This window comes from Vibrio sp. 10N.247.310.24, assembly GCF_041467175.1.
In the GTDB taxonomy this organism is placed as follows: domain Bacteria; phylum Pseudomonadota; class Gammaproteobacteria; order Enterobacterales; family Vibrionaceae; genus Vibrio; species Vibrio tasmaniensis_A.
On record NZ_JBFSUD010000001.1, the window covers coordinates 1 to 45,748 of the forward strand.

Annotated in this window: 28 protein-coding genes; 21 read left to right on the top strand and 7 right to left on the bottom strand. The window is 42.8% G+C overall.

Annotation, left to right across the window (positions count from 1 at the left end; genetic code table 11):
- Nucleotides 1-534: 534 nt before the first annotated feature.
- The 4 genes from AB6E08_RS00005 to AB6E08_RS00020 are packed head-to-tail and all read left to right on the top strand — an operon-like array spanning nucleotide 535 to nucleotide 8,507.
- Complete coding sequence (locus tag AB6E08_RS00005; protein ID WP_372063556.1) at nucleotides 535-3,690, top strand: helicase-related protein; 3,156 nt, start codon at nucleotides 535-537, stop codon at nucleotides 3,688-3,690.
- Complete coding sequence (drmB, locus tag AB6E08_RS00010; protein ID WP_372063558.1) at nucleotides 3,683-5,479, top strand: DrmB family protein; 1,797 nt, start codon at nucleotides 3,683-3,685, stop codon at nucleotides 5,477-5,479. Before AB6E08_RS00005 ends, drmB begins: the two co-directional genes overlap by 8 nt.
- Complete coding sequence (locus AB6E08_RS00015; protein ID WP_372063560.1) at nucleotides 5,479-7,008, top strand: DUF5710 domain-containing protein; 1,530 nt, start codon at nucleotides 5,479-5,481, stop codon at nucleotides 7,006-7,008. The genes drmB and AB6E08_RS00015 overlap by 1 nt, the downstream gene beginning before the upstream one ends.
- The gene (locus tag AB6E08_RS00020) at nucleotides 7,008-8,507 is read left to right on the top strand and encodes a hypothetical protein (protein ID WP_372063562.1); all 1,500 of its coding nucleotides are present in this window, start codon (nucleotides 7,008-7,010) and stop codon (nucleotides 8,505-8,507) included. The genes AB6E08_RS00015 and AB6E08_RS00020 overlap by 1 nt, the downstream gene beginning before the upstream one ends.
- 34 nt (nucleotides 8,508-8,541) lie before the next feature.
- Here the strand turns inward: AB6E08_RS00020 and AB6E08_RS00025 are convergent, their stop codons facing one another.
- Entirely contained in the window at nucleotides 8,542-10,083 is a 1,542-nt protein-coding gene (locus tag AB6E08_RS00025) for a DNA cytosine methyltransferase (protein WP_372063564.1), read from the bottom strand.
- Between the two features lie 279 nt (nucleotides 10,084-10,362).
- On the opposite strand from AB6E08_RS00025, the gene AB6E08_RS00030 reads away from it, so the two are divergent.
- Genes AB6E08_RS00030 through AB6E08_RS00040 form a run of 3 tightly spaced genes read left to right on the top strand, consistent with a single transcriptional unit; the run spans nucleotide 10,363 to nucleotide 17,711 of the window.
- Nucleotides 10,363-13,467 carry an SNF2-related protein gene (locus AB6E08_RS00030; protein ID WP_372063566.1) on the top strand — a complete coding sequence of 1,035 codons (3,105 nt, stop codon included), beginning with the start codon at nucleotides 10,363-10,365 and terminating at the stop codon, nucleotides 13,465-13,467.
- Nucleotides 13,467-14,750: a hypothetical protein gene (locus tag AB6E08_RS00035; protein WP_372063568.1), complete on the top strand. Its 1,284-nt coding sequence runs from the start codon at nucleotides 13,467-13,469 to the stop codon at nucleotides 14,748-14,750. The genes AB6E08_RS00030 and AB6E08_RS00035 overlap by 1 nt, the downstream gene beginning before the upstream one ends.
- 9 nt (nucleotides 14,751-14,759) lie before the next feature.
- Nucleotides 14,760-17,711: a hypothetical protein gene (locus tag AB6E08_RS00040; RefSeq protein ID WP_372063570.1), complete on the top strand. Its 2,952-nt coding sequence runs from the start codon at nucleotides 14,760-14,762 to the stop codon at nucleotides 17,709-17,711.
- Between the two features lie 611 nt (nucleotides 17,712-18,322).
- On the opposite strand, the gene AB6E08_RS00045 is transcribed toward AB6E08_RS00040, so the two are convergent.
- On the bottom strand, nucleotides 18,323-19,294 hold the full coding sequence (locus tag AB6E08_RS00045) for a tripartite tricarboxylate transporter substrate binding protein (protein WP_004733595.1): 972 nt from the start codon (nucleotides 19,292-19,294) through the stop codon (nucleotides 18,323-18,325).
- Nucleotides 19,295-19,745: 451 nt separating this feature from the next.
- On the opposite strand from AB6E08_RS00045, the gene AB6E08_RS00050 reads away from it, so the two are divergent.
- From AB6E08_RS00050 to AB6E08_RS00100, 11 genes are all read left to right on the top strand, one after another.
- Entirely contained in the window at nucleotides 19,746-22,919 is a 3,174-nt protein-coding gene (locus tag AB6E08_RS00050; protein ID WP_372063572.1) for an HD domain-containing phosphohydrolase, read from the top strand.
- A 391-nt stretch (nucleotides 22,920-23,310) separates the two neighbouring features.
- Nucleotides 23,311-24,030 carry a GntR family transcriptional regulator gene (locus AB6E08_RS00055; protein ID WP_017071741.1) on the top strand — a complete coding sequence of 240 codons (720 nt, stop codon included), beginning with the start codon at nucleotides 23,311-23,313 and terminating at the stop codon, nucleotides 24,028-24,030.
- Nucleotides 24,031-24,130: 100 nt separating this feature from the next.
- Nucleotides 24,131-25,027, top strand: coding sequence for a methylisocitrate lyase (gene prpB / locus AB6E08_RS00060; RefSeq protein WP_081229639.1), 897 nt, complete (start codon nucleotides 24,131-24,133; stop codon nucleotides 25,025-25,027).
- A 146-nt stretch (nucleotides 25,028-25,173) separates the two neighbouring features.
- Nucleotides 25,174-26,388: a 2-methylcitrate synthase gene (gene prpC, locus AB6E08_RS00065; RefSeq protein WP_372063574.1), complete on the top strand. Its 1,215-nt coding sequence runs from the start codon at nucleotides 25,174-25,176 to the stop codon at nucleotides 26,386-26,388.
- Nucleotides 26,389-26,488: 100 nt separating this feature from the next.
- Nucleotides 26,489-29,125 (top strand): Fe/S-dependent 2-methylisocitrate dehydratase AcnD, encoded by a 2,637-nt coding sequence (gene acnD / locus AB6E08_RS00070; protein WP_372063576.1) that lies wholly within the window; start codon nucleotides 26,489-26,491, stop codon nucleotides 29,123-29,125.
- A 9-nt stretch (nucleotides 29,126-29,134) separates the two neighbouring features.
- Nucleotides 29,135-30,307: a 2-methylaconitate cis-trans isomerase PrpF gene (gene prpF, locus AB6E08_RS00075; protein ID WP_372063578.1), complete on the top strand. Its 1,173-nt coding sequence runs from the start codon at nucleotides 29,135-29,137 to the stop codon at nucleotides 30,305-30,307.
- Between the two features lie 118 nt (nucleotides 30,308-30,425).
- The gene (locus AB6E08_RS00080) at nucleotides 30,426-32,330 is read left to right on the top strand and encodes a propionyl-CoA synthetase (protein ID WP_372063580.1); all 1,905 of its coding nucleotides are present in this window, start codon (nucleotides 30,426-30,428) and stop codon (nucleotides 32,328-32,330) included.
- A 148-nt stretch (nucleotides 32,331-32,478) separates the two neighbouring features.
- Nucleotides 32,479-32,925, top strand: coding sequence for a hypothetical protein (locus tag AB6E08_RS00085; protein WP_017096691.1), 447 nt, complete (start codon nucleotides 32,479-32,481; stop codon nucleotides 32,923-32,925).
- Between the two features lie 238 nt (nucleotides 32,926-33,163).
- On the top strand, nucleotides 33,164-33,565 hold the full coding sequence (locus AB6E08_RS00090) for a hypothetical protein (RefSeq protein WP_017096690.1): 402 nt from the start codon (nucleotides 33,164-33,166) through the stop codon (nucleotides 33,563-33,565).
- Nucleotides 33,566-33,768: 203 nt separating this feature from the next.
- Nucleotides 33,769-34,248, top strand: coding sequence for a GNAT family N-acetyltransferase (locus AB6E08_RS00095; protein ID WP_017069368.1), 480 nt, complete (start codon nucleotides 33,769-33,771; stop codon nucleotides 34,246-34,248).
- Nucleotides 34,249-34,332: 84 nt separating this feature from the next.
- Nucleotides 34,333-35,745 carry an NUDIX domain-containing protein gene (locus tag AB6E08_RS00100; RefSeq protein WP_017103078.1) on the top strand — a complete coding sequence of 471 codons (1,413 nt, stop codon included), beginning with the start codon at nucleotides 34,333-34,335 and terminating at the stop codon, nucleotides 35,743-35,745.
- Nucleotides 35,746-35,846: 101 nt separating this feature from the next.
- Here the strand turns inward: AB6E08_RS00100 and AB6E08_RS00105 are convergent, their stop codons facing one another.
- Nucleotides 35,847-36,656, bottom strand: a complete 810-nt coding sequence (locus AB6E08_RS00105; RefSeq protein WP_017098537.1) for a Cof-type HAD-IIB family hydrolase — start codon at nucleotides 36,654-36,656, stop codon at nucleotides 35,847-35,849.
- 185 nt (nucleotides 36,657-36,841) lie between these two features.
- Here AB6E08_RS00105 and queE point away from each other — a divergent pair, with 185 nt between their 5' ends.
- Nucleotides 36,842-37,510 (top strand): 7-carboxy-7-deazaguanine synthase QueE, encoded by a 669-nt coding sequence (gene queE / locus AB6E08_RS00110; protein ID WP_017098536.1) that lies wholly within the window; start codon nucleotides 36,842-36,844, stop codon nucleotides 37,508-37,510.
- 60 nt (nucleotides 37,511-37,570) lie between these two features.
- Nucleotides 37,571-38,266, top strand: coding sequence for a 7-cyano-7-deazaguanine synthase QueC (queC, locus tag AB6E08_RS00115; protein ID WP_017103076.1), 696 nt, complete (start codon nucleotides 37,571-37,573; stop codon nucleotides 38,264-38,266).
- Here queC and AB6E08_RS00120 read toward each other — a convergent pair.
- The 4 genes from AB6E08_RS00120 to AB6E08_RS00135 all read right to left on the bottom strand — a co-directional run bounded on the left by AB6E08_RS00120 (nucleotide 38,226) and on the right by AB6E08_RS00135 (nucleotide 42,813).
- On the bottom strand, nucleotides 38,226-40,244 hold the full coding sequence (locus AB6E08_RS00120) for a diguanylate cyclase (protein ID WP_372063583.1): 2,019 nt from the start codon (nucleotides 40,242-40,244) through the stop codon (nucleotides 38,226-38,228). The two genes, queC and AB6E08_RS00120, sit on opposite strands and share 41 nt — an antisense overlap.
- 162 nt (nucleotides 40,245-40,406) lie before the next feature.
- The gene (locus tag AB6E08_RS00125; protein ID WP_017062305.1) at nucleotides 40,407-40,757 is read right to left on the bottom strand and encodes a DUF2750 domain-containing protein; all 351 of its coding nucleotides are present in this window, start codon (nucleotides 40,755-40,757) and stop codon (nucleotides 40,407-40,409) included.
- Nucleotides 40,758-40,888: 131 nt separating this feature from the next.
- A complete protein-coding gene (locus AB6E08_RS00130; RefSeq protein ID WP_372063585.1) occupies nucleotides 40,889-41,506 on the bottom strand; it encodes an OmpA family protein in 618 nt (205 codons plus the stop codon).
- Nucleotides 41,506-42,813: a TolC family outer membrane protein gene (locus tag AB6E08_RS00135; RefSeq protein ID WP_009846631.1), complete on the bottom strand. Its 1,308-nt coding sequence runs from the start codon at nucleotides 42,811-42,813 to the stop codon at nucleotides 41,506-41,508. Before AB6E08_RS00135 ends, AB6E08_RS00130 begins: the two co-directional genes overlap by 1 nt.
- Nucleotides 42,814-43,213: 400 nt before the next feature.
- Between AB6E08_RS00135 and AB6E08_RS00140 the strand changes: the two genes are divergently transcribed.
- Nucleotides 43,214-45,748, top strand: a 2,535-nt coding sequence (locus tag AB6E08_RS00140) for a Calx-beta domain-containing protein (protein WP_372159566.1), incomplete at its 3' end; no start/stop codon positions are given.

The following is a 45,748-nucleotide window of genomic DNA, read 5'->3' on the forward strand; positions in this document are numbered from 1 at the left end:
TTATCGCCCAAACTGGTTAAATTTTAACAGTGACAACTACCCTGCCAGATAGGGTCTATTCCCTTCAATACAGATGTAGATTTCTGTAGTTCATACTTTCTCATGTAATCTACTGTTGCATAGAGCTTTATCATCACAAACTATTCACCCTACTTTTAATCAGTAAAGTAACCTCTTTTCCCTCTTTTTTTATGTTTCTCAATTCTAAACAAGCGAGTATAAATATTGACTTGTTTTTGTTTGCTTGACCTTAAACCGCATATGGCTCGGTGATTGGTATAGTTAGCTAGTCACGATTTTCTCCCGAAAACAATAAGCGCTAGCGAAACAAAGTAAGCAAACGTAACTAGTTAGAGAATAGGAGAATTATGTTGGATGTAAGAGGTGCAAAAGTAATTTAACTAAGTTGACTTTAAGCTGTAAATTACAGTTTTATATAAAATAGTTTGAATATATTGTTTTGAATCGCATTTTAGGTCACTGAAGTCGGATAAAATTTTAAAGTAATACGACTCTAATTTAACAAGGAAAAAGATGTTACCTCAAGAATTTATCGAAGCGCGTGAGAGCTTACTTGAGTATGTGAAATCTCAACTCGTAGGTCCTGTTCACGGAGAGGAAGAGGAAATCAAAGATGCTCCTCATAAGCGATACCTTTCCGGAACTCTTTTTCCTCCAGCGGCATCCCGTGATGAGTCTGATGAATCTCAAGATGAGGAATCAACGACTGAAGCGCTGAGTAATGATTTTAAGCCTTCTTCAATGGCTATGTCATTTGCAGCTCAAAGTTCCACTGTACTCGAAGTGACTGTTTTTGCTGCAAACTACACTCGAGACCAGCAATCTACTTGGAAGCGCAAACCCTTAGATTTCACATTTACGTTAGATCTTAGAAATGGAAGTCGAGATTCAATTCCGATCTTTTGTGATAACGCTCGTATCGATGTTGCGATTAGACCGTATGTTACGGGTAAAATAGTGACAATCGCGCTATCTAACCAGACTAAATCTGGTGAAAAACTTGATCCCAAGGATTGCTTTTTTCAATGCCAAATTTCCGCCACGGTTTTAGAGGGAAAGTTCGCAGAATATCCAAGTAGCGATAGATTTAAACTTGATGATGAGCAAAAAGACCTAGCGCTTACCTATAGAAATCGAGTTCCGTGGGGAGTTGGGCATGGCGTGGCTGTATGTTGGAAAAATGCAGACTCGGAACGCGTTCCATACGAACTGCATACAGATGTAATGCCAAGTCATGAAGTTAAGGGTTTTACTACTGACTTAGATAAAGATAAGTTTCCAGAACTTACGGATGAAATGTTAAACATTCATCGAATAGCAAATGTTGAATCAGTTGGTGGTAAAGAGTTGTGTGAAAATTTTAGAACTCTAATCAATGCATATTCTCGTTGGGTCAGTGAGCTTGAAGATGAAGTTTTAGATACGCAATACAGCGAAGCCAAAACAAGAGTTCTTTCAAGGCTTAAGATAGCATCACAAAGAATGCTTTCTGGAATCCAGTTATTAGAAAGAGATCCAGCAGCGATGCATGCTTTTAGGATTGCTAATAAAGCTATGCTAATGCAGATGATCCACTCCAGTTCTGACTTTTCCGGTTCTGCGAAGAAAAGAGACTGGGGCTACCTAACTCCAGATTATTCTTCGGCTGATAAGGTTCGTGATTTTAATTGGCGACCGTTCCAATTAGCTTTCCAGTTACTTGTACTTGAGTCATTGATTCCTGACGATTCAGGCAAGTTTTCTGAATCACATGATGATGTAGACCTTTTATGGTTCCCAACTGGTGGCGGTAAAACAGAAGCTTACCTTGCAGTTGCTGCTTGGGAGATGATTTACCGCCGTCTAAAGTTTGGTTCTAAGGGGGGGGGCACTTCTGTGATAAAACGCTATACCTTGAGACTATTAACCTCACAGCAGTTTCAGCGTGCTGGTAGCTTAATTTGTGCTTTAGAAGTGCTTCGTCAGGAACAACAAGAATTACTGGGGGCGGAAAAATTTAGTCTAGGCCTGTGGGTTGGTTCCGCAAGTGCCCCTAATAGCTTTAAAGATGCACATGAATCTTTTAAGAAGCAGCGAGAAGCTGATGAGCCAGAGAATCCTTTTCAGTTACAAGTGTGCCCTTGGTGTGGTACATCAATATTTCCCAAAAGGCATTCAGAAAACATAACTGACTACGGTGTTAATTGTAATCCATATTCGAAGTTTGAGTTTACTTGTCCTTCACAGGCTTGCGAGTTTCATAACCATCTTCCAATTCAAGTAGTCGATGATGGGCTGTACGAAAGCCCACCAAGTTTACTAATTGGTACTATCGATAAATTTGCACGATTGACTTGGAAGGCTGAAGCTTCGGCATTTTTTGGTAAGAACGGTGTTCGGCCGCCAAGTCTGATTATTCAGGACGAGCTTCATCTTATTTCGGGCCCGCTGGGTACCATTGCCGGAATCTATGAAGCAGGCTTCGATAGTATTATTCAGAGCCTAGCTCACAAGCCTAAGGTTATAGCCGCGACGGCAACAATTCGTAGTGCTGGTCAGCAAGTGAATAGATTGTTTGGTCGAAACGTAGCTATTTTCCCACCGTCTGGTACTGATGAAGCAGATTCTTTTTTTTCTAAAGAGGACTGTGAAAACCCAGGGCGACTTTACGTCGGGGTAATGCCTGCGGGGCAAACTGGACAAACGGGGTTGGTGCAATTGGGAGCAGCGCTTTTGCAGTCGCCACAACAATTAGGTTTTGCGGATATCATATTGGATAGCTACTGGACCTTACCAATCTATCACAATTCAAGAAGAGAGCTTGGTAAAACAATGACGCTTGCACGAGATGATATTCCAGCTCGTATAGGGGTTATTGCCAATGAAGGTGCGGAACCAAGAGATATTCAATCTGTGGAAGAGCTCAGTGCCAATGTTAAAGGCCCTCGAATTCCAGAAATTCTAGCTAAGTTAGAAATAGAAAAGACATCTAGTGAGGAGGTCGTGGACGTACTCCCTTGTACAAATATGATTTCTGTAGGTGTGGATATCGGACGTTTAGGCATGATGCTTATCGCAGGTCAACCAAAAGCGACAGCTGAGTACATTCAAGCTTCAAGTAGAGTTGGACGTAAGAAATCTCGCCCGCCAGGTATCGTGTTTACACAATATTCAGCGACTAAGCCCAGAGATAGGTCGCATTATGAGTCTTTTAGAAGCTACCACCAAGCCTTATACCGTTATGTCGAGCCAACTAGCGTGACTCCTTGGGCGATGCCTGCCGTTGAAAGAGCTCTGCATGCATCTCTAATTGCTTTAGTTCGCATGAGTGGACACCTGAAAGATAATAAAAGTGCGAAATTTTTCGATAAAGAGTCCGATATATTTAAAAAGTTGAGATCTATCTTTGAGCAACGAATTGGAGACTCAATGCTTGGTATGGATGAATCAGAAAGGAATAAAGTGTTCGATTATTTAAGTGATGTGATTGATAAGTGGCATGAAAAAGCGACTTGTGGTGAGTCACCAATTAACCTTTATGAAGCTGGTGGTGCAGGGAAGCAATACAAAGCGTTATTTAAGCCGTTTGATGCAAATAACAGTAACAATGAGGCGTGGAACACACTCAATTCCATGCGAAGTGTTGATACCGAAACCCATATCCTAGTTCGTGGAGAATCGAATGTCTGACTCTAATCGTAGCTATCGTAGTTCGCAGCTAATAAGCCCCTTCGGACCAGGTTCGATTATTGATATTGGTGATGAATCACTAATTTTGATGGGTATTGATCATTGGCCGGTTAACCTTGACGAGATTAAGTTAGATCGCCTTACAAAAGAAGCTGGTGTTTGGGCCTTGAAGAAACCACCCATATTGAAAACTCGCTGGGAGAAAGTGCATAAGAACAATGCACTTATGACTCATAGATTTCCTGCTTGGATGTTTTGCCCAAGATGTAGACGTTTGAAACGTTGGACTCGCGAAGGAATGGTGAATGAAAAAGGTGCCCCAGCTTGTGATAATAGCGTATGTAAGGAGAAAACCTTAGTTCCAATGCGTTTCGTTGCTGCATGTAATCACGGACATCTGCAGGATGTACCATGGGATCGATGGGCTCATCAAAATCAAAAACACTCATGCCCGTTGCCAAAAGAACAATTGTATTTTTATTCAAATAGTAAAAAGGGCAGTGGCTTAGATGCACTAGAAATTCACTGTAAAAACTGTGGTGCAACGAACTCTCTTGGTAGCATCATGCATGAGGGAGCTTTGAACGTTCATTGTTCAGATAAACAGCCTTGGGAATACAACGAGGATTATAGTAGAAATTGTAAAGAGCCCTTAAGTGTTCTGCAAAGAGGTGCTAGTAATCTCTATTATCCAATTATTCGTTCAGCATTAGATATCCCTTATGACTCATCATCTAAAGGTAACCCAATCATTGCGGCAGTAAATGGCACTGAGGATTATCAAGACCTGTTGAGAGCTCTTGAAAGGGGTAGACTAAATCGTGCTAAAAGTTGTGCTGAAGACCTTTCTGATGATTTTGGCTTTTCTGTTGAAGAAATACTTCAAGCAGTTGAATCAGGTGGAGAGCCTAAACGCGAGTTCAAGATTCCAGATGATAAAGAGCTTCGGTTAGCTGAATGGGACGTGCTAAGCAATAGTAATATTGCTGAAAAGCAAAACGAAAACTTTGTAACACGTACAGCGCAATTCACAGACTCTGAGTCTTTTGGTTTTGAGGAATACATCAAGAAAGTCGTGCTAGTCGACAAGCTTAGGGAAGTTCGTGCTTTTTGTGGCTTTGAAAGAATCAAGCCTGACGACAACCCTGTCTTGATGAAATCAGCCGAAGGACAAAAAACATGGTTGCCAGCATGTGAGGTTTTTGGTGAAGGTATATTTATAGAGTTTGATCAAAGATCTCTTGAAAGCTGGGAATATCAATCGACTACGTTTGTTAAACCAAGAATTGATTCGGTAGAGAAGCGTTATGCGGGAGTGACGTCGACCTATTTACCTGAACCTACAGCTAAGTTTATTGCTCTTCACACTTTTGCACATTTGATTATTCGTCAACTGAGCTTCGAAAGTGGATATTCCAGCGGATCTCTTAGAGAACGAATATACGCAGATGAAGGGCAGTCGGGGATATTAATCTATACAGCTGATGGAGATTCCGAAGGAAGTTTAGGTGGCCTCGTACAGCAGGGAGAGCCAATTCGACTCTTCCCTGCGATTATTGCTGCCCTTGAAACTGCCAATTGGTGTTCAAATGATCCAGTATGCAGTGAACTAGAGGCTCAGGGGGTTATGGGGTTGAACAAAGCTGCATGTCATTCTTGTACCTTAGTATCTGAAACTAGTTGTGAGAATAATAACCTTCTTTTAGATCGTAAGCTCTTGATAGGTGATGAGAGCGAACAAGGGCTATTTAGTCTAATTATGAGAAAATTAAACGAGGTATTTAGCTAATGCGTATGCCCAATGCTCGTCAGATAAGCGAGGAGCAACAAGATGTTTTTGAAGATGCACCAATAATCGGTAATGTACTAGTGAGTGGTCCGCCTGGTACCGGAAAAACTGTAATTGCTTTTTTACGCGCTCAAGCTTTAGCTAAGAAAAAGACAGAGGTTACTGTTCTTATGTATAACCGCGTCTTGAGGCGTTATACCGAAAATGTAGCTAGAGAAATCGAAGGTAATGTTGTTTCAAAAACAATGCACAGTTGGCTGCCCGAATGGTGGCGAAAGCACAAAATCATACAAGAATCTGAAATTGACTTTATTGTTGAGCCGCCCAAACCGTCAAAGGTGTACTTGAACAGCCCCTTCTCAGATAAAGAGGAAGTAAAGTCTGTTGGTGGACGTTGGGATGGTAAGGTTAAAAAATGGTATGTATCCAGAGAAGCCTATGAATTAGAGCCTATGAAATTTATGAAGTGGCCTGAATTTGTTTCTCAAGAACAATCACCGAATGCCGATAAAATTTACCTTCAGTGTACCTTTGATGAAAAGGAACAGGTAAAAAGTGCAGGAGCTCGATATGATCCCGCCGAGAGAAAGTGGTGGGTAACTCAAGAGCAGGTAAATCAGACCCCGGAGAAGTTTCAGAAATGGATAGACCCAAGGTTTAATTTTGAGCCCCCTGAGCTAGACAGATGGATCTATGATTGGGAAACTATGTTGGATCAATATGCTGAGCTGGATGAAGAAGTTGTCATTGATTGGGGGCATTTGATCATTGATGAAGCGCAAGATTTCTCACCAGAAACGTTTAAATTTTTACGTGGGGCAGGGCGCTCTATGGAGTATGGTGGAATCACGATATTAGCAGATGAAAATCAACGCCTTCAGGAAGGCCATAATTCATCTCTTGAGGATATTCGACATAACTTAAAAATTAAGGCCGATCGAGAATTCCGCCTTACAAAAAACTTTCGAAATACTAAGCCTATAGCTGAATTGGCCAAGCACTTTTATACGGGGCTTTCGACAGGGGTTCCTGAATCACCGGATAAATCAGGCGGTTTACCTAAGTTCATTTCTGTTAAAGAACAGGAAACGCAAGTGGAATATATCCGCAACTACCTGCAATTTCGTGGAGCACAAGAAGTAGCCGTCATAGTTGATTCAGATGCAGATAGAGAGTTCTATCTAGATAAACTCTCTGAATTATTACCAACTTACCATGTTCAACATTACTCTAGTTCTAAGCCTCTAAGTAGTGAGGAACTAAAGTTTGATACACAAGGTGTTATAACTATTTTGAATAGAAGAAGTTGTAAAGGCCTTGAATTTGATACTGTTTTCGTTCCAGACTTACAAAATTTCTCATTTAATGACTCGGATCTAACTACTTTCAATATGAATATGTATGTAATGTGTTCTCGCGCAAGATCTGAGTTAGTATTGATGTATGTTAAAGAAGGGGTGTCACAAGCACCGGTGTTGAAGCACTTACCAAGTGCTAGTTCAGGATTGATGGAATATCGAGAATTATAATGACAACGAACAATTTGAAAACAGATTTTTCTTATCTAGTTATTCAACGAAAATTATTTACTCGTTTTGCTCTTCCGTATGAAGTTGTTTTGGATTCATGGTGCTGCACTTTTGATAGCGAAAGCCTACTCAGTGCAGAGGCAGCTCGCAAATTTACACATTCGGGGGCTTTTTCAGACGACTTAATCATTTTGGAACTGGGGCAAAATATACAAAAAAAACAAGCTTACTCATTTTCTGCTCTGGAGCGTGTCATCTTTAACTCAAATGATGCTCATGAACAGTTTCTAGAGAGAAGCTATGAAAATTTTGATGTAACCTCATTGAATTGTATGGTGCTAACTAAGCAAGCCTTTGATCAATCTTATGCGAATTTTCAAATAGAAAAGCCAGTAAATCCTACACAAAAATCAAATTTGGTTCTTAATGATGGTGTAATGGCATTAACCTTCGATAAGATTAAAGATGAAGCCACAACCGTTTCTGAACTAATAGATTTATTTGCGAAAGAACAAAGTCAGAAAGAGCTACTCCTTTCGTTATTTGATCCAAGCATACTTTTGAAAACTGACGAAGTAGAAATCCTATACGTTTTTATTAACTTATGCTTTGAAAATAGCTTAGATATGGGGTGGAATATTGAGTTTATTCTTAACACACTTCATGAACGAGTTAGCGAAGATACCAAACGAGAAGATAAATTTCAGGTCTGGGAAGTGAAAGCTAACGAGTTGTTTTCTGGTAGTGGTGAATTGACAATTCCACTTGATGACGATGGCTCAGCTATTTTGAGAGCAATTATTCTCGTATTGTTAAACCCTGAATTGAGTAACTTAATCGCGATCAAAGATAGTTTTGGAGACAGAATTGGTGACAAGGTCTTCCTCACAGCTAAAAAGCTGGTTCTTCTGAGAGCTGGGTACAGTTTATTAAATTACGAAGAACGAGCTGATTTGGGTGACGGACGCGCATTTGTTCAAGATCTTAATGCTGCTCTATACAATGACGAATTACCTAGTCTCATATCATTTGGTGACATTGTAAACCAACAAGAAGAGACTCAACTATTAAGCAATCAGGTTAACTTAGAAGATGAGTACACAAGCAAATTAAACATCTCTGATGTTTCGTTTGTCAAAGAACTAGGTGAGCGATTTCAAGGGGATAGAGTTTACTCTATTGAAGGAATCGTCCCGAATACAGGTTTTAAAGCTGAACTTATAGAAAAAAGCGACGGATTGCTTTACTTTTTGCTTATAGACTTACGCGGCGATGAGAAAAACTCAAAGTATAAAGGAAAAATTGGTATTGACTTACTACAAGTACAGTCAGCATTGCCAAATGATTTCCGATTTGAAGTAGATAGTTATGGTGTTTATCTGCGTTTGTCTGGAAGCATAAATACAGAGAGTGATTTATTACAAGCCCTCAAATATACATGCCATGAATTAGCCTTAGTCAAGGCTTTCAATTCTCGAAAGAGTACATTAATCAAATAGTGAAAATGGTCGGCGGGAGTTTTATCCCGCCGCACTATAACTCTAGAATATTCATAGCTAGCTTGGCTATATGATGTGCTAACAATGGTGGAACTGCATTCCCAACCTGTACATATTGTTGTGTTCTTGTTCCGACAAAAAAATAATTATCAGGGAATGTCTGGATTCGTGCTGCTTCCCTAACAGTTAGACTTCTGCATTGTTTCGGGTCTGGGTGTATGTAGTAATGGCCATCTTTTGATATATGGCTCGTTATAGTTGTCGCGGGCTTTCCTCTCAATTGAACTCTAAACCTATCAGCGAACTTACCCGAACTAAAACTTTTATGCGCTGGTATTAGTGAGTGCGGGAAGTCATGGCTTTTAGGACTGGCAAACTGGTTTTCTTTTTCGTAAGTTTTCCCCCAGCTACTGCAAAATAGATATCTAGCTAGATCACTATCAATGTGGCCGCGAGTTTCGTGGTTACAAATATGAGAACCGAGTTTTTTGTCGAAATACCATTCTGATAACGGGTTTTTATTTTTTGGATTGCGTTTACATCCAAACAATGAGCCTTGATCTAGTTTAGGTTCAAGGGCTTCAATTTCCCCTTTCATTGTTAAAACTACATTAGGGTGACTGACGTTAAGCTCTTTAAGAGCGATACGAGTTTCTTTCTGTATGGTTTTGATCCAATTCGAATTACTGTTTTCTGATTTTGATAGTCCGCTTCGTAATGGAGGCAAGTCACCGATAACGTCATGGACACTGACTTGTGAGTTAATTTCGTTTAAAAGAGAAAGGTTTGAGGTATCTATATCTTCCCTGATGCCTAGTAATATGACTCTGTGGCGACTCTGTGGAATTCCGAATTGCTCACTCTTTACCACGTAGTCTTGGGGACCAAGTGTAGATTGTTCCTCTTTTACTAGAGAATAAATGCGATATGAGTTGGCAGATCTGCCGTCAAGGGGGGCCTCTCCTGAAGAGACAGTTGGTGAGTGGAGGTCTGAAAAAATGTCTTTGTAAATAAACTGGCCGTTAATCTTGGCAGATAGCATGCCTTTTACATTTTCCATGACGAACATCTTCGGCTGGAACTTTGCAATAACTGACAAGTATTCCTTATATAGGAAGTTTCGATGATCTTTTGCCGGGTCGTAATCTTTGTTGCCTTTATTTCGAGCAACACCTACGGTTGAATATGCTTGGCAAGGAGGACCACCAATCAAAATACACTCATCGTTACCGATTTTAGTTTGAATTGCTTTGGTTATATCAGCGTTATCTTTCCCCAGCTCCAGGCATAATGCTTCCTCAGAGGCTGCTTTATACTGATCTGGGTATTGAAGATAGAGCTTTTCTTGTGGTGTTTTGCCAAGGCGTCCTTTCAAAAATTGATAGTACTCATTAGGTGCCTCATCAAACTGGCGAAAAAAAGCACGAAGAGTTAGAGTTTGGTGAGCGCTCGGTTCTTTTTCAATCGATGTTGCAATCTTGAATGGAGTTTGTCCGTTTTTATCTTTTACTGAAGTGAAACCTTCTCCAAGTCCGCCGGGGCCGGAAAATAGGTCAATAACTTTAACTTTATTCATAAAAAGGTCGATTGGATTACATTTTGCAAATGCTACCAGGAACTATCGAATCAACCAACATATAATTGGTTTTTTATGCCTAACTACCCGTTTTGATTTGGATCTGTTCGATAACTATATTTAGTTTTCAGTGTTCTTAACGTTGGACTGTCGTAAAATGGTAAGTGTGTTTAGACCATTTCTATATGGTTGTTAGGCAGTACCGAAGCAAATTTTGTCTTTAATGAGATTAAGATTGTAGTTTGGTTATTGAGTTGGGGAAACTAGGAGTTGTAGTTAATGTTTAACATTGGTGACCAGGTCAGGCTCATTCATGATCCCGCAAAGATAGGTGTAATTACACAAGTTTTACAGTCCAGAGGCGGAGTAAATCGTTACAAGTTCTTTTTTGCGGGGGCAGCTCAAACTAAAAGTGAAAGCGACCTAGAAGTAGTGGCAAGTAACACTTGGAATGACCTACTTCATAGTGGACGCTTTGGACGAATTGACGATCTACGTAGAAATCTTACGTATATTCATATCTCTGGCAAACTTGCCAACCTTGTGTACAGTATGGAAACCACAAACACTGATTTCTTTGCGTTCCAATACAAACCAGTACTATCTTTCCTTGAGGCCCCTTCAAAAGGTATTCTTATTGCTGATGAGGTCGGCTTAGGTAAAACAATTGAGGCGGGCTTGATCTGGACCGAATTAAGGGCAAGGATAGATGCTCGTCGATTGATGATTCTGTGTCCTGCTATGCTAAGAGAAAAATGGAAGCATGAGTTAATGTTTCGTTTTGGTATTGATGCTGATTTGATGAGTGCGGAAGATCTTCTTCATGATCTGAAGAGAGATAAAAAGCAAGTACCAACGGGTAAAGCGGTCATATGTAGTTACACTGGGTTAAGGCCTCCGAAGGGATTTACTCCAGGATTAGACTCAGCAGAAACTCCACGTCAAAAGCTGACGGAATTATTCTCAGATTCTGCTTCAAATGAGCCTTTATTCGATTTAATTATTATGGATGAAGCTCATTATATGCGTAATCCAGAAAGCTCGACCTCTAAGTTGGGTCATCTGCTCCGTGACGCAACAGAGCATGTTGTACTGTTATCAGCAACGCCAATTAATCTTGCTAATGAAGACTTGTTTCATCTTCTAGAGTTGGTTGACCCTGACACCTTCGACAATCGACATTATTTTCCGCAAGTACTCGAAGCAAATAAACCTCTCCTTGAAGCTCAAAATGCGGTTCGTAATCCTCATATTAGTTGGTTTGAAGCTAGAAGTATCTTAAAAAACGCACAGTTAAACCCCATTTTAAATCGTAGTTCCCAACTTTTAAGCATTATTGAGTTCGAACCCGAAGATGGGTTTTCTCATGAAGAGAGAGTTGAAGTGGCGAACCGAATTGAGCGAGTGAACCTCTTGAGTAAGGTTGTAACTCGAACAAGAAAAGCTGAGGTCCATGAATACCGTGTAGTTCGAGAACCTCTTGCTTTGGCGGTTCAGATGACGGATGCCGAAAAGGAATTTTATCAAGCAGTTACTGAAACTGTACGCCGTTACGCATCGCAGAAAAATGTGCATGAGGCATTTCTTTCTGCAATGCCTCAAAGGCAAGTTTCTAGCTGTATGGTTGCAGCTTACTCCGCCTGGAATCGTAGAGTAAGAAAAGCTGAATCAAGTATGTTTGACACCTCTATCGAAGAGTCTATTGGTATTGATATTGAGTCAAAGAATCAGCTGTCTCCTTTGATGTCTGAAATTGGTGCTAGATTGTTACCAGAAATAGATATAGATAATCTCAGAGAAAACGACAGTAAGTTTAATGCACTCATTGATTTTTTAAAAAGCTGGTATAGCACTCACCCCGAAGATCAAGTCGTGCTGTTTTCATATTTTAGAGAAACTCTTCATTACCTTAATTCGCGCTTATTCGAAGAGGGCATTAATGCGCAGGTATTAATGGGGGGGATGAAAGAGACTAAGCAGGAAATTATAGATGGTTTCAAAGCTAATAAAGAGTGTCGTATCCTTCTATCTTCAGAGGTAGCAAGTGAAGGTGTAGACTTGCAGTTTTGCCGAGTGTTGATTAATTATGATTTGCCTTGGAACCCAATGCGAATAGAACAACGGATAGGTCGTATTGATAGATATGGTCAAAAATCAGAAAAGATACACATCATCAACTTTTGCTACGCCGATACCATAGATCAAAGGATTTACGATCGCTTGTTTGAACGTCTAGGCATATTTAAAGCTGCTCTCGGTGATATGGATGCGATCTTAGGTGAAAAGATTGAAAATTTAACGTCTTCTCTAATTAGAGAGGAGTTAACAGCACAACAGGAGCAAGACCGCATAGAGCAGACTCGTCTTGCAATCGAAAAAGTAAAAAGTGAGAACGCCCGACTTGAAGAACAGGCATCGAGCTTGATTGCTCACAGTGGCTATATTCTTTCTCAAGTAAAAGCTGCTCATCAGTTTAGACAGAATATAAATGAACAAGATTTGTTCTATTTTGTAAAGAGCTTTTTAGATAAATATGGCTCTGGACATTTATTCCAACAAGTCCTGAGCGAAGGTTTGACGTTTGACGTTAGGTTACCTTCAGATCTTGCAGCAAAGTTTGCTGAATTTGTGAGAAAACATAGCTTAAGTAATTTATCTCAATTGCAAACAGGTGTTGTTCGTAGGTGTCTGTTTTCCAATAAGGTGACGCGAAATAGTAATGCCCAAACAGAGGTATTATCACAATTTCACCCATTGGTCCGTTTCTTCGCACAAGAATTGGCTACTAACAGTGGAGACCAACACCCTCTAGTAGGAGCTAGAATAGAAAGTGGAGAGGTCGAAATTCCTGAAGGTGACTATATTTTAGTCGTAAAAAAAGGAGAATTTAGCGGAATAAGAGTCGAAGAGAAGCTATTTTCACGCGGACTTAAATTGGGAGATGAAGTCGAACTCCTGTCCGAACAAGACTCTTACAACCTGTTGAATGCGACTCGGGTTTTAGGAGGTGATTGGCAAGACGTTCATTTGGAATACGATGCCGACGTTCTAGAAGAAGCTTTTGAGGTGGTATCTGACTATGTTGAGCAAGATTATCAGGATGAGGTTGATCGACGTTACAATGAGAATGCAGACCGAATTCAATTTCAAATATCTTCAGCCAAGAAAAACAAGGAGCGTCAGTTAGAGGGGAGATTTAGTGCGCTCACAAAATTGAGTATGAGAGATGACAAAAAATCTGCTTCTCTTGTTGCCGCGACCAAAGCGCAAATTCGAAATATCGAAAGCCGATTTGATGTGCAAATAGAGCAGTTATCAGCTAAACAAGAACTACTTCATGACAATATCGAAGTATGTTTCATTGCCATTAGGATAGGTGAGTAATGAAAGGCTTAGATAAACTTAAAGGTAAGCTTAAAAAAGCACTTCCCCGAAAAACTCATCAATCTAGTACAGTTGATAAACAGCCTTTAGGTCAACCTCGCATACTCAAGCCCAAGGCGTCTTCTCGTACCACTTCTTCTACTAGATCCCGAACTCAGTTTATTATCGGGCTAGATTTTGGAACTTCTTATACAAAAGTCGCAGTCAGTGGCTTTGAAAATAAATATACAGTTCAATTGTTACCTAATACGCATATTCTTCCGACTCGATTTTTTATTGATAGTGTGGGTAATTGCACTTTAGAACAAAGTGATGCAGTGGATAAGATTGAAGTATCCAAACTAAAATTGATAGAGAATAAAGCTCGAACTCGAGACCTTGCAATAATGGCTGCATATTGTGCTTTAGTTCTTAAAAGTGCACGCTGTTGGATGCTAAGCAAAGAGAGCCGTCGACTCGTAAACTATGAAATTGATTGGCTGTTGAACGTTGGCTTGCCCACGGAAAGTTCACAGAATTCTAGACTGACTACTCTTTATAGAAAGATAATTAAAAGTGCTTGGAAGTTCTCGAATATTAATGATGGTTTTAGCCTTAGAGAACTGGAAAGTTACTTGAGTTTTGGTGATGTTCCTGACAAATTGTCAAGTCATGAGTTCAGTGATCTACATGAAGATTGTTTATCATTGTTTCCTGAATTTGTCGGTCAAATTCAGTCTTATATTCGCTCACCTCAAAGACAAAATTTTGCCCACCTTCTAATTGATGTAGGTGGCGGTACGGTCGATGTAGCTGTGTTTCGCGTTGTTGAAAATGAAGGGGAGTACTCTTATCCAATTTACGGTAAAAGCGTTAGGACTATAGGGGCAGAAGTTCTCAATAAAAAACGAGAATCTATGGGAGTTAAGGCTGCGGATAAATGGATGGAAGGTGAGTTCAAAGCACTAATTGGAGACGTAATAACTAATATTCCTTCGGGCTCATATGTCGAAGATATACATTGTATTTTCATTGGAGGTGGTGCTAGCTTGCCTCTATACAAAAAGGCTCTTGATGACTTTAAAGATAAACAGAAGAGTTATTATCCTTTACGAATAACTGGTCTTAATCAACCTTATGAAATGGTTGATACTAAGTTAAGTGAACGAGATTTTCATAGGGTATCTGTAGCTTACGGCCTTACTTTTGAACCAGATGATTTAGGGTTTTTAGAGTTAGGTGTAGTTGAAAAAAAAACTTCATATAAAAAATCAGAAAACTCATACCTCTTAGACGCATCGTAGTAGAAAATTATGTCAATAAATCGTTGGAAAATTCCCACTGAAATAGAAAAAGTTACTGCTGAGCAAGCCACCGCAACACAAGAGGCTATAAAAGCTGAGCTAGATTGTATCGATAGTGTCATTGATGATGTCGATAAAAAATTGCGCCGAGCAAGAGAAGTAAATAACTCCCAGGACATCTCTACTCTTGAAGAAGTGAAACGAGTGGCTTATGGGAAGTCAGTTTTAATAGAAAGTGATGTGAAAGGCATTCAAGAGTATCGAGTGACCCAAGTTGCTGGAAGTTATGCAAATACAAAGCACGGCGTATCAACGTCTCTTTCTCCCATAGGTACCCTATGTCGTCAAGCCTATATTGGACTCTCAGGTAAGAGCAAATTACTAGGAAATTATGAAGTCCTTGAAATAAGAACTTTTGAGCGTTTCAAAGGTCACGTAGCTGCAGATAATTTACGAAACTTTCAAACTATGGTTCGCTCTAGTTTCTCTGGTAAATATAGCAATGATGTTGATGAATATCACACGCAAGACTTGAAGAAGACCGTCTTGATGTGGAGCAATAACATTGCTGAAAATGAGCTCACTTGCCCTGAGGATTATTTAGACACTGAAGAAACAACTCAGGGTGATATTACTTGGGGAGTATCTGAGTTTGGAGGCTGGGACGAAGATGACCCGGTAGATGATATCATTCTCGATGAACCAGAAAATATAAGCGAACCAACTGAGCTGAAAGATGAGTATTTTGGTCTAAGTAGTAACTTTTATTTAAACCCGACTAGAGAGCAATATAAGGTCATGTCTAATACCTTGGACACTGGGCCTATGTTGGTAGAAGGTATCGCCGGTTCTGGAAAGACTTGTGCTGCGTTAGGTCGTGCTAAAACTTTGGTTGATTTATCTAAAGTTGTACCAGATGAAAGTGATGAGTACGAAGCTACCGATTTCTTTGATCAAGAGAGTAGTGTCGGCATTGTTCGAACCGGGGAGTTAGTTCAATATTTGAAGCAAACCTGTAATGAACTCGGCTTATCACATCTTCCGATTATCGAATACGATGAACTACGTTCAAGGCTTCAACTAGCAAGAGAGCTTGAACAACGATCGAAAACAGATAACTCACCTAAATATGCTCTCTCTGTAGATTTAAGTGAAAACGATGAATCAGAGACGACGATGTCTTGGTTGGAGTCATTCGACAAAGTACTTTTTGATTTATTGTTAACGAAAGTTGATAAAGTTGTCGATCAACTTACTTTCGATACTAATAAATTTGAGCCTTCTGAATCTGTTTCGACTTTGTTGCTATCTACTTTGACTGATAAATTAAAGCTGAAGCTTCAAACAAATATAGCTCAATGGAAAACAACTAGAGTGCATAGCCACTTTGCCTGTGAGGATCTTATCCCCCAGCTATATCAACTTATTAGAGTTACTGTTGCCGATACAGTTGATCGAAGTGGTTTTTGGTATTCCATCAAAGATGATGAACCAGAGTTTACGACTAGCTTGTCGAATCTATTCGGTGCTTACCGTTCTCACAAGCATTTATTTTTAGATAAGCAAGAGCGGACTTGCTTCCAATTGTCCTCGCAACAAGACCTTTCAACGTTTGTCGAAAAATGTGAATTAGTTGAGTTGTCAATCCAAGACGTGCCGGGGCAGATTGAACTAAATACACCGTTTGATGAGCTCTGGGATAAAGTCAGTGAGGAAGACACGCAATATTTAATTGGTAAGAGCTCTAATGGTGCACTTTTTAAAGGTAAACTTGTAGATGTTGAACAACTGAGCTTCCTTCGTTCGGAAAGGAGGTTATTTGTACTACAAGGTTTGTCATCTAGAGTTAGACCATTTGAACGCCCTAGTCCGTATACAGCAACTATTACACCAACTTCGAAGGGAGGAAAGCCTACAAGTTTTTCTAACTTCCTGAGGGCGAGGTTAATTCCACGCTTGTTTAATCATTGGCACATAGCTGATTTGTACAGAGATGCTTTATTGTTTGGTGATAAAGATTGGGGTAGTAAAAATAGCGATGCTTTAAATCGCTTAATAGGAAGAAAGCTCAATACGCATGATATAGACGTACTGTTAGCTATGTCCCATATTATTGGCGCAAAAGGCAATGAAGAATATGGCTCAATCCCAACCCGTTGGCATACCACACAATACTATAGAAGTGTGTTTGTAGATGAAGTACAGGATTTCACTGAAATCCAAGTGTTTATTATGGGACGACAAGCGTCTCCTGAATATGACGCAGTCACTATGGTCGGAGATATGCACCAACAGTTGAGTGGTAGGCAGGCGAAAGATTTGGATGCATGCTTTCCATACAGAAAGCTATCAAAGCATTTGCTGATAGAGAACAAGAGACAGGAGTTTAACGCTACACTTGGCTCGATATCTCAGATTTTCAGACGATTTGTACAGGGAGATATAAGGTTATCTGATTCTTTCGAACATGTGAAAATGCATTTGGACAATATACGGTCTTCTGATGGCTATACTTTTAGTAGTCTCGGATTTGAATCTGCTCATGATGCAATTTTGGACGTTATTAGAACTCAGCCGCAGACTCGTACTATTGGGGTATTGACGCCAAACTTAAACTTAGCCAAAACTCTTGAGGAAAACTTGAGGGAAGGTCTGAAGAGTGTCTTCCGAGAATCTTATGTCTCGGAAACCGTGCAGTTGAACAAGAAATATCAGATTCACTTTTCAAGTCCTGAACATATTAAAGGGTTGGAGTTTGATACGGTTATTTTAGCTGGGTTAGAAGAAGTTGAATGGACGAAAAAAGACAAGGTAAACGGTGTCTATGTTGCTCTGTCTAGGCCACGAAAAGAACTTCATGTAGTATCTCTGATAGAAAGGCTACCAACCCCAGTCGCACGTTTACTAAGTGCTGAATTGTCTGTAGAAGAAGTTTGGCGGATAATGAAAAATAAATACTGATTTTCTTGGTTGGTTCTACTTATAACCTGATGGCTACCTTTGTTAACACTAGTCATAAGAATGGGACATTTATTGAACTGCAGTGACAAGTAATTGATTACTTATTGAAGTAACACTGGAGGTAACATTTTTAAGGTTTTATATATTAATTTCTATATAAATCAGAATGATAAATTGATGGTAGAGTCCAGTAGCGGCACCAAATTCGTTCTTTATGAACAAGCAAAAAAGCCCACCTAGTGTGTAATGCCGATCGTTTAAGAAGACTTGAACGATCTTGCAGTTAGCAGATAATCCCCATCAACAACGTTGCCCCTTCGAAAGCAAAGATTCCTTACTCAGAAATTTGGTTGGTAAGTCCGACATATCCAACTCCATTTGGGGTGGTATAAAAAGTAAAAAAGCCGTACATGAGCGAGTCAATGAAATGTCTGGGATCACTAACCAAAGGTAAGCGAATTACGGTACTGGTTTATCAGCCACTTGCGTTTACAACGAATCGGCAAGCGTTAGTAATACGTCTACGAATAAACAAAGGAGTTTGAAGTTAACTCATGCACGGCGAAACAAGGAAAGAGTAAGAGGGCACATAGGCCCTCTATGGTTGTTGGTTATTTCAAGAAACCAAGCTCACGCATTAGGTCGCCCATCTGTTTTTCTTGATCTTCTAGGAAGGCGTAAAAATCTTTGTCAGCTTTGTAGTTGTCGATCCAACCGTTACGGTCACGAACCACTTGCCACTCATCGGTTTTGTACATTTTGCCAAGCGCTACATTCCACTCGTCGATCTTCGCTTGGCTTGTGCCAGGTGCTGCAAAGAAACCACGCCAGTTAGCGAATACGGTTTCGTTGCCGTACTCAGTCAGTGTTGGGATGTTAGGTGCAGCGTCAAGACGCTTTGGCGCCGTCACAGCAAGCACTTTTACTTGGCCAGATTTAGACATCTCTAGCACTTCACCAAGGCCAGTAGAAAGCAGCTGTGTTTCGCCAGAAAGCAGTGCCGCCATCGCTTTACCGCCAGCATCGTAGGCAATGTAACGTACTTTCTTCGCATCAAAACCTTCGCCTTTGAACGCTGCCGCAACCACAAGGTGGTCCATGCTGCCACGAGCTGAACCACCAGCAATTTTTACTTTACGTGGGTTGGTTTCGAACTCTTTAACGACGTCTTCCCAAGTGTTGTACTTAGAATCCGCAGACGCGACGATTGCACCGTAATCGGCAATAGTTGCTGCTACAGGAGTTAGGTCGCGGAAAGATTGTGGGAAGATCCCCGTTAGTGAACGAACAACGATAGGCGTTGAGTTCACCATTAGCGTGTCTTCTTGACGTTGAGCCGTCTCGATTAGGTGTGCAATGGCTTTACCGCCACCACCACCAGACAAGTTTTGGAAAGAGACATTTTCTACGATGTCGGATTTAACTAATACATCACCCGTACCACGAGCCGTCATATCCCAACCGCCACCAGCGCCGCCAGGGATTAGGAAGTGGATTTTTTCTACGTCAGCAGCAAAAGTGTTAAAAGAAAAGGTTGCTGCGATGATAGAAGCCGCAAGAGTAGGTTTCAGTGCCTTGAACATGGTTCACGTTCCTTATGTAGGGGATCTCTTCAATGGAGAGAAACTTATGTTTTATATCCAGCTACTAAATACACGAATCGGGTGTTTAGTAGATGAGGTTAAAGTTAACGATGTGTTAACGAATTGTCTTTAATGCGGCGAGATTGAGGATAAAGAACATTGGGTGAATAAAGTGCATAAAGTTCACGGGGACGTGGCTCTAGGATTCTTCAAGAAATAATTATTCTCATTTTTTCTTAAGGTTGTGTGAACAATTTGTTTTGACTATTAGCCGTTTTATACTGTTGGGTATCATTAAAGTAGGTACTTTATTGTGACACAGAGAGAGGGATAGGGAGACGCTCTTGTATATATAGAATAATGTGTTGCTAGGTGGGGTGTGCTACTGTAATAATATAAATATTGCTGGCACGTTACATTTCTGAGCTAATGGTTATTCAAGGATCGAATAATGACAGACAAAAAAATTTCGTTACGATTTACTGTTGGAGGAATGTTTTTACTCGCGACATTTCTTACCGCTGTTGTTGCGGTTTCACTGCAATATTACTTCAGTAAAAAAATGGCGACTGAGAATACCCTATCAAAGTTGACGATGGTGTCTCATGACCTGAGTGATTATATAGGCGCTATTGATTCTGACGCAGCCAACACTGCGCGTTTACTTGCTTCAGTGAAACGGTCAATCAGTAACAAAATATCGAAAGAAGAGTCGCGTAGTATTCTTTCTGAAGCCATTAAAGATAACCCTCTCTTTTATAGTATTTACATTGGCTCATCCGATGAAAATTTCTTCCAAATTATTAATCTAGAATCTGCCCCTGTCGTTAGAGAAAAAATAGGTGCACAACAAACGGATCGTTGGGTTGTGGTTGAGATTAAAAATATAGGGCAGGAGCGAGTCCGGACAACGAAATACTTTGACCAAGAGTTTACGCTCAGAAGCTCAACTACGGAGCAGAGCAACTACTTTCCAACGACCAGGCCTTGGTATGTTTCTGCCAATGTTCAGTCGGTCGAAAAAACTCAGCCATATCTTTTTCAGTATTTACAAATTACCGGACAAACTTATTCTTTAGCGTTTGATTCGAAAATAGAATCTGAAATTCAACATGTGATTGGTATTGATATTGTGTTGTCTTCTTTGGCTAACAAATTATCAGGTACGGCGCTTGGATTAGCAGAAGATAGTAAGGTTGAGTCTTTCTTATATTCGAAATCGGGAAATATCATAGCGTCCAACCTCAAGGTTAACAATCAGGAATCGGAGTTTGATGTATCAACATTGATATTATCATCTGAGCAAAAAACCTTGGTTAACGATACCCCTCCGCTGCTAGTTTCTAATCAAAATGATTGGGGGCCGATGGACTTTTCTGTGGCGGGGAAACCAAACGGTTATGCGATAGACCTTCTCAAAATGATCGGTGAGATGACTGGGATCAGGTTTGAATTTGTGAATGGCTTTTCTTGGGACGAGCTTGTCAGTAAGTTTCAAGAAGGAAGTATTGATGGCCTGCAATCGGTTCAACATTATAAAAATAATGGCATAGATGGCCTATACACGACTCCAATTTATGAATTGCCATTTTCTATCGTGACAAGGGTCGGCGCGAAGGTTGTCACTAATTATGCCGAGCTTGAGGGTGAAAAAGTTGCCATTTTATCTGGGTGGTCAATTATTCCTAAGTTGAGAGAGGATTTTCCGAACATTGATTTAGTTGAATTTGAAAACCTAGAGTCTGCATTTAATTCAATTGAAAGCGAAGAGAACTTTGCTTTCTTAGACGCTGAACCCGTACTCTCGTTTGCATTAGATAGGTTTTTCCAGCCAGGCCTTGTTGTCAATGGGACTCTAGAAGATCTAAAACGGAACTACACAAATCAATTCCATTTGGTGTTGCAGAGCAAGCATAAGCAATTGCTTCCAATTATTGATAAGGCTATCAGTAGATTGAGTGATGAACAACTTGATGCCTTAGCGAAAAAGTGGCTCCATGATACCGGCTTTAATACGAATACGACGGTTCCTTATACTGAACTTTATGATTTGGCTAAGGAAGCAACGGTTGAAGGCAGTATGATAAGGGTAGAGTTGAATGGCGAGGTCAAGCATCTCTATTTAAAGAAAATAGACACAGGCGAACACTACTCTGAGTATTTTGCGGTATTGATTCCCGAAACTGAAATCTTTAGTACAGTCAATAAACGTCTAGCAACCTCTGTTGGTATAACGATGTTACTGATGAGTTTGACGTTGCCTATTGCTTGGGGTTTTGGTGCACCGATAGTGCGTCCTATTCGTCAATTAGAGGAGGAGACTCATAAGATCAAGATGCGTGATTATGATAGTGTCGAGCTTGTTGACACTCGAATCAAAGAAGTATGGGAGCTGTCTGTGGCAGTGAAAGGCATGGCGGCAGAGATTAAGCAGCATGAACAGACACAAGAGGCGTTTGTGGAGTCGTTTATCAAGCTTATCGCCCAAGCTATCGATGATAAATCCGCTTATACGGCAGGGCACTGTAATCGTGTACCAGAACTCGGCTTGATGTTGGCTGATGCAGCTGAGAAATCACAGTCCGATCATTTCAAAGATTTTGAGTTTAAAAATGATGATGAACGTCGTGAATTCAGAATTGCGGCTTGGCTTCACGATTGTGGCAAGATCACGATACCCGAACACATCGTCGATAAAGGTACGAAGCTAGAAGCGAACTACAACCGAATTCACGAGGTGAGAACTCGATTTGAAGTACTTTGGCGTGATGCGGAAATCACCGCTTTGAGAAAGCAACTTGAAGGTACGCTATCAACGCAGCAAATTGCAGATGAGCTTGCGACAACCAAACAACAGCTACAAGATGACTTTACTTTTATCGCGACATCGAACGTTGGTGGTGAATTCATGAGTGAAGACAAAGTCGCTCGTATTCACGCGATAGCTGAGACGACTTGGACGCGTAACTTTGATGATCAACTTGGTTTATCACCGATAGAAGCGTTGAACCGAGAACCGAGTGCAAGTTTACCTGCGACAGAGCCACTGTTAAGTGATAAACCTGAACATATAGTGAAAAGAGATAGGCCGTTAGAGTTTGACCCGAAACATAAAATCAAAATGGATGTACCTGAGCACTTATATAACCTAGGCGAAGTCTACAATCTGAGTATTGCACGCGGCACGTTGACCGCTGAAGATAGGTTCAAGATAAACGAGCACATGCTTGGCACGATTAAGATGCTTGAGAATCTGCCATTCCCGAAAGAGCTAAGTCGTGTTCCTCGCTATGCTTCGACGCACCATGAAACACTTAAAGGTACGGGATATCCAAGGAAATTGACTGGTGATGACCTATCAATCCCAGAACGTATTCTTGTGATCTCCGATATTTTTGAGGCGTTAACCGCTGCGGATAGGCCTTATAAGAAAGCGAAGCCGATTAGTGTTGCTGTCGACATCATGTACAAAATGGCATTAGACGAGCATCTCGATATCGAGCTGTTTAGATTGTTCTTAACCAGCGGTACTCACCTGCGTTATGCCGAAGAATATCTGAAACCGGAACAAATTGATTTCGTTGATATCAATAAATACCTAGAAGTTACTCGTCAGATAGCTTGATTAAAGGTTGGCTTGTTAGAACGGGTTCGATGAATGAAAGGCGCACATGAGTGCGCCTTTTTTATATCTGTTTATCGGTGAGCAGGTGGATAGACACAGAGGGAGCTGCGATTGACAAGTTTGGCGATAAGTTGTCGACACATCGATTCCAAATAATTTTAGAGTATGTATCGGGTTGGTGGTTGTTAATCTGTTTGAAGCGATAAATAACAATTAGTTAAGTTATTTTTAGTGTCCTTTTGGGTGAGTTTTTATCGTCTATAAAAAATACTACCTTAGTCTAAATTGTCGACAATCTACTTGATTGTCGACAATTTGATCGTGTATTTTATGTTCATGTTATGAAATTGTTGACAGTTAGGGTCGGCAATCAGAAGTGAGCAGCGTGAATATGAATACTGCGATAAAAGATCTCACCTTAAGTGCAAACACGAAAACACGTGTGAGCGACAAAGAAAACACCAAGTCGGAAAATCTGACTGAGTACCTCGTTGAGGCGATTGTTAACGGTGAATTAGCACCGGGCAGTAAGATCTCGGAGCCTGAACTGGCTAAACGCTTCGAGGTAAGTCGAGGTCCATTACGTGAAGCGATAATGCGTGTGGAAGGGCTAGGGCTTATTGAGCGAATTCCTCATGTCGGCGCACGAGTTATTACTTTTTCGGCAGACAAACTGCTAGAGCTTTACGCGGTGCGAGAGGCATTGGAAGGCATGGCGGCTCGCTTAGCAGCGCGACACATCACACAAGAAGAGCTTATCGGGCTTGAAGGATTATTGTCGACACATTCAAAACACATCGATGAAGTCGAAGGTTCTTCTTACTTTCATCAACATGGGGATTTCGATTTCCATTACCGCATTATCAAAGCGAGTCGTAACAGCAAACTCATTTCGCTGCTGTGTGATGAGCTTTATCACCTACTACGCATGTACCGCTATCAATCGCCTAGGGCTCAGTCTCGACCAAAAGAGGCGCTTGATGAACATAAATACATCCTACAAGCAATTCGCAACCGTGATGAAGAGCTAGCAGAAATGCTAATGCGAAGACACATCTCGGGAAGCCGATTGCTTATAGAACAACAAATTCAATCCAAAGATCTTGATTAACTGGCGACTGGTATTTGCCAGCGGTTCTTCGCTGGCGAGAGCTAAACATCAGTAGTTATAAAAGTTAGATAGAAATTAACAATTAACAGGGAGCGTCATTATGAAGTTATCAGCAGGAGCTAAGTTCCGACAAGCTGTGCAAGACAACGACCCATTGCAGATCGTCGGTACGGTGAATCCGTATTGCGCAATGATGGCAAAGAACTTGGGGCATCAAGCGATCTATTTGTCGGGTGGGGGCATCGCCAATGCGTCTTACGGCTTGCCTGATTTGGGTATCACCACATTGAACGATGTGTTGGTCGATGTTGAACGTATTACCAACGCGTGTGATCTGCCATTGCTGGTGGATATCGATACGGGTTTTGGTGGCGCATTTAATATTGCACGTACCATTCGAGCTATGGAAAAAGCGGGTGCAGCTGCGATTCATATGGAAGACCAAGTTGCGCAAAAACGCTGCGGTCATCGACCAAATAAAGCGATTGTAAGCCAGCAAGAGATGGTCGATAGAGTCAAAGCTGCAACCGATGCGAGAACCGATGACAGCTTTGTGATTATGGCGCGTACCGATGCATTGGCGGTTGAAGGTATTGATAGCGCGATTGAGCGAGCGATAGCTTGTGTTGAAGCGGGCGCGGACATGATTTTCCCTGAGGCGATGAATCAGCTCGACCAGTACCTGAAGTTCTCGGCAGCGCTGAAATCAGCAACGGGTAAGCATGTGCCTATTCTTGCTAACATAACTGAGTTTGGCCAAACACCACTCTACAACTGTAACGAGTTAGCCCAATCAAGTGTCGACATGGTGCTTTACCCATTGAGTGCATTCCGTGCGATGAATAAAGCGGCGGAGAATGTTTACAAGCATTTGCTAGTTGAAGGCAATCAAGAAGCTCTGTTGGATTCAATGCAAACCCGTAAGGAGCTTTACGAACACCTGAATTACCACGACTACGAGAACAAGCTTGATCAGTTGTTTTCAAGCGAAGAGTAAACCGGTTTCAATTAATCAAAAATCAACTTAATCCAATAACGTGAAATGGTTAGTCGCCATATCCAGTACCGATGATAAAGATCATCGGACACATAAATAGCCAGCACCAAAGAGTGCAGGCGACTAACACTGAAAAGGAGTTCACCATGTCTGTATCTTTGAGTGATAAAGCAGCTGTCGAAAAGGCTTCAATAGAAAACCAACAACAAAGCGAAAAACCCGAAAGCAAACCAGCTAGCGCACCTGCAATCGGTGGTGCTGGTCTACGTGGTCAGAGTGCCGGAACCACGGCGCTATGTACGGTAGGAAAATCAGGAACCGGCTTAACTTACCGTGGTTATGATATTACCGATCTTGCTAATCATGCTCAGTTCGAAGAAGTGGCGCATCTGTTACTAAGAGGTCATTTGCCAAGTGAAAAAGAGTTAGACCATTACAAAACATTGTTGATTGGTTTGCGTGGCTTGCCTCAACCTTTGAAAGCAGCACTAGAACTTATCCCTGCAGACGCTCATCCAATGGATGTGATGAGAACGGGTTGTTCAATGCTAGGTAATCTAGAGCAAGAGTCTGATTTTTCTGAGCAGCTTCCCGCGACTGAACGAATGCTCGCACTTTTCCCTGCCATTATTTGTTATTGGTATCGCTTCAGCCATGATGGCGTGCGCATTGACACTGAAGATCAAAGTGAAGCGTGTCTGGGTGGCTACTTCTTGAAAATGCTAACGGATAAAGCGCCTAGTGAACTTCATAAGAAGGTGATGCACTGCTCGCTAACCCTTTACGCAGAGCATGAGTTTAATGCTTCGACTTTTGCCGCTCGTGTTTGTGCATCAACACTGTCAGATATCCACTCTTGTGTCACCGCAGCGATTGGTACGTTGAGAGGTCCTTTACATGGCGGTGCGAATGAAGCGGCGATGGAAATGATCCAAGATTGGCAAACCGCTGATGAAGCAGAAACTAACATCATGCAGATGCTTGCTAACAAATACAAAATCATGGGCTTCGGTCATGCCATTTATCGTGAAAGCGACCCGCGAAATGCTCTAATCAAGCGTTGGTCAAAAGAGCTAGCTCAAGAGGTGGGAGATGAACAGCTTTACGCCGTTTCTGAGCGTGTTGAAGCGGTAATGAAGCGCGAGAAAGGGCTGTTCTGTAATGCGGACTTCTTCCATGCATCGGCTTACCACTTCATGGACATCCCAACTAAATTGTTTACTCCTATCTTCGTGATGAGCCGCCTTACAGGTTGGACGGCACACGTGTTCGAACAAAGAGAAAACAATCGAATTATTCGCCCAAGCGCAGACTACACTGGACCAGAGCATCAAGACTGGCTGCCAGTCCATTTACGTTAGTCCTCTATATCGAACCGACTTATATCTCGAGGTGACTTTCTCTTCATGTGGTAAGGCCTCGAGAACCAACGAATAGAATTTAACAGATAATGGTGGATGTATGTCTGATGTAAAACTTGAAAGAAACCAAGAGCTTGATGAAAACAAGTATCGAAAGGTTTTACCGGGAACGGGTTTAGAATATTTCGACGCTTGCGAAGCGGTAGAAGCAATATCCCCAGGTGCTTACAAAACCTTGCCTTATACGTCGAGAGTATTAGCAGAGCAATTAGTAAGACGCTGTGATCCTGAAACCCTTGAAGACAGCTTAAAACAGATCATTGACCGTAAGAGCGACCTAGATTTCCCTTGGTATCCTGCGCGCGTGGTGTGTCATGACATTCTTGGTCAAACCGCTTTGGTTGATTTGGCTGGATTAAGAGACGCGATTGCCGACCAAGGCGGAGACCCTGCCAAGGTTAATCCAGTGGTCGAAACCCAGCTGATTGTTGACCACTCTTTGGCAGTGGAACACGCAGGTTTTGATAGCCAAGCGTTTGATAAAAACCGAGCGATTGAAGAGCGCAGAAACGAAGACCGTTTTCACTTTATTGAATGGTGTAAAACCGCATTTAAGAACGTCAGTGTGATTCCAGCGGGGAACGGGATCATGCACCAGATTAACTTGGAGAAGATGTCTCCGGTTATTCAATCTAAAGAAGGCATCGCCTTTCCTGATACCTGTGTTGGTACCGATAGCCATACACCGCACGTTGATGCTCTGGGCGTTATTGCTATTGGTGTGGGCGGATTGGAAGCTGAAACTGTGATGCTAGGTCGTCCGTCGATGATGCGATTGCCTGATATTGTCGGCGTTAAGCTAACGGGTCAACGACAAGAAGGGATAACCGCAACGGATATTGTACTTGCGATTACTGAGTTTCTTCGCAATGAGAGAGTGGTCTCAAGCTATTTGGAATTCTTCGGTGAAGGGGCTCGTGCGCTGACCATTGGTGACCGCGCAACAATCTCCAACATGACGCCAGAGTATGGCGCAACAGCCGGTATGTTTTACATCGATGAGCAGACCATTCAATACCTGAAACTCACAGGTCGAGAGCCTGAGCAGGTTGAATTAGTTGAACGCTACGCCAAGCAAACTGGGCTATGGGCTGACGATCTAGACTCTGCTCAATACGAACGTGTATTAGAGTTTGATTTGTCGAAGGTTGAGCGCAATCTAGCAGGGCCATCCAATCCTCATCGCCGTTTGCCAACCAGAGAGCTGGCTAAACAAGGTATCAGTCAAACATCTTGGAAAGAGCAGCATGCTAAGCAGTACAGCGACGAGCAGATGCCTGATGGTGCGGTGATCATCGCAGCAATTACCTCTTGTACCAACACCAGTAATCCAAGAAACGTAGTCGCCGCAGCATTGGTGGCTAAGAAAGCCAATCAGCTTGGATTAGTTCGTAAGCCGTGGGTGAAAACGTCATTTGCTCCAGGTTCTAAAGTGGCCAAGCTCTATCTCGAGTCGGCAGGTTTGCTACCTGAACTGGAACAATTAGGCTTCGGTATCGTCGGCTATGCGTGTACTACCTGTAACGGAATGAGTGGGGCGTTGGATCCTAAAATCCAACAGGAGATCATCTACCGCGACCTGTACTCAACCGCTGTGTTGTCAGGGAATCGAAACTTCGATGGTCGAATCCATCCTTATGCAAAACAAGCGTTTTTAGCCTCACCGCCATTGGTGGTTGCTTACGCCTTAGCGGGAACGATTCGCTTTGATATCGAGAAAGACAGCTTAGGCACTGACAACAACGGCAAGCCAATCTACTTAAGTGATTTATGGCCGAGTGATGCCGAGATCGATGCCGTTGTCGGTGAGCATGTTAAGCCTCAGCAATTCCAACAAATCTACGTAAAAATGTTCCAGCCAGATGAGGATCAGGTATCGACTGAACCACTTTATGACTGGCGACCTCAAAGTACCTATATTCGCAGGCCACCTTATTGGGAGGGGGCTTTGGCGGGAGAACGAAGCTTATCTGGTATGAGACCATTAGCTATTCTTGGCGATAACATCACTACGGACCATTTATCTCCTTCAAATGCGATTCTCGCTTCGAGCGCTGCGGGGGAATACCTCACCAAAATGGAAGTGCCGGAAGAGGACTTTAACTCTTACGCGACCCATCGAGGCGATCACTTAACCGCGCAACGAGCAACATTTGCCAACCCGAAGCTGTTTAATGAAATGGTGAAGGACGCTGGAGAAGTCGTGCAAGGTTCATTGGCACGAGTTGAGCCAGATGGACAGGTTACGCGAATGTGGGAAGCGATAGAAACCTACATGAATCGAAAGCAACCCTTGATTGTCGTTGCTGGTGCCGATTATGGACAAGGTTCATCACGTGACTGGGCAGCCAAAGGGGTGCGTTTAGCGGGTGTTGAAGTGATTGTGGCAGAAGGGTTTGAACGAATCCACAGAACCAACTTAGTTGGCATGGGTGTATTACCTCTGCAGTTCAAAGTAGGAACGAATCGCAATACCTTAGAGTTGGATGGCACCGAGCTTTACGACGTGTACGGCGACATTGAAGCAGGTTCTGATTTGGCTCTAGTCATCACACGTAAAAACGGTGAAAAGCTTGATGTGCCAGTGACCTGTCGATTAGACACCGCAGACGAAGTGAATGTCTACAGCGCTGGTGGCGTGTTGCAACGTTTCGCCAAAGACTTTCTTGCAAATTAGGAGCTGGGTATGAACATCAAACAAATTAAAGTACCTGCGACCTACATGCGGGGAGGAACAAGCAAAGGTGTCTTTTTCAATTTAGAAGACTTACCTGAAGCTGCGCAAGTCGCCGGAGAAGCACGAGACGCATTACTTCTACGCGTGATTGGCAGCCCGGATCCTTATGGCAAGCAAACCGATGGTATGGGTGGTGCAACATCCAGCACCAGTAAAACCGTTATTGTTTCGAAAAGCAGTAAAGCCGATCACGATGTTGATTACCTATTCGGTCAAGTAGCAATAGACAAGCCGTTCGTTGATTGGAGTGGTAACTGCGGCAATTTGTCTGCTGCAGTAGGCCCATTTGCTATTCATAGTGGCCTCGTCGATTCGAATCGTATTCCAGAAAACGGTGTGGTCGAGGTGCGAGTATGGCAAGTAAACATAGAGAAAACCATCATTGTTCATGTACCTATCGCTGATGGAGAAGTCCAAGAGTTAGGTGACTTTGAGCTCGATGGTGTCACTTTCCCCGCCGCGGAGATCCAAGTCGATTTCCTAGATCCAGCCGATGCGAGTGGCTCTATGTTTCCGACAGGGAATGTTGTCGATTTTTTAGATGTTCCAGATCTGGGTTGCATCAAAGCAACTTACATTAATGCAGGGATACCCACCATTTTTGTTGATGCTGAATCGGTTGGTTATCAAGGTACAGAGCTTCAATCGGATATTAACAGTGATGCCAAAGCCTTGGCTCTGTTTGAATCCATCCGAGCGCATGGTGCGGTTGCGATGGGACTTATTGATTCCCTAGAACAAGCTGAATCACGCCAACACACTCCTAAAGTCGCGTTTGTTGCCAAGCCTCAAGGTTACCAAGCCTCAAGTGGAAAATCGGTTGCTGCCGAAGATACCGACCTTCTAGTACGTGCTTTGTCTATGGGGCAATTGCACCATGCCATGATGGGTACGGCTGCGGTTGCTATTGCTTCAGCTGCAAGTGTACCAGGCACCTTAGTGAACTTGGCAGCCGGTGAGGGAAGTCGTGATTTTGTGACCTTTGGTCATCCATCTGGAACCTTAAAAGTGGGTGCTAAAGCTATTCAAACGGAAAGCGGTTGGAAAATTGAAAGGGCGATAATGAGTCGTAGTGCCCGAGTGATCATGGAAGGTGCCATTCGTGTGCCTTTTCCCAAGTAAAGCGATTGTCGTGAACGGTCAAATGTTCACGAACACAACGCTGAGAAAAGAGTGCACCCAAGTGACACTGCCAAAAGCTAGGCGCTTGGACTAATGGATAAATCATGGAGGAGGCACTATGTCTGCTACGAATCGAATGAACAGAAAAACAGACTATATCACCGAGTATCAATGGGCTAGGGAAGACCCAAATTCGTTCTGGGAAACGCAAGCACAAGCGATAGATTGGTTTGAACCACCAAAAACGATATTACAAACTGATGAGAATGGTATTGAGCGTTGGTTTCCTGATGGGGTGATGAACACCTGCTGGCTCGCGCTTGATTATCATTGTGAAAATGGGCGAGGTGACAATACCGCGCTGATTTACGACTCTCCAGTTACTGGAACTCAATCCTCGTACACTTACAATCAATTGCGTGAACAAGTGGCTAAAGTCGCAGGTATGTTAGCCACGCAAGGCGTTACCAAAGGTGATCGTGTGGTGATCTACATGCCAATGATTCCTGAAGCTGCCATGGCAATGCTAGCCTGTGCACGACTAGGCGCGGTGCATTCGGTGGTGTTTGGTGGTTTTGCTCCTCATGAGCTTGCCGTTCGAATTGAAGATGCCGAGCCCAAGGTGTTGATTACTGCATCCTGCGGTGTCGAGATAAATAAAGTTCTGCCATATAAGCCGATGGTCGACAGGGCGATCATGGACAGTCGTTGGAAGCCTGAGAAAGTCGTGGTATTCCAAAGAGAGCAGTCTCTAGCCGAATTGAACAACGAACGTGATGTACTTTGGCAACAAGCGGTTGAGGATGCTTTGCCTCACGTATGTGTGCCTGTTCTAGCGACTGACCCACTATATATCTTGTATACATCAGGGACGACGGGTAAGCCAAAAGGCGTGGTGCGCGATAATGGTGGTCATGCGGTTGCGATGAAATACTCGATGAGCACTATTTACGATATGCCGCAAGATGGTGTGTTTTGGGCAGCTTCTGATGTCGGTTGGGTAGTGGGGCATTCCTACATTGTGTATGCGCCATTGATTCATGGCTGTACGACCATTTTGTTTGAAGGCAAGCCAGTACGAACGCCAGATCCCGGCGCATTCTGGCGTGTGTGTGAAGAGTACAAGGTCGATGTATTGTTTTCTGCGCCAACAGCGTTTAGGGCAATCAAGAAAGAAGATCCCGAAGGCGAGTTGCTCACCAAGTATGATTTATCATCGCTCAAGTCGATTTTTATGGCTGGCGAGCGTTTAGACCCTCCAACATTGGATTGGGTTGAGTCTCATACCAATAAACCAGTTATCGATCATTGGTGGCAAACCGAAACAGGTTGGGCCATTTCCGCCAATCCAACAGGGTTAGAATCTTTACCAGTGAAAGCGGGCTCTTCAACCAAGCCAGTACCCGGTTACCAAGTGGAGATCCTCAATGAGTTGGGTGAAATCGCACAAACGAATCAACAAGGGTTTGTGGCACTTAAACGACCATTGCCGCCTGGTTGTTTACCCACGGTATGGCGCAATCATGATCGGTTTGAATCCGGCTATTTGAGTCAGTTCCCGGGCTATTATGTTTCTGGGGACGGTGGCTATCTTGATGAAGATGGGTATCTATTTATCATGGGCCGTATCGACGATGTGATAAACGTAGCGGGACACCGTCTGTCGACGGGAGAAATGGAAGAGATCGTGGGTGGTCACCCAGCCATTGCAGAATGTGCGGTAGTCGGTATTCACGATGACTTAAAAGGGCAGTTACCTCTTGGTTTCGTTGTGCTGAAAGATGGCGTAAAAGTCGATGGTATTGAGTTGCAAGCGGAGTTGGTTGGCAAGGTTCGTAATGAGATTGGCGCGGTAGCTTGTTTTAAGCAAGCCTTGGTTGTTGAGAGACTACCCAAGACACGTTCAGGTAAGATCTTACGCAGAACTATCCGACAGATCGCAGAAGGTGAGCAATATGTGGTGCCTTCGACGATTGACGACCCTACCAGCTTAACTGAAATTGCTGAAAAGCTCGGCAAATAGACGTCGCAGTTTAGGTAGTATAATCTTCGGCTGGTTGATTTATACATAAGCCAGCGTGATGGTTTACCTAAACTCTACTTTATTCATCCGCTTATCCATTGCGTTTACTATGACCTCATTATGAATCCCACATATTGAGGTCTTTTTTATGCGAGCTTACTTTTGGTTGATTGCTTTACTGGTCAGTGGTGCTGCTAGTGCCAGTATTTCAAAGGATGAAGCGAGTAGAGCGTTGTTAGAGCCATTGAGTCATCCCAAGATATTTAAATGTGTGTCCAAGACTGGCGTCGATCTCTATCAAGCAGTTTTTGATATGGGCGTGGGGTATGAAGCCAACCCGATTAACTCGAAGATGATCGTTAATTCAAGGAAAGGTCGCTACGAATATCAAATCTTAGGCGCGGTAAGGTCTGAAAGAGCTGGTGAAATTGTCGTGTTGACTCGTCATGTGGGAGACGGTGTCAAAGTAGCCGCTATGATTGATGACGAAAATGGCAAGATACTGGGGATCGGCGATAAAAATCATTATCGAGATTGCGGTGTTAGGCCACCACCTAGCGCAGAAAATATGCAAAACTTTTGGTCCAAAGGCTAAGAGCGACATGTGAAATACAAAAATTATTGAGAAAGCTAGATTGAGGAGACCTTATTGGTCGCCTTTTTTGTTTGTCAGGCTAAGGCGAGCTCAAAGATATATATCAATAAGCACTTATGCGATGGTTGAATGATACATAACTGAACATGATGTATCGTCTAAACGTGGCTTTATTTATCTCATTAACGGTTCTGCTTAAGATGGCTCTACTCCAAACGAAGAACTAAGCGAGACTCCTATGAAATTCACTAAACCTTTTCTTTTAGCGACACTGATTGTGACTCTTTCTGGTTGCGCATCACCAGCAATGGATAACGAAAATGAGAATGCTGCACGTAATCGTGGTGCTGTGGGTGGTGCTTTATTAGGAGCGACAGCAGGCGCTCTAACTGGAGATGCGGGCTTAGCCGCGAAGGGTGCTGCATTGGGTGGTGTGACTGGTGGTGTTGCTGGTTCAATGAAAGATGCGGATGATGCAAGAAACGCACAACGAACCCAAGTTACTGCTGATGGTCTAGCGCAAGACAATCGCACCGATGCAGAAAAGCGAGTTGCTGAAGTAGAGGCTGAAATTAAGCTTATTGAACTAGAACAACAGCTTGCTGATCTCAAAGAAGAGAAAGAGGACAATGGTGCATAAAGCTGAAGCTACAGCAAAAGCTAATGCCTAGATATTCGTTTAATTCAAAATAATTCAAACAGAATGGCCACGTAATGTGGCCGTTTTTGTATCTAAAATACGCACTTCAAACAATGAATTAATTCAATAACTTGTATAGATACTCACGCCAAGTAAACTAGACTCAGTTTAGATATTAATTTGGTTTGAGAAGCGCAATAGTCATGAATGTCATCTTAAGGGCTGCAAAGCACACGGATTTGGAACAACTTAACGAGTTAATGTTCGATCTCCACCATCACCACCACCTTGCTAGCCCAGAGCACTTTAAAACGGCAGAAGAGATTGAGCAGGAAAAAAGCATTGCACGTTACTTGGATGATCCTGAATGCTTAGTTTATGTGGCATTAAAAGGTGAGCTCATTGTTGGCTTTATCTCCGGACATTTTTGTGAGCTTATCTCAACGGTGAGTAAACCGGTGCCGATGGGGAGTGTCGATGAACTGTTTGTCTTGCCTGATTATCGAAAAGAATCGATTGCTGAAAAGTTGTTTAGCAAAGTTGAAGCGACTTTTGATGATTATGGGGTTGAACAAGTCTTTGTAGAGGTTTGGGACTTTAATTCACCTGCCAAGGACTTCTATCAAAAAATGGGGTTTACTCCTCACATTCAATGGATGAGGAAGGCTTTGCACAAAACGTAGGCAGCGATTTTGTGCGTGTTTGATTACAATAGACTCGTGTATTAGCAGTCTTAAATTTCTTCTATTATTTTTTAGGTAAACTCGTTGGCTATTCGATATTTATTAGTTTTCATATTATCTCTTTTGAGTACTACTTCCGCTTGGGCAAGCAACACTTTGCCCGATCATATCGCGGGCGCTTTGTGTGTAGTACGTGCTGATAACCAAATCGTGTTGGTTGATGAGTTGATCACAGGTCAATTGTCTCTACCGGGAGGCACTGTTGTTTCAGGTGAGCCGCCAGCAGTCGCGGCGCAACGTGAAACGTGGGAAGAGGCGGGTTTGTCGGTAACGGTCGGTGATGTACTGGGTTATACCGACAGTGCCGTCGTGTTTGATTGTATTTCTGACTCTGAAGTGATCAGCTACAAGGCTCGGAATGAATTAGGTGGCTTTGAGTTGCCGATTTGGTTTGCGCCTCATTACGGCGTGGAAGTCAGCCGTGCGATGTTACTTCCTCCTACTGAATTGCAAGATCACCAATACCGCTACCCAGAACAGTGGTCTGAGATTAACGAGCTGTTTTTATCTGCGACAGATCAACCTGTGACGTATGTGACTGAGCTGGTGGGCGCGGCACCCCAAGTCCATCAAGTTGAACTAAATTGGATTGTGTCGCTTCAAAACGTGTTCGATAAGATGCCAAGCTTGTTTGCGAATACTGTACTTTTAACTGACTCGTTAGCGAAGCCTTGGGTTTTCATCGTGATATTACCGCTAATTGCTTGGCATTTTGGCCGTAACTTCGCGTTAAAGTTTGGCTTCACTTTGATTTCGGTGACACTGCTCACTTTAATCGCCCACCAAGGGTTTGGTTTTCCACGTCCGCATGCTTACTTGCCAACATTGAAACTAGTGATGAGCAGTGGGTATAGCTTTCCAAGTTTATTGGCTGGCTTATGGGTGAGTTTAACCTTGTTAGTCTTTTGGAAACTAAAGCGCCTCTTGGAGCAAAAATCGATTTTGATTGTGCTCACTGGCCTACTGTGGATCATGCTATTTAAGTCTTATTCAGGCAGTGCGTTCTTTAGTGATGTCATAATGGGAGGCGTATTGGGCGCGTTAACGACTTGGCACATCGTGAGATTAGATGCGAAACCTGATGTTGATATTAGTGCCTTGTTAAGCTCTAAAGGTGTCTGGTGGGCATTGTGCTTACTGTCGATTGTTCTCACGGTTATATGGCCTCTGCCAACATTTTCTTTCTGGGTGGCAATTTTGATGACGATTGCATGCTTAGTAACGTTAACGGACTCGAAGCCTTTGGTCGGCCACTTCTCATTCAAGATTGTATTTGGAGTGATGGCGATGTTGTTAGCGGGGAATCTGCTGATTAGCTGGGCTGGAAGTTTCGTCTCATTCAGTGGCATCGCTTCATTTATTGTTGAGACCTTACGTTTCCCAATCTTGATTCTATTTGGTGTCGTGGCGTTTCGTCTGCCATGGAAAAGAGAGTAGGTGAACCGACGAACATAAAATCAAAAAAGGCTGTGCAGTGCACAGCCTTTGTCATTTGTGAAACAAGCAAAAAGTAATTCTCACTCGAGCCTATTGACCGTTTACGAGTTGAAGATAAACTTTTCAATCGCGACGGCGACTCCGTGGTCGTCGTTGGCCGCTGTGATGTGATCCGCCAGTTTCTTGGTTTCTTCCATTGCGTTTTCCATCGCAATACCCATGCCCGCGTATTCAAGCATATGGTGATCGTTTTCAGCATCGCCCATGCAGATCACTTCTTTCGCTGTAATCCCCAAATGTTTAGCGATTGCTTCAATACCGACACCCTTGTTTGAATTTGGGTTTAAGAACTCTAAGAAGAATGGTGCACTTTGCACGATAGTAAACTGAGTCTTAAGTTCTTGTGGCAACTTGCTGATGATTTCGGTCAGCTTGCTTGGTTCCGCGACAATCATTGTTTTGATAATTTCATGGTCGTCTTCTAGTTGAGAAAAGTCGAGCTCGGTAATCTTTAAGCCGTTAATACGCGCTTCAATAGCGGTGTACTCATTGTTTTCAGGTGTTATTAAGCCATGAACCTTGCTGAAGGCATGCACATAACCACCTAGCTCTTGTGCTAATGCAGCAATCTGTTTCGCGGCTTTACCATTGCTAATCTCGCTGTGAATGATCTCTTTTGTCGATACATTCTGAACCACAGAGCCGTTGTAGAAGAGTACAAAGTCATCTTCGCCGTTGATTGAAAGCTCGTCTAACTTACTCTGCATGCCTTCTAAAGGACGACCAGAAGCCAGAACCACTTTCACACCTGCAGCGCGAGCTTTAGCTATCGCGTCTTTGTTCTCTTGAGAAATCACTTTTTCACTGTTAAGTAGTGTGCCATCCATATCAAGAGCAATCAGTTTGTACATGTTGTTCCTTACGAAAAAATTAAAAGCTAACGAAATCTAATGGGCGAAAGGATAAGGGAACTTGAAAGTTCAGGCTAGGGCTTTGATCAACTCATTTATCAGTACTCATTTGTTTGACCAAAAGGGGCAAGTGCTTTAAGGTCTGCGGTTGATTAATTTCATCAAATGATTGAGCTGAGGGTAAGTTGTACAAGATTAATGAAATGTTTGAAACCATCCAGGGCGAGGGCGTATTTACCGGCGTTCCTGCTGTTTTTGTTCGACTGCAAATTTGCCCTGTAGGCTGTTCTTGGTGTGATACCAAACAGACTTGGGAAGCGTTGCCGGAAGATGAAACGAGCCTTGGTGATATTATGGTTAAGACAGAGGATTCACCGACTTGGTCTGCAATTGATGCGCAAGGAATCGTGAATGAATATATCAAGCAAGGTTACACCGCGAAGCACATTGTGATTACTGGTGGTGAGCCGTGCATCTATGATCTTGTCCCTCTTACTGAAGCATTTGAGCAGCACGGTTGTCGCTGTCAGATTGAGACCAGCGGAACATCAGAAGTAAAAGCCACACTGGATACTTGGGTTACGGTGTCACCAAAAATCGCAATGAAAGCCAAATTGGATATCCTTGATAGCGCACTCGTTCGTGCGAATGAAATTAAGCATCCAGTAGGCACAAGCAAAGACATCGAACAACTTGACGGTTTATTGGAGCGAGCTGCGGTTGCTAGCGACACTGTTATCGCTCTGCAACCAATCAGCCAAAAAGACCGCGCTACTCAGCTTTGTATTGATACCTGCATTGAGCGTAATTGGCGCTTATCAATACAAACTCACAAATATTTGAGCATCGCATAGGTTGCATTTGTTTACTGGCCTAGATAAGTCGCTAGTAGAAGATTCTCGTAAGGATTTAAGATGAAAAAAGCAGTGGTAGTATTCAGTGGTGGTCAAGACTCAACAACGTGTCTTGTTCAAGCTTTAAAAGAGTATGATGAAGTTCATGCGATTACGTTTGATTATGGTCAGCGCCATAGACTCGAGATTGAAGTGGCTGAGTCGTTGTCAAAAGATCTTGGTGTGAAAGCACACAAAGTGATGGATGTGACTCTGTTGAATGAACTGGCTATCAGCTCTCTGACTCGCGACGATATCCCTGTGTCTCATGAGCTACAAGAGAATGGACTACCAAACTCTTTTGTTCCTGGTCGTAATATTCTGTTCTTAACTTTGGCGGGTATTTACGCTTACCAAATCGGTGCAAATACCGTAATCACGGGCGTGTGTGAAACTGATTTCTCAGGCTACCCTGATTGTCGTAATAACTTTGTGAAAGCGATGAACTCTGCGCTTGTACAAGGTATGGACAAGCCGCTTGATATTAAAACACCGTTAATGTGGTTAAACAAGGCTGAGACATGGGCGTTAGCAGACCAGTACTCAGCACTTGAGCTTGTTAGAAACAAAACACTGACTTGTTACAACGGCATTGTTGGTGATGGTTGTGGCGATTGCCCTGCATGTGAACTGCGTAAAGTTGGCCTTAACGACTACCTAGGTGATCGCGAGGGTATTATGGCTGATTTGGTTCGTAAACAGGCTGAGAATAAATAACATCAGGTGAGTCTATTGGGTCGTTATAAGCATCGATGATGCAGTTTCGACCATTACTCTTCGCTTGATAAAGTGCTTGGTCAAGAACCGAGTATAAGTCATCAAAGTCACTTAATGCGTTTGAGGTTGCTAGATAAGCAAAACTCGCGGTTACATTAAGTGGCTTTTTGCTTTCTGATAAGAAAACTGCACTCGAAATAGCATAATGTAACTCCTCTACACGCTCTTGTACTTCAGCTGGTTTTGTATCAGTAAGCATAATCAGAAATTCTTCGCCGCCTAAGCGCCCGAACAGCTCACCTTTAATTAAATGTTGTCTTATTTGCTGACTTATATGAACGAGTGCTCTATCACCAGTAGGGTGGCCATATTGGTCATTAATTTTCTTGAATTTATCTAGATCGAGCAAAACGAGAACATGTTGTTTTTCTGTTCCTTTGCAGGCTTTGATACGCTTGATTCTTCGTATTATCTCGGTCCGACTATACGCCTTTGTCATGGCATCGATTGCTGCTTTTGCACGAATGGCCTTATTTGTGAAGATCATAAAGCTAGCCGCACACAGCAATAGAATAACAATCATGTTATACACCAACCTTTGATGTTCCATCTTTTCGATTTGAAGTCGGTCTAAATTTGCTTGATGTCTCAGGAAAGAACTCTCTAGTTCTTTTTCGTACCTAGCATGAGCTAGATCTAGTGCTTCAAAAGCCAACCTGTTATCTATATCTCGGGTTTCGAACTGTATTAAGGAGTATCGCTGATAGAAATAGAAAGCTTGCTTGTAATCGCTGAGTGTCTGATGAATATCAGATAGTTGAAGTAGTGCTTGAGCGGTGTACTTATGTCTTGTGACTTGTTCGGATAGCTCCAAAGCTTGTTGTGCATAATTGAGCGCTTCCGTTTTAAGTTTTTGGTCTTCGAACATATCGCTGATTGCTAAGAAAGCATTGATTCGAATGACATCGTTGTTTAGCTTGCTTGAAGCCGATAGAGACTCTACTAGGTAGTCTCTCGCCAAATCATAGTTCTTCGTCTGCGTGTATGCTTTTCCTAAACCAAGAGTTGTTAGCGCAATGCCGTAGCTATGAGATGATGTAGTCAACAGTGCTTTTGCTTTTTGAAAGTGATTAATTGCTAGGTCACTTTGTCCTTGATTAAGGTAAAGATCTGCAAGGCTATGATGAACTTGTGCTTTCATCAAATCAGAAGCATCCGATCTCAGAGCGAGTGCTTCTATGAGGTACTCTGCCGATTTATCATATTGCTTTAACTCTTTGAGCAAATTACCCACATCGTTATAGATCCCCGAAATATCGTGTCCTTGTGGGAACACGCTTATCAGTGATAGGTAAGTATCTAGAGCGGCTTGATAGTCGCTGCGGAAATGGTGATTGTTAGCGATCACTCGATAAGTGCCAAATTTTGGTAATACAGGGTCAGCAATGTCATGTAAATCCGACTGAAGTGCAGAACAATAATAGTTCGCTTGATGATATTTAGCTTGCTCATTGAGAGAACGACATAATTGGTATTTTAATAATGCTCTACCTGTAACATCGTTGATTGATTGCATTTTTACTAATATGGACAAAAAGCCTTGCTGAGCTTCTTTGTACTGACCTTGTCCATCATTTACTAGGGCATTAATAAACGCTTGTTCTATCGCTTGGTAGTCACTGTCGTTTGAAGCGATTCCATAAAACGGTTGATCGCGCTGGCTCATGTATTGATATAGCAGTGCCGAAAGGTAGAGCTTATCCCCGTAGGTTGTTGAACTCGTGTAGCGTGTTTGCAGCATGTTCAATGCGCGCGAAGGGGAATGATAGAGTGCGTTCCAATCAGCATTTGGAGTTGTGTGGGGAGCTAATGCCGAGGAGCTAATTGTTGGATAAGGTTCATGATCCAATGTTGATGCTTGGCTAAAAGAATAAAGATTGATGAAAAGCAGAAAGGCAATGAAAATGGAGTGAATCACGAGATAATATCAATCAGATAAAGAACGGTATTCTATTGATAGTTTGATATTGCTTCAATTTTTTTGGCGAGTTAATGGTTTTTTATGTGAGGTAAATCTCTAATTCTCAATGGCTTATCATAGGTAACCGGTCGTACGCTATTGTACGACCGATCTTGGAAGCTAGATGTATAATTTCGCTAGATCAGAAGGCTCAAGTTCTTTACCTTCCAATGTTGCATTCCAGTTAGTACCAACAAGAACACCATCTTCAGCTAGGGTCAGTAACCAATCTTCTACAAAGATATCTAGTGGGATTTCTAATACTTCGAAGTCTGCCCACTCTTCAACGTTGTGAGTCTGAGCGTCCTCTTTTGAAGACCAGAACGGCATCACTTCACTGTTTTCGAATTCACTTGAGTCACATGCTAGCCAACCTTCTTCGTTGCGAAGGCCCCATACCAGTTTAGTTTCTTGTGTTTCAGAAACGAAAAGTTCTAGATTTGCTTGAGTATCAGCGGTTAGTTTGCTCATGAATAATTTCTCTATGTTGATAACAAGACAAGATTAACATTATACAAGGGGTAGGTATATGGCGATCAAGGAATTATAAGGATACTGAAACGCTTACCAAACGTTTCAGTATGGTTTGGGTGCGGTAGAATCTATTTGCCGATTTTAGTAAATATATGCCACTCTTCTTTGATGTTGCCTTTAAATCCGACAACAGAAGCTACAACTTTTCTGTTCAGTGCATGATGATTGGTTTCAGTGTCATTATCACGGAAGCCTGCATCTCCGTACCCTACGGTATAGACTCTTGATGGCGGGATACCATTGCTGATGAGCGCACGTCTTACATTGACCGCACGTTCTTCTGAGAGCTTGAGATTGTATTCGGCATTACCTACTTTACTAGCATAACCTTGCAATTGAATACTTGTGTTTTCGTAACGCTTTAGAAACGCAGCCATTTGACGAATTTGGCTCAGAAACACAGGTTTAATTTCTGCAGAGTCATTGGTAAATAAAATATGAAGATCTTTTTCTTCGCTAGACTCGAAATACGAGCCACAGCCATCATTATCTATTTCAGCGCCTATTTGTGTGTCTATACATAAATCGCGAGCGTTGATAACACCATCATTATCATCATCTTCGAGATCATAACTTTGTGTGGTGCTAGGAAGAGCACGATAAGTGAATTCATCATTTGTTTCAGCCATGATGTTGGCAGAAGCAACCACGAAGCATAGTGGGAGTATAGTTTTGAGAAGCTTCATTAATATTCTACCTTTTCATTCCATTCTTGTGGAGTCTCTACACGTAACCCTGTTAATAGGTTACCTGTAGCATTCATGACTCTATACTTTGCGTACTGTACATCGTACTTAGCGTCTAAAAATCCCTTACGTGCTTCGAAGAGTTCATTTTCAGTGTTAAGTAGATCGAGAAGGGTACGCTTACCAATTCGGTATTGTTTTTCATAAGAGATAACGGTGTCAGAAGCCGAGTCTACGTGATCCGACAAGAAATCTTTCTGCTGAACGGTTAAGTCAAGAGCGCTCCATGAAAGGCGTAAGCTTTCTTCTACATTGCGGTAAGTACTCTCACGTAGGTCTTTTGCTTTGTTGAGTTGATAAGCGGCACTTTCGGCACGGTCTTGATCGGCTCCACCGTTATAGAGATTGTACTTTAAGCGGAGCATCGCAGAAAATTCATCGCTGTTGCCTTTCGTACCACCTGCATCATCGCGCCACCTTTGAGCTGCTTCAAAAGAAACAGTTGGGTAGTTGGTACTCTTCGACTGCTTGTATTGGAACTTCGCTGAATCTACGTCAGCTTGTGCAATTTTGATAACCGGGTGTTGGTTAAAGGCTTTTGCCAAAGCACCGTCGATCGTATAAGGAATAGAGCCTGCGTCAGCACGTGGATATACCAAGCCTAGTGGGGCTTGGCCAACAAGGCGTTTGAATTGAGTATGGGCATCAAATAAATTATTTTGAGCTGCCAGCAAATTACCATGAGCTTTTGCAATACGAGCTTCCACCTGAGACATGTCTGCTGTAGACCCAATGCCTGAATCAACTCGTTTCTTGATATCTATATAGATATTTTTGTGCGTCGCGAGATTGTTTTCAGAAAGTGTAAGCACTTCATAAGCTTTAACGGAATCAAGATAAACTTTGGTTACTTGCAGTGCAATATCTTGAGCGCTAGATAGTAATTGATAACGGACAGACTCTGCATCAGCAGCGGTACGATCAATGTCGTTAGAAGTATTAGCGCCATCCCAAATGAGTTGTGTCAACGTAATTGCTGCTTCTTTACGCGTTAGATCTGTTGAGCTCGAATTCGTCGCCAAATCCGTATATTCGTAACCAATGCCACCGTCTAAATCTATACTCGGGCGGTAAGCTCCACCAGAAGCATCGTTAAGGTAACGTTGACTAACGTACTGGTTATATGCCGCTTTGATTTCAGGGTTACTTTCTAAAGTAAACGCGACGGCTTGCTCTAAGGTTTGCGCGCTAGCCGGTAAACTGAGTGCAATAGCCAACCCTAATGTAGTCGTTTTAATCCAGTTCAATTTCAATCTCCCAAAAATGGAGTATCACCTAAGTTTGTCGCTTTTAAGCTTGAATATATCAAATTTAGATGAACCGCCAAAAAAATAACGAATGCCCGATGAGCATTCGTAAATGGTTGTAAAGTTGTTAACCGATCGCCGTACAATTTAAGTCGATTTTGAGTACTTAAATTTGATTTGAGTGGTTGGGTTATCTTTCCCTAAGACAATAACTTATATGGAAGTTTTCGTCATCTTAATTATCACTCAGTGACCGTTATCATTCGTTTACATTGTAAGTTATTAAACATGCAATTCATAGCTAGAAATTATATGACATTAGATGTTATATTGTCACTAGATTATAAAATTGATGTCACTATTTTGACGTCGCAAACAGAAAATGAGCTTAGGGATTTATATGGACATGACAGTATTGAATGCGAGCGGTGCATTAGCATTAGGTCAACGCATTGTTATTTCGATAGATGGCACAATCAAGGTCCTAGAAGACGGCCAGCCATTACAAGCTGGGGATGTCGTTTTAGAATCCCAAAATGCAAATTCTGAATCTCAGGTTTCAGTTAAGCGCTTTACGCCACAAGGAAAAGATGGCGATGAAGTCGATCTTGACCAAGATATTGAAAATATTTTTGCCGCTTTAGAAGAAGGGCAAGATCCTACAGAGTTAGGCGAAGAGTTCGCAACTGCAGCAGGTGTACGTGGATCGAGCTTAGTGAGTAGCGGGACAATTGAGCGTGATGGTGACGAAACCATCCCAGTTACCGAATTTGTAACAACAGGTTTCGAAGGCTTGGGTTTGTCTCGTACTCAAAGCTTAAGTTTGCTTGATCTGTTCCGTTCAATAGAAGTTGAGCCAACCGTAAGTATTGAAGACAGCCAAATTATTAATGAAGGCTCAACAGCAATTTTCGAAGTAAGTCTAAGTAAAGCTGCTTCAGGCGATGTGAGCGTTACGCTAGAGACGTTATACGGAACTGCAACAGCGGACGACATCACAAGTATTGTTGTGAAAGATGCCGCGGGTAACGTAGTGACCCCAAACGTTGACGGCTCTTACACAGTCAAAGCGGGTGAAACTAAGTTAACCGTTGAAGTCGAGACCAGAGACGACGGCACATACGAAGGTGATGAGAAACTGGGCCTGAAAGTGACGGGCGCAACCGGCGTAACAGGCACGGGTACAGGTGAGTTGACTATCAAAGATGATGGCACCGGCCCGGTAGACCCAACCGATCCTACTTCGCCAGTTAATCCAGATGATCGCCCAACGGTGAGTATCGAAGACAGCAAAGTGATTAACGAAGGCTCAACCGCGAGTTTCGATGTGAGCTTAAGTAAAGCTGCGTCAGTCGACGTCAGCGTAACACTAGAAACCCTATACGGCACAGCAACAGCGGACGACATCACCAGCGTTGTTGTGAAAGATGCCGCAGGTAACGTAGTGACACCTAACGTAGACGGCTCTTACACAGTCAAAGCGGGTGAAACTAAGTTAATCGTTGAAGTCGAGACCAAAGACGACGGCACATACGAAGGTGATGAGAAACTGAGCCTGAAAGTGACGGGTGCAACCGGCGTCACGGGTACGGGTACGGGTACGGGTACGGGTGAGCTAACCATCAAAGATGACGGCACAGTCCCGGTTGACCCAACCGATCCTACTCCGCCAGTGAATCCAGATGACCGCCCATCGGTGAGCATCGAAGACAGCAAGAGCATCAACGAAGGCTCAACCGCGAGTTTCGATGTAAGCTTAAGTAAAGCTGCGTCAGTTGACGTGAGCGTTACGCTAGAAACCCTTTACGGCACGGCGAACGCGGACGACATCACCAGCGTCGTTGTGAAAGATGCCGCAGGTAACGTAGTGACACCAAACGCTGACGGCTCTTACACAGTCAAAGCGGGTGAAACTAAGTTAATCGTTGAAGTCGAGACCAAAGACGACGGCACGTACGAAGGCGATGAGAAACTGAGCCTTAAAGTGACGGGCGCAACCGGCGTAACTGGCACGGGAACAGGTGAACTGACCATCAAAGATGATGGCACAGGTCCTGTAGACCCAACCGATCCGACTCCCCCAGTGAATCCAGACGATCGCCCAGCGGTGAGCATCGAAGACAGCAAAGTTATTAACGAAGGCTCAACCGCGAGTTTCGATGTGAGCTTAAGCAAAGCGGCATCAGTCGATGTGAGCGTAACGTTAGAGACCCTCTACGGCACAGCAACAGCGGACGACATCACCAGCATCGTTGTGAAAGATGCCGCAGGTAACGTAGTGACAGCTAACGCTGACGGCTCATACACCGTCAAAGCAGGTGAAACTAAGTTAGTTGTCGAAGTCGCGACCAAAGACGACGGTACATACGAAGGTGACGAGAAACTGAGCCTGAAAGTGACGGGCGCAACCGGCGTAACTGGTACGGGAACCGGTGAACTGATCATCAAAGATGATGGTAAAGGTCCTGTTGATCCAACAAATCCAAATCCAGATGACCGCCCATCGGTAAGTATCGAAGGCAGCAAAGTTATTAACGAAGGCTCAACCGCGAGCTTTGGTGTGAGCTTAAGCAAAGCGGCATCCGTCGATGTAAGCGTAACGCTAGAAACCCTTTACGGAACAGCAACAGCGGATGACATCACCAGCGTCGTTGTGAAAGATGCCGCAGGTAACGTAGTGACACCTAACGTAGACGGCTCTTACACCGTTAAAGCGGGTGAAACTAAGTTAGTCGTTGAAGTCGCGACCAAAGACGACACGACGTACGAAGGCGATGAGAAACTGAGCCTGAAAGTGACTGGTGCGACGGGCGTGACAGGCACTGGTACCGGTGAGCTGATCATCAAAGATGACTCTGACACGCCAACCATCAGAGGTGTGAAACCAGCGGTCGACGCGCAAGGCACGCAAGTGGACGAAGGCGAAGGCGCGGTG

Excerpts from the sequence above, each read along its gene's own strand:
- AB6E08_RS00005 (WP_372063556.1), top strand. The coding sequence starts at position 535 with ATGTTACCTCAAGAATTTATCGAAGCGCGTGAGAGCTTACTTGAGTAT.
- drmB (WP_372063558.1), top strand. The coding sequence starts at position 3,683 with ATGTCTGACTCTAATCGTAGCTATCGTAGTTCGCAGCTAATAAGCCCC.
- AB6E08_RS00015 (WP_372063560.1), top strand. The coding sequence starts at position 5,479 with ATGCGTATGCCCAATGCTCGTCAGATAAGCGAGGAGCAACAAGATGTT.
- AB6E08_RS00020 (WP_372063562.1), top strand. The coding sequence starts at position 7,008 with ATGACAACGAACAATTTGAAAACAGATTTTTCTTATCTAGTTATTCAA.
- AB6E08_RS00025 (WP_372063564.1), bottom strand. The coding sequence starts at position 10,083 with ATGAATAAAGTTAAAGTTATTGACCTATTTTCCGGCCCCGGCGGACTT.
- AB6E08_RS00030 (WP_372063566.1), top strand. The coding sequence starts at position 10,363 with ATGTTTAACATTGGTGACCAGGTCAGGCTCATTCATGATCCCGCAAAG.
- AB6E08_RS00035 (WP_372063568.1), top strand. The coding sequence starts at position 13,467 with ATGAAAGGCTTAGATAAACTTAAAGGTAAGCTTAAAAAAGCACTTCCC.
- AB6E08_RS00040 (WP_372063570.1), top strand. The coding sequence starts at position 14,760 with ATGTCAATAAATCGTTGGAAAATTCCCACTGAAATAGAAAAAGTTACT.
- AB6E08_RS00045 (WP_004733595.1), bottom strand. The coding sequence starts at position 19,294 with ATGTTCAAGGCACTGAAACCTACTCTTGCGGCTTCTATCATCGCAGCA.
- AB6E08_RS00050 (WP_372063572.1), top strand. The coding sequence starts at position 19,746 with ATGACAGACAAAAAAATTTCGTTACGATTTACTGTTGGAGGAATGTTT.
- AB6E08_RS00055 (WP_017071741.1), top strand. The coding sequence starts at position 23,311 with ATGAATACTGCGATAAAAGATCTCACCTTAAGTGCAAACACGAAAACA.
- prpB (WP_081229639.1), top strand. The coding sequence starts at position 24,131 with ATGAAGTTATCAGCAGGAGCTAAGTTCCGACAAGCTGTGCAAGACAAC.
- prpC (WP_372063574.1), top strand. The coding sequence starts at position 25,174 with ATGTCTGTATCTTTGAGTGATAAAGCAGCTGTCGAAAAGGCTTCAATA.
- acnD (WP_372063576.1), top strand. The coding sequence starts at position 26,489 with ATGTCTGATGTAAAACTTGAAAGAAACCAAGAGCTTGATGAAAACAAG.
- prpF (WP_372063578.1), top strand. The coding sequence starts at position 29,135 with ATGAACATCAAACAAATTAAAGTACCTGCGACCTACATGCGGGGAGGA.
- AB6E08_RS00080 (WP_372063580.1), top strand. The coding sequence starts at position 30,426 with ATGTCTGCTACGAATCGAATGAACAGAAAAACAGACTATATCACCGAG.
- AB6E08_RS00085 (WP_017096691.1), top strand. The coding sequence starts at position 32,479 with ATGCGAGCTTACTTTTGGTTGATTGCTTTACTGGTCAGTGGTGCTGCT.
- AB6E08_RS00090 (WP_017096690.1), top strand. The coding sequence starts at position 33,164 with ATGAAATTCACTAAACCTTTTCTTTTAGCGACACTGATTGTGACTCTT.
- AB6E08_RS00095 (WP_017069368.1), top strand. The coding sequence starts at position 33,769 with ATGAATGTCATCTTAAGGGCTGCAAAGCACACGGATTTGGAACAACTT.
- AB6E08_RS00105 (WP_017098537.1), bottom strand. The coding sequence starts at position 36,656 with ATGTACAAACTGATTGCTCTTGATATGGATGGCACACTACTTAACAGT.
- queC (WP_017103076.1), top strand. The coding sequence starts at position 37,571 with ATGAAAAAAGCAGTGGTAGTATTCAGTGGTGGTCAAGACTCAACAACG.
- AB6E08_RS00125 (WP_017062305.1), bottom strand. The coding sequence starts at position 40,757 with ATGAGCAAACTAACCGCTGATACTCAAGCAAATCTAGAACTTTTCGTT.
- AB6E08_RS00130 (WP_372063585.1), bottom strand. The coding sequence starts at position 41,506 with ATGAAGCTTCTCAAAACTATACTCCCACTATGCTTCGTGGTTGCTTCT.